The organism is uncultured Tateyamaria sp. (assembly GCF_947503045.1).
Classification (GTDB): Bacteria; Pseudomonadota; Alphaproteobacteria; order Rhodobacterales; family Rhodobacteraceae; genus Tateyamaria.
The window spans coordinates 1,507,884-1,564,648 of record NZ_CANNCF010000001.1; the positions used below are offsets into that span (position 1 = coordinate 1,507,884).

Here is a 56,765-nt window from a genome sequence, read left to right on the forward strand (position 1 = left end):
TCACCGCGTAAAACCACAGGTTCTGCCCGGTGAAATGCGCCAGATTTCGCCCCAGATGGGTGCCAAGCCGTGCTGTCTGGATGCTGCGCCAGGCGCCTGTCGCATAGGCAAGCGCACAAACGATGATCACGCCGACAAGACTGCGATACATCATGATTTCGAACGTATCGAGGCTGTCTGAGACTTCGCGCCCTGCCACGGCCATGGCCGAAAAGGACGCAATAGACCCCGTCATCCACAAGGCCGCCCTGAGGACATTGCCGCTATGCTCGGCCGGGGTGCTGGACGGGTGTGTCATCTGCTCGATCCTGTTCGCGGAGGTGCGAACCGGTCGATCCGTCGCGTGCGGACTGTGCGGCGGTGATCAGAAAACTGCAACCATGAGGCCGGACAAAAACAGCAAAGCTGTGAGGGTCGTGGCCCAAAACGTCTGCGGCAATTGGTATGTGCGCTTGTGACTGAAACAGGCGTGGCACACATCATCCGACATGCGCATCCGGTGTCCACAAGAACTGCAGGTGAAAACTCTGATCGCCATATGTGACGGCCCCTGAAAATTGACGTCTCACCCACCGAGATACAGCGGGCACGGCGATGAAACGCAATTCAGGAATTGGCGCAATGGCGCCCTCTACCGGTGCGAGAACAATCCGGCATTTTTTCACAATTTTAGTTAATTCGACTTTGAAATGAGCAGTTTAAGGCCCGAATTCATTCCCACTCAATCGTACCGGGAGGTTTTGAGGTGATGTCATAGGTCACCCGGTTGATGCCGGGCACCTCGTTGATGATCCGCGTGGCGGTCTCGCCCAGAAATTCGTGGGTGAACGGGTAGTAGTCGGCGGTCATCCCGTCGACCGAGGTCACGGCCCTGAGCGCGCAGGCATAATCATAGGTCCGCCCGTCACCCATGACGCCAACCGTGCGCACCGGCAGGATCGCGACAAAGGCCTGCCAGATCTCGTCATAAAGGCCATGCTTGCGGATCTGGTCGATATAGATGGCATCCGCCTCACGCAGGATATCCAGTTTTGGTCGCGTGATCTCGCCCGGGCAGCGGATGGCAAGGCCGGGGCCAGGGAAGGGGTGGCGCCCGATAAAACTGGCAGGCAGACCCAACTCACGCCCGAGCGCGCGGACCTCGTCCTTGAACAGCTCGCGCAGGGGCTCGACCAGTTTCAGCCCCATCTTTTCCGGCAGCCCGCCGACATTGTGGTGCGATTTGATGGTGACCGACGGCCCACCCGAGAAGGACACCGATTCGATAACATCCGGGTAGAGCGTGCCTTGCGCCAGAAACTCGGCCCCCTCGATCTGGTCGGCATATTTCTGGAACACGTCGATGAACAGACGACCGATGATCTTGCGCTTGGTTTCGGGGTCAGAGACTCCGTCAAGTTCGCCGAGAAACAACTCGGTCTCGTCTGCGTGGATCACCGACAGATTCATGTTGTCACGGAACATGCCAACCACTTCGGCGGCCTCGTCCTTGCGCAACAACCCGTGATCGACAAAGACGCAGGTGAGCTGATCACCCACCGCCTCGTGGATGAGCGCAGCAGCGACCGAACTGTCCACACCGCCCGACAGCGCGCAGATCACGTTCTTGTCGCCGATCTGGTCACGGATTTTCTGGATCGCTTCTTCGCGATAGGCGCCCATGGTCCAGTCGCCTTTGAACCCGGCGAGGCGTACGAAGTTTTCATAGAGCTTTGCGCCGCGCGGGGTGTGGTGCACTTCGGGGTGGAATTGCACGGCGTAGAAATGGCGCGATGTATCGGCGGCGACCGCGTAAGGCGCGTTGGGGGAGGTGCCATAGACGGCGAACCCGTCGGCGAGTTTGGAGACATGATCGCCATGGCTCATCCAGACCTGCTCGCGCCCGTCCTCGAACCAGCCCGCAAGCAGATCAAGATCGCCCGCGGGCGTGACAAAGGCGCGTCCGAACTCCGCTGTGCCGCCGCCGCCCGAGATCTTGCCGCCCAAGACCTCGCCGCCCAATTGCTGCATCATGACCTGCTGGCCATAGCAGATGCCAAGGATCGGCAGACCCAGGTCAAAGATGCCGTCAGGGGCGCGCGGTGACCCCGGGCGGGTGACACTGTCCGGTCCGCCCGACAGGATGATGGCGCGCGGGGCCATCCGGGTCACGAAATCCATCGTCACGTTCTGATAGGGGTGGATTTCGCAATAGACGTTCAACTCGCGCAGACGCCGCGCGATAAGCTGCGTCACCTGGCTGCCGAAGTCGATGATGAGAAGGCGGTCATGGGTCTGGTCTGTCATGCAGGTGCAATAGGCGTGCGGTTCGCGGGTGGCAAGCGCCGGACGGGGGCCAGCCCCCGAACCCCCGGGATTTTTTTTCAATCAGAGAAGATCGATGTCGCTTTTTTCCCTCTTGCGGCGCTTATTGCGCGTCTCAGGGGGCCGGATCGGGTAAGCCCGTCTGCACCGGATGGGAATGAATGGGGGATCAGCCATGGCAGACGCAAGCGCACCAACCAGACGCGCCCGTGGTGGCGGAGGGGCCGCACGCCGCGCCGCGCGCAGTGCCGTGTCCTTCGAGACCGCCCGCTTTATCGAGCGTAATATCCCAAATTACGAAGTGCTGACCGAAGAGGCGCTCGAGCTGATCGATCACAATGCCGAGACGATTCTGGAAGAGATCGGCGTGAACTTTCCCGACAATCCGGCTGCTCTCAAGCGCTGGGCGGATGCCGGCGCGGATATTGACGGTGACCGGGTGCGGATTCCGCGCGGGCTGGCGCGTCAGCTTTGTGCGACGGCCCCCTCCAGCTATACCCAGCATGCCCGCAATCCTGAGCGCAATGTCGTGGTGGGCGGCAAGAACCTTGTGCTGGCCCCGGTCTATGGTCCGCCCTTTGTGCGCGATGCCGCGGGCGGGCGCCGCTATGCCACGATGGAGGATTTCCAGAATTTCGTGAAGCTGGGGTACATGTCCAAATGGCTGCACCATTCCGGTGGCACGGTCTGCGAGCCCACGGACGTGGCCGTGAACAAGCGCCATCTCGATATGCTGCATGCCCATATGACGCTGAGCGACAAGCCCTATATGGGCTCGGTCACCGAACCCAGCCGGGCGCGCGATTCCGTCGAGATGTCCGAGATTCTGTTCGGCAAGGAATTTGTTGCCGAGAACACGGTGATGACCTCGCTGATCAACATCAACTCGCCCATGACATTCGACGATGTGATGATGGGCGCGCTCGAGGTCTATGCGCAGGCAAATCAGGCCTGCATCATTTCGCCTTTCATCGTCGGTGGGGCCATGGCGCCGGTGTCGGTCGCCGGAACACTCACGCAGGTTCTGGCCGAAGTGCTGGCGGGCATTGCCTACTCGCAGCTGTGCCGGGCAGGTGCGCCGGTGATCATGGGGGCCTTTGTGACCTCGATCGACATGAATTCAGGCGCACCGACCTTTGGCACACCCGAGGCGGCACATATCACCTATGGCGCTGGGCAACTGGCGCGTCGGCTTGGGCTGCCCTATCGCTCGGCCGGGTCGTTCTGCGGATCGAAACTGCCGGATGCACAGGCGGCCTACGAGACGTCGAATTCGCTCAATATGGGGCTGCTGTCGGGTGTGAACTTTATGCTGCACGCCTGTGGCTGGCTCGAAGGCGGGCTGGTCAGTTCTTACGAGAAATTCGTGATGGACGCGGACCAGTTGGGCACGCTGCACCATCTCGCCGCCGGTGTGCAGATCGATGAAAACGCGCAGGCCATGGACGCCATCCGCGAGGTTGGCCCCGGCGGCCACTACCTGGGCTGCGACCACACGCAGGCGAATTTCAAGGATGCGTTCTGGAAATCGGACGTGCTGGATTACAAGCCATTCGAGACCTGGGCAGATGAGGGATCGCGCGACACGCAAACGCTGGCCACGGCGCGGGTTGCCAAGTTGCTGAGTGACTATCAACAGCCCGCGATGGACCCGGCCACGCGCGAGGCGCTGGACGCCTATGTCGCGCAGAAAAAAGAGGCGGAGCCTGACAGCTTTATGTAAGGGCCCCGCTGGCCCTTTCAGGCTGCGGGGGCGTCGACTTGTGCGGCGCGCAGAATGCGGCTTTCGCCGACAATCGCGATGAGCACGTCAATATGGCGCAACAGGCTGTAAGACGAATCCTCACCCAGGCGCAGCGCGTTCAATTCGCCCTCAACCTCCATCAGGCGCATCAGCGCGTTGCCATGGCGTGGCAACTGACCATAGCCCAGAATCCGCGGCAGATGCGCGGCGCGGCGATAGTCTTCGGCACCGATTCGGGCGGCGCGGATCAACAACCGTGGGCGGTGCAGTGCGTTCAACATTGACAGAATATCTTGCATTTTCCGGTACTCCTTTGGTCCGTGCCGGCGGGATCCCCATCACGCTGGCCTTTGCACCATGACACAACCTAAACGGGTGTTGCGCGGAGCCGATGCCGTCCGTTCGTTCGTTTAGCAACTGTTTATCTTTTAGAAACAATGCTGCGTATACCGACGAATATTAACGAACGGGTAACCAATGCACCTCTAGGTTGTGTGGATAAACGTGTGGAAAAGTGGGCAGCAAGACCCCACCGCACCGACAAAGAGGACGGACACTGCAAGATGCGCCTTAATGATGGATCACCTCCCGTGCTGACGGGATTGCCGGCCTGGGTGCCGGATGCCGCGATGCACTATCTGGCCCATACAGAAGCCGGGCTGCCGATCCGCGAACTGGCCCGAAAATCGGGCTGCCACGCATCGACCGTCCTGCGTCAGATCCGCAGATATGAAACACGCCGCGACGATCCGCTGATCGATGCGGTGTTGCGCAAACTGGGTGCACGGGTTGTTCACAAGGCTTCGTCGGCTGCAACTGAGCAACAAAAGGAATGCGATCCGATGCAATACGCTATCAAGGATCAAGGCCCCGATACATCGACCCTGACACGGGATGCACGCCGCATCCTGCGCCGCCTGTGCGAGACGGGTGCGGTTCTGGCCGTTGCGGTGGACATGGAAAAGGCGGTTGTCGTGCGCGATGGCGCCAGCGGCACCAGCACCAGAACGGCAGTGGTGGACCGCAAGGTCGCCGAAGCAATGGCGCTGCAGGACTGGATCAGCGCCGACGTGGCCGGGCGCATCACGCGCTACAAGATCACGCCCGCCGGGCGCACGGCCCTCGCCGACATGCTGGAGGGCGAAGAGGACCGCACCCCGGGTCTGGCCGAAGCGCCCGCGGAATTTGCCGACCAGCACCGCGTCTGGGGCGAGCGCACGGTGCGCGACAACGAGACCGGCCAGCCGCGCAAAGTGCGCTACAATCTCGCCGAATCGCCACTGACCGCCCTTGCGCGGCGCCGCGACAAGGACGGGGCCGTCTTCCTGACCGATGACCTGGTCAGTGCGGGCGAGCGTTTGCGCGAGGATTTCGAACTGGCCCAGATGGGCCCGCGCGTCGCCCAGAACTGGGACCGCTTCCTGACCGCAGGCGGGCGCGGCAGCTTCAACATGGACAGTGGTGTCGGCAACGGCCCCGAGGGCGCGCGTTCGCGCGTGGCCCATGCACTCAAGGATCTGGGTCCAGGCCTGTCGGATGTGGTGCTGCGCTGCTGCTGCTACCTTGAGGGACTGGAATCGGCTGAGAAAAAGCTCGGCTGGTCCGCGCGTTCGGGCAAGATCGTGCTGCGCATCGCGTTGATGCGGCTGAAGCAACACTATGACGAAACGACGGGACCGGGGGGCGGTCTGATCGGCTGACTTCCCCCAAAGTCCACATGGAATGGCGCTGCGATCCCTCCCTCGCAGCGCCATTTTTTGTGTCTGATGCACTGCGGCGTGAGCCTCTTGCGGAGTTTACTTGGCAAATCAAACGCGCCACGCCATCAATGCGGCAAAGCATTGGCGAAAGGTGAGCATGTCGCATTCAACAAGAGACGGTGTGGCCCTGCTGATTCTGCGGCTTGGGTTGGCGTGGTTCATCTTTCTCTGGGCCATCCACAAAGTCATCACACCCAAGCAATATCAGGGGCTTGCGCGTCACTTTGACGGGGTCGAACTTGATTTCACCACCATCTACGCTGTGGCGGCTGTGCAGATACTGATCTGCGCTCTGGTCGCGCTCGGTGCGTTGCGCTGGATCAGTTATCCGGCATTGGCCGCGATGCATCTGTTTACCGTCCTGCGTCGATGGGAGGGGTTTTTTGACCCCTTCGCCCTGAATGAGCGCGGTTTTCCCATCCATCGCAATCAGGTGATCGATCTGGCGGTACTCGGGGCCATGATCGCGCTGATACTGCTCATTCATCGTGATCGGTTGAGTGTGGATGCGTGGTGGAAGGCGCGGCGCGCATAGCGGCTTTGCGTCGCTTGGTGTTCATCTCTGCCCGACCTATGTTAGAAACAGTTTAACGCTAAACCAAATGGCAGACCCTCATGCGCGATCTGAAAATTCCCGAACAGCGCCACCCTGAAAAGGCGCGCCGCCCGGACAACCCGCAACCCAAGAAGCCCAACTGGATTCGCGTCAAGGCGCCCGGGGGTGAGGGCTATGCCGAAACCGCGCGCATCATGCGCGAGAACAAGCTGGTTACGGTCTGCGAAGAGGCGGGATGCCCCAATGTCGGTGAATGCTGGTCACAGGGCCACGCCACCATGATGATCATGGGCGAGGTCTGCACCCGCGCCTGCACCTTCTGCAACATTGCCACCGGCAAACCGCCCGAGGATCTCGATGCGTTTGAACCCGGCCGCGTGGCCCATGCGGTGGAAAAGCTGGGGCTGAACCATGTCGTGATCACCTCCGTCGACCGCGACGATATTGAAGATGGCGGGGCCGACCACTTTGCCCAGACCATCCGCGCGATCCGTCACCGCAGCCCGGACACCACGATCGAAATTTTGACACCCGACTTTATTCGCTGTGATCCCAAAGTGTTGGAAGTCGTTGTTGAGGCGCGTCCCGATGTCTTCAACCACAATCTGGAAACCGTACCCGGCCTGTACCCAGAGGTCCGTCCGGGTGCTCGCTATTTCCATTCCTTGCGCCTTTTGCAGCGCGTCAAGGAACTCGATCCGTCCATGTTCACCAAGTCCGGCATCATGGTCGGCCTCGGCGAAGATCGCCAATCCGTCATTCAGGTGATGGAGGACATGCGCGCCGCTGACATCGATTTCCTGACCATCGGCCAGTACCTGCAACCCACACCCAAACACCACCGCGTGGACCGGTTCGTCACACCCGAGGAATTCGCCTCTTATGAAAAGGCGGCCTACGGCAAAGGGTTCCTGATGGTGTCGGCCACGCCGCTGACACGCTCGTCCTATCATGCAGGTGATGACTTTGCCCGGCTGCACGCCGCGCGTCAGGCCAAACTGGCCTGAGCCTCAGGGCACAGCGGGCAGGGCCTTGATATAGGCGGCCAACGCTTCGCGGTCCGCTTCGGGCAATTGGCTCAGGTTTTCAATGACTTCGACCATCTTGCCGCCTGCGCTGTCATATTCGGGCGTAAAGCCGGAGGTGAAATATTCCACAAGGTCACTCTCGCTCCAGTCGAGGGCCGCGGGGGTGATGTTGGGGATCGTGCCCTTGCCTGACGGGTTGGGTGCACCGGCCATCCATGCGCTGCGATTGAGACCGCCAACCGCGTTGCGCGGCGTGTGGCATTCGGCGCAATGCCCCAGTCCCTCGGCCAGATAACGCCCGCGCTCCAACTGTTCCGTGTCGGCCGTCGTCACGAAGTCATCCGGCACGAACGCCAGCTTCCACAGACCCAATCCCCGCCTTATGTTGAATGGAAACCCGACGTCATGGGCGCGCGAAGGCGTCGCATCGCCGGGCAGGGTCTGCATATAGGCATAAAGGTTCGCCACGTCCTCGGGCGCCATGTGCTGGTAGGCGGCATAGGGAAAGGCGGGGTAATAGTGTTTGCCGTCGGGCGAGACGCCTAAGGTGACGGCGCGGGCAAAGTCATCAAGGCTCCAACCACCGATCCCGGCACTGGCATCGGACGAGATGTTGGGGGAGTAGAACGTCCCGAAATCACTGGCAAAAGGCTCGCCACCCACCAGCACCGGCAGCCCATCAGACTCTGCGCCAGGCGCCACGTGGCAAGACGCACAGCCCGCTGCGGCAAAGACAAGCGCACCGGCTTGCGGATCAGGTGATGTGCCTGCCAGAAAACCGTCCGGCAGGGATGCCGGACGGGTCAGAAACAGCCCCAAGGCGATCGCCAGCAGGGCCAGCGTCACCAAAATGCGGGCGAAAAGGCGCATCCGCTATCAGTTGCTCGGGCCGCGATAAGCCTTGTGGCAATCGCCGCAGGCCGCACCAACTGCACCCATGGCGGCACGCAGGGAATCAAGATCGGTACCTGCCGCTGCAACCATCGCTGCCGCCGCCGTTTCAAGCGCCACCGCGTCTTCCTCAAAGCCAGCAGCGTCGGACCAGATTTCGGTCTTGGCGCGCGAGCCGGGCACTGCGCCCTGTTCGGAGCCTTCGATCCACAGCACGATGCGGTTCATCGAAGCCGCCGCTGACAGGTTTTCAGCAGCTGCCGTCGCAACGGCGGCGTCATAAGGCGTGTCGCCCTTGGCCATCGCCCCCAAAATACCGGTATGATAGCCGATGGTGGACATGTTGGCCTTGCGGGCCTTGGTCGCTGCCTCAAGGGCGGCGGCATGTCCGTCAGCAAAGACGGGTGCCGCAAGACTGGCGGCAACGAGGGTGAGCACGGAAAGTTTGAGGTGACGCATGTTGGAAAGCTCCTGAGTGTCTGTGCGACAAAGTGTAGCGTGTTTGTCGGAAAGTCCCACCTCACAATTGCATGATCGCAAATTGGCCCGTTGGCGGCTGATTCAGGTGAACCGCACCTTACCGATGTAAGGCAGGTTGCGGTTGCGCTGCGCAAAGTCGATGCCGTAGCCCACGACAAATTCATCCGGGATTTCAAAACCGGTCCAGTCTGCCTTCACATCGACCTCGCGCCGGCTTGGTTTGTCGAGCAGGGCGATGGTGCGCAGCTTGGCCGGATCGCGCCCTTTCAGCAGGCGGATCACGTGGCTCATCGTATAGCCGGTGTCGACGATATCCTCGACCACCAGCACGTCGCGCCCTTCGATCGTGCCGCGCAAGTCCTTGAGAATGCGCACTTCTCGGCTGGATTCCATGCTGTCGCCATAGGATGAGGTTTCCAGAAAATCGACCTCGATCGGCAAATCCAGCTCGCGCACCAGGTCGGCGATGAACACGAAGGACCCGCGCAACAACCCCACCACAATCAGCTTGTCGGTGCCCGCAAACTCACGCGCAATCTCGCCGCATAAGGATTCGATCCGTGCCGCAATGGCCTTGGCCGAGATCATCCGGTCTATGACATATGGCCGCTCTGACATGGTGATCCCCTTGATTTCGCCTCTCAACCGCGACACATCGCACATCAAACATGTCAGCAAGGCCCTGTCTAACCCGATGCCCACGCATTCCGAAACCCGCTTCCTTCCTTACACTCCCGAACAGATGTACGCGCTGGTGGCGGATGTGCCGTCCTACCCGGAATTCCTGCCGTGGTGTTCGGCGGCGCGTGTGCGCAAGGTGACCCCAAAAGGCGACAGCGAAGTGATGGATGCCGATCTGGTCATAAGCTTCAAAGTGTTTCGCGAACGTTTCGGCAGCCGCGTGGTGCTGTGGCCCGATGCCCACCAGATCGACACCGAATATCTGGACGGCCCGTTTCGCTACATGAAATCCAACTGGTCCTTTGCCCCGGCGGAGGGCGGGTGCGAAGTGTCGTTTTTCGTGGACTTCGAGTTCAAGAACGCGATCCTGCAGGGCATCATTGGCGTTGTGTTCAACGAGGCGATGCAGCGCATCGTGCGCGCGTTCGAGCGGCGTGCGGCGGCGCTTTACGGGTAAGTCGGGATCTTGGGCTGGCCGGCCCTCCGGGGGGGATTTTTTTGAATCAGAGAAGTGAGGGGATCACCGCGCTGTTGCTGGAATATGCACGGGCTGAACCGCCTTCGGATGTGCGTGCGGTGATGGAGTTGTCGGTGCTCGACTGGGCGGCCTGCGGCATTGCAGGTCAGGCCGAGGGCGGGTTTGGCCCTTGGGCCGCTGGTCTGGACGGGCAGGGGGAGGCGACCCGGTTTGATGGCCGTCTGGACACGCCTGCGCAGGCCGCATTGGTCAATGGCACGCTGTCTCATGCGCTGGATTATGACGACACGCATTTTGCCCATATCGGGCATCCGTCGGTGGTTGTGGTCTCGGCCGCTCTGGCTGTGGCGCAGACGCAGGGGGGCGGAATGGCCCGGATGGTCGATGCAGCCCTGATCGGAGCAGAGGCCGCGGTGGCCGTCGGACTGTGGTTGGGCCGCGGGCACTATCAGGTGGGCTATCACCAGACGGCGACTGCGGGGGCCTTTGGGGCGACAGTGGCTGCCGCCCGCCTGCTGGGGCTGGAGGCGGAACAGCTGCGCCATGCGCTGGGGCTGTGCGCGACCATGGCGTCGGGCCTCAAGGGGCAGTTTGGCACGATGGGCAAGCCGCTGAATGCCGGGCTGGCCGCCCGCACGGGTGTTGAGGCGGCGATGTGGGCGCGGGCGGGCATGACCTCGGCCCCCGATGGGTTGGCCGGGCCGCTGGGGTTTGGTGAGACGCATCACGGGGCCGGCGATCCGGTGGCTTTTGAGTGGCGCATGGGCGCTGTCAGTCACAAGTTTCACGCCTGTTGTCATGGTCTGCATGCGACGCTCGAAGCGGTGCGGGATATCGATCTGGCCGGGGCCAAGGCCATCACCGTCCACACCCATCCGCGCTGGATGAGCGTGTGCAACCAACCCGCGCCCGACACCGGGCTGAGCGCCAAGTTTTCCTATGCTCATGTGCTGGCGATGGCGGCGCATGGGCGAGACACCGGCGATATCGCAGCCTTCAGTGACGCCTGCGCGCAGGACCCGGCTCTTGTCGCATTTCGCAACCGGGTCCGGGTCGTGGCCGATGAAGGGCTGAGCGAAATGCAGGCGCGGGTGGAGGTGGACGGTGCAGTGCATAACCATGATCTGGACGCCGCCCTGCCGTTCGAGGCGCGCGCCGCGCGTGTCCGCGCCAAGGCCCATGCACTGGTGGGGGACCGGGCTGAAGCGCTAAGGCAGGCCATCACCCGGGGCGATCTGGAACGGTTTGCGGCGCTACTCGTGCCCCATCCGGGCCAGTAGCAGGCCAAGCGCGTGATCACGCGCAGCGGCGCGCACCTTGCTGCGCCCAATGGCGCCATATTCGATGGTTTCACTGGTTGCGCCACTTGCATCAGCCACCGCAAAACAGACCCGCCCCTCGGGTTTGAACTCGGATCCGCCGGGACCGGCAATGCCGGTGATCGACACCGAAAGATCGGCGACGGACCGGGCCAGCGCGCCCCTGGCCATCTCGACGGCCACCTGTTCGCTGACAGCACCATGGGCCTGCAAAGTCGCAGGCAAAACGCCCAGCATCTCGATCTTGGCGCGGTTGGTGTAGGTGACAAAGCCACGCTCGAACATGGCGGAAGAGCCGGGGACATCCGTCAATGCCGCTGCGACCATACCGCCCGTGCAGCTTTCGGCGGCGGCAATCATGATTCCGTGTTTTTTCGCTGTTTCAAGAAGTTGCACGGCGATCTTCATCACATCAGAACTCCGTGCGCGAAGGCCGCCAGTGCCAGCACACCGATGGCGGCAAAGACCCCGGCGATCACGTCATCCAGCATCACCCCCAGCGCATCACCGCGCCGGTCGGCTTTGCCGATCCAAAGTGGTTTCCAGATGTCGAACAGGCGAAACAGTACAAAGGCGGCGATCCAGCCGGGCCACATCGCGAGGATATCGAGCCCGCGATGCCACGCCGCGTAGCTGAGCGGCAAAAGGGCGATCCATTGGCCGACGACCTCGTCGATCACGATTTCCGAAGGATCGTGATCGGACTGCCCGTCGGTCATCTCCTTGGTCGCCCACCAGCCCTTGGCGAAGGTGGCGATCAGCGCAATGACCAACAGCGGAAAGCCGCCCAACACGTGCAAAAGCCAGGCCATCGGCAGGGCGACGGCAGACCCCCATGTGCCGGGCGCCGGACGCAGATATCCGACGCCGCCCACGGTGGCGATCAGACGCGCAATCACGGGCGCACCAGTGCGGCTGTGGCGATGCAGGCGATCCCTTCGCCCCGGCCCGTGAACCCGAGCCGTTCCGAGGTGGTCGCCTTGACCGACACGCGCGCCGCATCGAGGCCAAGAAGGTCTGCCATAACGGCGCGCATTTGGGCTGCGTGAGGTCCGATCTTGGGGAACTCGCAGATCAGCGTGCAGTCGATATTGGAAATTTCAAACCCCATCTCGCGGGCAAGACTGGCGGCATGGGTCAGGAAAATATGGCTTTCCGCGCCTTTCCATTGCGGATCGGAGGGTGGGAAGTGCTGGCCGATATCGCCTTGCGCCAGTGCGCCATAGATTGCGTCTGTCACCGTGTGCATGCCCACGTCCGCGTCCGAATGCCCTACCAGCCCATGGCTGTGCGGGATGGTCACGCCGCACAGTGTCACGTGATCACCGGGGCCAAAGGCGTGCACGTCAAATCCGTTGCCCAGTCTAATGTCCATCGCGCCCTCGCAGGATCCGTTCCGCCCGCGCGAAATCGGCAGGCACAGTGATTTTCAGATTGTCCTCATCGCCCGGCACAATTGCGACGTCCAGCCCAAAGGCGCGGGCGACCTCGACATCATCGGCAGCTCCTCCGGGATGGGCGGCGTGGGCGGCGATTATGGATGCAAGGTCAAAGCCTTGCGGGGTTTGCGCGCGGAACAGATCAGTGCGGTCCTGCGTGCCCGTCACGCGGTCCTGCGCTCCGGTCCAGAGCGCATCCGTAACCGCCAGTGCCGGGGCGGCACCGGGACAGGTGCCAAGGGCCGCGATCACGTCCGAAATCAACGCATCAGTGACCAGCGGGCGCGCGACATCATGGATCAGAACGTGATCCGCACCGGACACAGCCGCCAGCCCGTTCTTGACCGAGGCCGCGCGGTTCGCACCTCCTTCAACCACTTGCGTGTCGTCGTTCAGAAATTCATCAGCTTGACCGAGGTCATCCGGGTGCAGCACCAGCACGATCTGCCCGACCCCGACATGCCTCTGAAACGCATCCAGCGTATGGGCCAGCACCGGTTTGCCGCACAGCATCTGCCACTGTTTCGGCACCGCGCCCCCTGCGCGCACACCGCGCCCGGCAGCCACAATCACCGCCGCGGTTCTGGTCATGTCGGACACGTCATTTGCATGGCAAAATCTCTAGGCTGTCCGATGGATGCTGTCCATGCCCTGCGAAACTGCTTAAAATTTGTGCACACACGCTAAGTGTTGGCAGGGAATGGCTTTGCCCGGATTGAGAATGATCTGGCACTGCTATAGCTCAATGTCATCGCACAAGGATTAGGCAATGCCCACGGCCCTTGGCCCTCTCGATATGTCACCGCCCGTGATGCTGGCCCCAATGGCCGGGATCACCGACCTGCCGTTTCGCACGCTTGTGGCGCGCTTTGGGGCCGGTATGGTTGTGTCCGAAATGGTGGCGAGCCACGATATGCTGAACGCGCGTCCCGGCAGCCGCGAGAAGGCGGAACTGGGGCTTGGGGCGGCCGGGACAGCTGTGCAACTGGCGGGCCGCGAGGCCGCCCCCATGGCCGAAGCCGCCAAGATGGTGGCCGGGCAGGGCGCACAGGTCATCGACATCAACATGGGCTGCCCCGCCAAGAAGGTGACCCAAGGCTATTCCGGATCAGCCCTGATGCGCGATCCCGATCACGCGCTGACCCTGATCGAGGCGGTGGTGCGCGCAGTCGATGTACCCGTGACGTTGAAAACCCGGCTGGGCTGGGATGACGGCATGCTGAACGCCCCCGAGATCGCGGCGCGAGCCGAGGCGGCGGGCATTGCCCAGATCGTGATCCACGGGCGCACGCGCTGCCAGTTTTATAAAGGTGCGGCTGATTGGGCCGCGATCCGGGCGGTCAAAGAGGCCGTGCGCATCCCCGTGATCGCAAATGGTGACATCGTGGATGGCGAGACCGCGCGCGCGGCGCTGCGTCTGTCAGGCGCGGACGGCGTGATGATCGGGCGCGGCGCGCAAGGGCGCCCCTGGGTGCTGGCCGAGGTGGCAGCGGCCCTTTACGGCACACCGGCGCCCGAGGTGCCGACGGGGGCGGCATTTGTGGACCTCGTGTTGGGGCACTATGCCGACATGCTGTCGTTCTACGGCGATGTGTTGGGCCTGCGCGTGGCGCGCAAGCATCTGGGCTGGTTCATGGACACAGCGGGCACGTCGCCCGAGGCACGGCGCGCGGTGCTGACGGCCAAGACACCCGCCGCCGTCATTGACCTGCTGCCAGAGGCCTTGTTGGCTGGCGCGCAGGTGGCGGCATGACCGGGGTTGGTGATCTCTGGGCCTCGCTGCCGGTGCCGACCATCGTGATCGGACCCGGTGACGAGATCGTGGACATCAATTCAGCCGCCGAAGGGTTCTTTAACGCCTCGGTCAAGACAATGCGCGGATTGCCCCTGTGGGACCAACTGGCCGTCGATGCGCCGCTGGAGGAAAGCCTCGCGCGGGCACGCAAGAACGGCACGCCTCTGTTCGTGAACGACGTGGATGTGGGCAATGGGCAGCGCGCGCCGCTGCAATGCGCGCTGCAGATCGCCCCGCTGGCGGGCGCGCCGGACCATATGCTGCTGATGATCTCCCCGCGCGAACTTGCCGGGCGCATGACCCAAAGCAATTCGGTCAAGTCGGCGGCCAAATCGGCCATCGGCATGGCCGAGATGCTGGCGCATGAAATCAAGAACCCGCTGGCAGGCATCACTGGCGCCGCGCAACTTCTCAGCATGAACCTTGGCGCAGAAGACCTTGAACTCACTGATCTTATTGTCGAGGAATCCCGCCGCATCGTAAAGCTGCTGGAACAGGTCGAGCAGTTTGGCAACCTCTCTCCACCTGATTTTCGCCCCGTCAACATCCACGATGTACTGGACCGCGCGCGCCGCTCTGCGCTGCTCGGCTTTGGCGGGCATATGAGCATCATCGAGGATTACGACCCCTCACTGCCGTTGGCCTATGGTGATCCGGACCAGTTGCTGCAGGTGGTGCTGAACCTGCTCAAGAATGCGTCGGAAGCCGCGGGGGACAGCGGGACAATCCGCCTGCACAGCTATTTTGAACACTCGTTCCGCTTGCGCCGTGCGGATGGCAGCGGCCAGTCGCTGCCTCTGCAGATCGAGATTATTGATGACGGCCCCGGACTGCCTGACAGCATCGCCGCCGACATCTTTGACCCGTTCGTGTCGGGCAAGGAAAACGGCACTGGCCTCGGCCTTGCGCTGGTGTCTAAAATTATTTCCGACCACGGGGGCTGGATTTCGGTCACCTCTGTGCCGGGGCGGACCGTGTTCCGCCTGTCGCTGCCCCGCGCGCCCAAATCCGACACTCCCGACGTTGAACCAAAGGACTGACACATGGATGGCACCGTACTTGTCGCTGACGATGATCGCACGATCCGCACCGTTCTGACCCAGGCGCTGACGCGGGCCGGGTGCAAGGTGCATGCCACCTCGTCGCTGACCACGCTGATGCGCTGGGTGGCCGAGGGCAAGGGCGACGTGGTGATTTCGGATGTGATGATGCCGGATGGCAATGGATTGGAAATGCTTCCAAAAATCAGCCAGGATCGCCCCGGCCTGCCGGTGATCGTGATTTCCGCCCAAAACACGATCATGACCGCCATTCAGGCCGCCGAGGCCGAAGCCTATGACTACCTGCCCAAGCCGTTCGACCTGCCCGACCTGATGAAGCGCACGGCCAAGGCACTGGAGCTCAAGGCCCACAATCCCGCCCGCGCGACCGAAGATGACCGCCCGGACGAGTTGCCGCTGGTCGGGCGCACCGCGATCATGCAGGCGCTTTACCGTGTGGTGGCGCGTGTCATGAACACCGATCTGCCCGTCCTGATCTGGGGCGAAAGCGGCACCGGAAAGTCTCTGATCGCGCGCGCCATCCACGATTTCTCGGACCGTCGCTCGCTGCCTTTTGTCACCGCCACTTCCGCTGATCTGCAGGATCTGGAAGGGCCCGCGCGGGTGCTCGCGCGGGTCAAGGGCGGCACGTTGCTGATCGACGAGATTAGCGACATCCCCGAGGAATTACAGGCCCGTATCGTGCGCATGATGGACACGCCCGGCGATTACACGCCGCGCTTTCTTGCCACCAGCCAATCCGATCTGACCGAGGCGATGGAGGCGGGCCGGGTGCGCAAGGACCTGTATTATCGCCTGTCGGGTGCCACGCTGAACGTGCCTGCGCTGCGCGAGCGGGTTGATGATATTCCGCTGCTTGCCGATCATTTCCTTGTGCGTGGCGAAAAGACCGGGCAAGCGCCCCGCGTCTTGTCCGAAGCGGCGGCCGAGATTTTCCGCACCTATTCCTGGCCCGGCAACGTGCGCCAGCTCGAAAACGCTGTGCGCCGTCTGGGACTGACCAGCCGCGCGGTCGAAATCACCGCCTCAGAGGTCGAACAGGTGCTGGGCAGCCAGCCGGAACTGGAACCGATCCGTTCGGCCGGGGACACCGAAAAGCTGGGGGCGAGCGTGGCGCGCCACCTCAAACGCTATTTTGACCTGCATGGGAACATGTTGCCGCCCCCCGGCCTTTATCAGCGAATCCTGCGCGAGGTGGAGATCCCACTCATTGAAATTGCGCTCGATGCGACGGGCGGAAATCAGGCCAAATGCGCCGATCTGCTCGGCATCAACCGCAATACGCTGCGCAAGAAAATTACCGATCTCGATATAGAGGTGACACGGCGCCGCAAATTGATGTAATACTGCCACACAACCCGTGGCATCCGCGCCGCAACAGCGCGGAAGATCACTGGATATAGCGGTAAAGGCGCGTCTGCGCCACATCATCGAGGTTATGCCACGTGGCATCCAGGACACGCACCAGCTTGTGGGTGACGTTTGGCCGGCTTTATCGGCGCAAACGCGTGCGCAATGCAGCGACTTTGGGTCTTGTGGTGCTGGGCCCGCTGCTGGCGCTGACCACCTACCTTGTACTTGGTCCGCTCGATCAAGGTTCCAGTGCGTTGGCGCTGCGCCTCGTCCTGCTGGCCGACCTTGTTTATGTTCTTGTTGTCGCCGCCCTTGTCCTGTCCCAGATCGCGCGGCTGATCGCGGCGCGGCGCGCCAAATCCGCCGGGTCGCGCCTGCACCTGCGTCTGACGGGGGTGTTTGCGCTGCTTGCCCTGATCCCGACGGTCACGGTGGCGGTCTTTGCGGGCCTTACGGTGAACATTGGGCTTGAGGGCTGGTTTTCGGATAGGGTCAGCCGCGTGGTCAGCGCCTCGCTTGCCGCCGCCGAAGCCTATGAGACCGAACAGCGCGAGGACTTGATCACCGATGCCCGTGCCCTTGCGCGCTACATCGACACCGTGCGCGGCGCGCAGGTGGTGGGCGATCGCGAAGTGTTGAGCGAGGGGCAGGTGCAGGTCCAACGCGGTCTGCGCGAGGCCTACCTCATCGACGGCACGGGCGAGATGCGCGCGCGCGGCAACCGCTCTTATCTCTTTGATTTTGAACGCCCTTCGCCCGAAGACATTGCGAGAGCCATCGAAACGGGTGGAACCGTCATTCAGGACTGGCCCAACAACGAATTCCGCGCCCTTGTGCCGATGGCGAGCTATGTGGACCGTCTGCTTTATGTCAGTCGCGAGGTGGACGGCGAAATCCTGTCGCTGCTGGATGAAACGCAGGAAACCGTGCGCCTGTACCAGCAACTGGAAAACGAACGGGGCAAGGTGCTGTTTCAATACGGCATCCTTTATCTCGGCTTTGCGGTTATCCTCATCCTCGCTGCGATCTGGCTGGGCCTGTGGTTTGCTGAACGGCTTTCGGGCCCCGTGGGTCGTCTGACCGGAGCGGCGCAGCGGGTCGGGGCGGGCGATCTGGATGTGAAAGTGCGCGAGGAAACGGGCGATGACGAGATCGCCATGCTCAGCCGCTATTTCAATCAGATGACCAAGCAGCTCAAGGCGCAGCGCAAGACGCTGCTCGACAACACGCAGCAGATTGAACGGCGGGGGCGGCTGTTTGATTCCGTGCTTGGCTCGGTCACGTCGGGTGTGGTTGGGGTCGATGCCAAGGGGAAGGTGACCTTTGTTAACAAGTCCGGCGCGCGTCTTCTGGATTGGAAAGACGATCGAGAAACCGTGCCGCTGGCTGTGGCTGTTCCCGAATTTTCCGCCCTGTTCGCGCTGGCCCGTGCCAGCCAGCAAGAGGTGGCGCAGGACGAGGTCAAGGTGACGCGGGGCGGGCGGCTGGAAAACCTGCTGGTGCGCATCGCCAAACGCCGCCGCGATGACGGGCGGCTGGAGGGCTACGTGGTGGCCTTTGACGATGTGACCGACCTTTTGAGCGCGCAGCGCATGGCCGCATGGGGCGACGTGGCCCGCCGCATCGCCCACGAGATCAAGAACCCGCTGACCCCGATTCAGCTGAGTGCCGAACGTATCAAACGCAAATTTGCCCCCAAGCTGGGGGATGACAGCGACAGTCTTGAGCAGATGACGGACGTGATCATCCGCCAAACCGGCGATCTGCGTCGCATTGTGGACGAGTTTTCAAAATTCGCGCGCATGCCCGAACCGGACCGTCAAAGCCATGATCTGGTATCGATTGTGCGCGATGCGGTGGTGCTGCAGCAATCGGGCCAGCCGGAGGTCACGATCACAGCCGATCTGCCTGACGAGGCCCTGCTGGCCAATGTGGATGCGACCATGCTGTCCCAGGCGCTTACAAACCTGATCAAGAACGCAGGCGAAGCGATTGAAACTCTGTACAAAAAAGGCAAAGCGCCCGAGGATCACACGCGCCGGATCGAAGTGGCCCTGTCCGTTGGCGCCGTGGGTGCCTCCATCACCATTTCCGACAATGGAATCGGGCTGCCCGAGGACCGCGCGCGCCTGTTTGAGCCTTATGTGACAACACGCGACGAGGGCACCGGCCTGGGCCTGCCCATCGTCAAGAAGATTATCGAAGAACACGGGGGCACTTTGACCCTCGATGATGCGGCCCCGTTCGAGGGCCAAACCCATTCCGGGGCCATGGCGGTGGTGACACTGCCCGTGGACGCCCCGGTCCAAGTTGAGCAGGAGCAAGCGGTATGAGCGACATTCTGATCGTGGACGATGAACGCGACATTCGGGAATTGATCTCGGATATTCTGGAGGACGAAGGCTATGCCACCCGGCTGGCGGGAAATTCGGATGACGCGATGGCCGCGATCAACACCGAAGCGCCGGCGCTTATGATCCTCGATATCTGGCTGAAAGACAGCCAGATGGACGGCATCGACATCCTCAAGACGGTCAAACGGGACAATCCGGACGTGCCCGTGGTGATCATCTCGGGCCATGGCAACATCGAAATTGCGGTCGCGGCGATCAAACAGGGGGCCTACGATTTCATCGAAAAACCCTTTAACATAGACCAGTTACTGGTGGTGATCCGCCGTGCCATGGAAACATCCCGGCTGCGGCGCGAGAATTCCAGCCTGCGCCGTCCCGAGGCGGCCCAGTCGACGATGGTCGGGTCCTCGGCCAGCTTTCGCGGGCTGATCTCGCAACTGGACAAGGTTACCAAATCCAATGGCCGTGTTATGCTGTCCGGCCCTGCCGGGGCGGGCAAGGAACTGGCCGCGCGCTACATCCATGCCAAGTCGAACCGCGCCCAGGCCCCCTTTGTCACGGTGAACTGCGCCGGGGTCGAACCCGAAAACATGGAGGATGTGCTGTTCGGGCGTGAAACCACGGATCGGGGCCTTGAAAAAGGGCTGCTCGAGCAGGCCCATGGCGGTGTGATCTACTTTGACGAAGTCGCCGACATGCCCATCGGCACCCAGTCCAAGATCCTGCGCGTGCTGGTAGATCAGCAATTCCAGCGGGTGGGGGGCAATGACAAGGTGCGTGTCGATCTGCGGGTGATTTCCTCAACCAACCGCGATCTGGAGCGGGCGATTGCCGCAGGCACGTTCCGTCAGGAACTGTTTCACCGGCTCAATGTGGTGCCGATCTCGGTCCCGAGCCTTGAGGAACGGCGCGAGGATATTCCGCTGCTTGCGGCTCATTTCATCGAGGAATGCAACGCAGCCCAGGGCTTGCCCAAACGCGACCTCAGCGAGGATGCCGCCGCCTTGCTGCAGACCATGGTCTGGCCCGGCAATGTGCGACAGCTCAAGAACATGGTCGAGCGGGTGCTGATCCTTGGCGATGGGACTGGCCCGATCGAGGCGCGCGAATTGCCCGGCTCCGAAGAGCCTGCAGGCGAAGAGGGGCGCGTGGTGCTGTCCGGCGCCTTGGCGACGCTGCCCCTGCGCGAGGCGCGCGAAGCCTTTGAGCGGGAATACTTGCTGACCCAGATCAACCGCTTTGGTGGCAATATCAGCCGCACTGCAAACTTTGTCGGCATGGAGCGCTCGGCCCTGCACCGCAAGCTGAAATCGCTTGGGGTGGTGACGTCCTCAAAGGCCGGCGCGCGGGTGGCGCATCTGGATGAGGAAGAGCAAGACGCTTGAAGGCAGCGATCAGAAGCCAACGCGGTTTCTGATTGTTTTCTGGCGCTGAAAACAGCGCGGCCTCAAGGAATACGCCTTAGCGTGCGCGTACCGGCAGTTGCGCCAGCACGTCCAGCCCTTGCATGTTCAAAAAGTGCAGCATGTCGATGAACACCCAGTTTTCGGCCAGCTTGTCACCGTCGCGGCGATAGATATCGACCACCCGCATATCGGCCTTTTTGCCCGAAGGCGGCAGGCCCATATAGGGGCCCGTACACTCCATCGTCAGGTTCGCCCAACCGAAAAACCCGCCATAGGTGCCTTCGGCCATCCGGCAGATATGCCCGTTGAACTGGCGCGCGCCCAGTTGCGTGCGAAAAGGTTTTTGGTGCTGTTCGATGTAGCGATCAATCGTGTAGGTGGCCCCAATCCCCGTCGGCCCCCACCACACCATGTCATCCAGCCAGTTCAGCGCCAGCTCTTGCCGGGGTGTGGGTGGATTTTTGGCCGAATTGGCCTGATCGATGGAGCTGATCATCTGCTCAATCAGGTCCAGCGTCTTTTCGCTCTCATGCGGGTCCTGCGGATCGCGCAGCAAGCCGTCATGGGTCATCGGCCCCGGTTGCACCAGTTGGGCGCCGGTCATGCCCGGCAGCGGGTACTGCCCCACCTGCGCCATGAGGTGCAGCAGGTCCACAAACAGCGCCTGATCGACAATGCGGTTGTCTTCGACCCGCGAAAACTCGGCATAGCGCAGCATGACGATCTTGCCCGTGGGCTGGATGCCAAGGAAGGGTGCATCAAACAACGCCATGAAATGGCCCATGGAAGCGACCCAGGTGCCTGCCTCGCTCAGGTGGTTTTTCCCGGCAAAGAACACGTCTTCGCGCCGCTGCAACCGGGACATGGCCGTGAGCAGCGGTTGCCAGAAGGTCTGTGCGACGGCCTCGGGGCCAGACTGGACGTGAAATGGATGCATGCCGCGCCAGGTCGCATCCACGCTCAGGTGCTGGGCCAGAGCGCTCGCCACCGTATCGGCGCTGGCACCGGCCAAGGCGGCGTGATGGGCCTGCACGCAGGCCTTGGCGCGGGAAAAGTCGGTCATGGATTATCCTTGGGTTACAACACGCAGGCCACCATCGGTGCGGATGGCGCAGCTGTTGGCATTGAGACGGGGCAAAACGGGCGAGGGGCCGGGAGGAGCGGCTTGTGCCACCCCTTTGGGGCAGGCGGGCAGTTCGACCGGGGTATAGCCGCGATCTGCCATGCACAAGCCCTTGACCCGTTTGCGCAAATCGGCGTTCACATCGACGGTGTAAATCTCGCCGGGCACCCAGTAACCGCCCTTGTTGAAACAGTGCCCCGCCGCATCGCACACCCGCCGAGGCACAAAGCGGGGCGGGTGTTGGCGGGTCTGATTGGCGACCGGTGCGTCGCGCAGCGCCTGCACGTCGCAGTGCGTGTCGTCCCGGACCAGTTGGGCGGCGCTGACCCCTTCGGCATAGTAGGTCGACACCGGCAGACAGCCGGACAGGCAGAGAAGGCAAAAGGCAACACAAAGCGGGCGCATGACGCGACTCTGACCCAAGCCCGCGCCATTTACAATTGGGATTTCCGTCAAAATTGCACACGTGTGCAGCCGTTGACCGGAACCGCCGCCTCTGTCATGCAAAAGGGGTGAAACGGGCGGCCACAACGGGTCCAAACGCCGAGGGCATCTATGAAGGTCATTATCTGCGGGGCAGGACAGGTCGGCTGGCAGATTGCGCGCCACCTGTCAGGGGAACGCAACGATGTCACCGTGGTTGACAGCGACCCCGATCTGGTGCGCCGCGCGACGGATACGCTGGATGTTCAAGGGGTTGCAGGCTTTGCCAGCTACCCGGACGTGCTGGACCGGGCCGGGGCGGGCGATGCGGACATGATCATCGCCGCCACCTATTCGGACGAGGTCAACATGGTGACCTGTCAGGTGGCCCATTCGGTCTTTGGCATCAACCGCAAGATCGCGCGGCTGCGCTCTCAGGCCTATCTTACGGCGATCTATTCCGACCTGTTCCGTCGCGATCACATGCCCATCGACGTCGTGATCAGCCCCGAACGCGAGGTCGCCGCCGCCGCCCTGCAGCGCCTCAGCGCGCCTGCCGCCTTTGACACCGAACTGTTCATCGACGGGCAGGCGCAACTCTTGGGCATCTCGCTGGACGAAGACTGCCCGGTGCTGAACACACCTCTGCGCCAGTTGACCGACCTCTTCTCCACCTTGCGGGTGGTCGTGGTTGGCGTGCGTCGGGACGGGACGCTGTTTGCACCGGATGCGGGGGATCACCTGCTTGCCGGGGATGACGCCTATATCTTTGCCCATGTGGATGACGTGCCGCGCACCATGGAGGTGTTTGGCAAGACTGTGACCAAACAGGAACGCCTGATCGTAGTGGGCGGCGGCAATGTCGGCCTTGCCGTGGCGCGCGCGTTGGAAAAGCGCACAAACCGCGTGCGTACCAAGATGATAGAGCGGAACCGCCGTTGCGCTGAACTCGCCGCCGAGGCGCTCGAGCGCACCATCGTGCTGCACGGCGACGGTCTGGATGTGGCCCTGCTGAACGAGGCAGGCGTGGCGCGCGCCGATGCGATGCTGGCGGTCACGGATGATGACAAGACCAACATGCTGGCCGCCGTGCGCGCCAAGGCCGAGGGCTGTCCCTATGCTATCGCGCTGATCAATGACCCGACGCTGGTGCCGATGATGGGGCCACTGGGCATTGACGCCTATATCAATCCGCGCGCCACCACCGTGTCCTCGATCCTGCGCCATATCCGGCACGGGCGCGTGCGCGCGGTCTATTCCATCGGCGATGCCGATGCCGAGGTGATCGAGGCCGAAGTGCTGTCGACCTCGCCCATGGCCGGCAAGAAGATCAACGAGATCGACTTTCCCGAAGGGGTCCTTGTCGGCTCTGTACGCAAGGGCGAAAAGGTTATCCGCCCCGCGGGCAGCACCCGCATTGACGAAGGCGACGTGATCGCCCTGTTCGCCATGGCCAAGGACGTGCCAGAGGTGGAGCGCCTGATGCAGGTCTCTATCGACTTTTTCTGATGCAACTGCCCGCCCGACACCCGTCGCGTTTTGCCATCAACATTTTGCGGCTGCCGCTGTTTTTGCTACTGATGGGCGTGTTTTCGGCGGCCATGCTGGTGCCTGCCGTCTATGGCGGCGTGGCCCGCGATCTGGAGGCGGCGCGGGCCTTTCTGTACACCGCCATTCTGGGTCTGAGCGCCTTTACCATGATCGCGCTGGCCCATGCCGGGCGCGATCCGCGCCACGGGGCGCTGGGGCCGCTCATGTCGCTGCTTTGTGCGTTTGTGTTTCTGCCAGTCATGCTGGCGGTGCCGTTTTACGAGGGGGTGGGCACGACCACGTTCCTCAATGCCTATGTGGAAATGGTCAGCGCGATCACCACCACGGGGGCGACGATGTTTGACGATCCCGACCGCCTCAACGGCACGCTGCATTTGTGGCGCGCGCTGGTGGCGTGGATGGGCGGTTTGCTGATGTGGATTGCGGCTTCGGCCATTCTGGCGCCGCTGAACCTGGGTGGTTTCGAAGTGACGGCGCGGGCCGAACCGGGGCGCACCCAGCCGCGCGACACCAGCATGGCCGCGCCCGAAGTGCGGGTGCGTATCCAAAAGGTGAGCGCGGTTCTGGTGCCGATCTACGGCGCGCTGACACTGCTTTTGTGGATATTGCTGGCGGTGGGCGGAGATTCCGGGCTGGTGGCGCTGTGTCACGCGATGTCGGTCATGGCGACCTCGGGCATTTCGCCGGTTGGCGGGCTGACCGGGTCCGGATCAGGCGTTGTGGGCGAGGCGGTCATGCTGCTGTTCATGCTGTTCGCGCTGTCCCGGCTGACGTTTTCCACGGACACGGTGACCTCGGACACCGGGGGGCTGCGCAATGACCCGGAATTCCGGATCGGCATCGCGCTGGTGATCATCGTACCGGCTGTGCTGTTTTTCCGGCATTTCCTTGGGGCCGTCGATGTCAGCGCCGAAGACGACCTGCTGGGTGCCGCGCGCGCCTTTTGGGGCAGCGCGTTTACGGTTCTGTCCTTTCTGACCACCACCGGCTTTACCTCGGCCAACTGGGGCGAGGCGCAGGCCTGGTCTGGTCTGTCGACGCCGGGGCTGTTGCTGATGGGGCTGGCTGTGATCGGGGGCGGGGTGGCAACAACCGCGGGCGGGGTCAAGCTGCTCAGGGTCTTTGCCCTTTACCTCAACGGCCTGCACGAGATGGAGCGGCTGGTGCATCCGTCCTCCGTTTCAGGAGGCAATCCGATGGGGCGGCGGCTGCAAAAGGGCGGGGCGTTTATCGCCTGGATCTTCTTCATGCTCTTTGCCCTGACGCTGGCCTTTCTGACCATCGCACTGACGGCCACAGGCGTCGCTTTTGAAACCAGCCTTGTGATTGTGGTGGCAGGTTTGTCGACCACCGGCCCGCTTTTGGAAGTGGCGGCGGGCACGCCCATTGCGCTGGTCGAACTTGGCGGCACGGCCAAGGGCATCTTTGTTGCAGCCATGGTGCTGGGGCGGCTTGAGATGCTTGCCATCATCGCGCTTTTGACACCGGATTTGTGGCGCGGTTAGGCGGGCTTTGGCAACAGGTCCGTAACGGACTGTTTTTTGGGGTGGAATCTTCTGAAACCCCACGACATACTCAGGCTTGAGGGACGGTCTGATCCGCAGGCCAGGCAAGAATATAAGGGCGAACCGAAATGGCTTCGGACAGACAGAATTTGCAGGACGCGTTCCTGAACCACGTGCGCAAGACCAAGGTGCCCGTGACCATTTTCCTGATTAATGGTGTGAAATTGCAAGGCGTTATCACGTGGTTTGACAACTTCTGCGTGTTGTTGCGTCGTGATGGTCAAAGCCAGCTTGTGTACAAACACGCGATTTCAACGATCATGCCCAGCCAGCCGATCAGCCTCTATGAGGGCGAAGACGCCTCTTGAGCGAAACCGCACCTGATGTCACCCGCGCATGGGTGATCCATCCAGAAATCAAGTCAGATCCGGACCGGCGCGAGGCCTCGCTTGCGCTGGCCGAGGCTGTTTCGTTGGCCCATGCGCTGCCCGAACTTGACGTGGTCGGATCAGAGATCGTGCGCCTCGCGCGTCCGCAGGCGGGGTTGCTTTTCGGCTCGGGCAAGATCGACGAACTGGCCAAACGCCTGCATGACGAAGAGATCGAACTGGTTCTGATCGACGGCCCCGTCACGCCCGTGCAGCAGCGCAATCTGGAACGGGCGTGGAAGGTCAAACTGCTCGACCGCACGGGCCTGATCCTCGAGATTTTCTCGGACCGCGCCGCCACCCGTGAGGGCGTGTTGCAGGTCGAGATGGCCGCGCTCAGCTACCAGCGCACGCGGCTGGTGCGCGCCTGGACCCACCTGGAACGTCAGCGTGGCGGTCTTGGCTTTGTTGGTGGTCCCGGTGAGACGCAGATCGAGGCGGACCGCCGCGCCATCGACACGCAACTCGTGCGCCTGCGCCGTCAACTGGACAAGGTGGTCAAGACACGCAGCCTGCACCGCGCCGCCCGCGCAAAGGTGCCGTACCCTATTGTCGCGCTGGTGGGTTACACCAACGCGGGCAAAAGCACCCTGTTCAACCGCCTGACCGGGGCGGATGTGATGGCCAAGGACATGCTGTTTGCCACGCTTGATCCGACGATGCGCCGGGTTGAACTGGACGGTGGCCCCGAGGTGATCCTGTCGGACACGGTCGGCTTTATTTCTGATCTGCCCACCGAACTGGTCGCATCCTTCCGCGCCACACTTGAGGAAGTGCTGGCCGCTGACATCATCGTCCATGTCCGCGACATCTCGCACCCCGAGACCGAAGCACAGGCCGAAGACGTGGCCGCGATCATGACCGATCTGGGCGTCGGCACGGATCGCGCGCAGATCGAGGTCTGGAACAAGCTCGACGCACTCCCCCAAGACGCCGCCGATGCCGCCCGCGCCCGGGCAGAGCGCGAAGACGACGTCTTTGCCATCTCCGCGCTGACAGGCGAGGGGATCGAAGCGCTGCTGGACCATGTGGCAGGGGCGTTGCAGGCGACGGTCACAACCGAAACGCTGGCCCTGCCTTTTGCCGAGGGGCGCAAACGGGCGTGGCTGTTCGATCAGGATGTCGTCGAGGACGAACGACAAGGCGAAGACGGGTTCGAGTTCGACGTGCGCTGGAGCGCGATCCAGAAGGCGCGGTTCGAGGGGCTGTGAGCAACGCTCACACTTGGGTCAGCCGTCCGCCGGTCAATCGAGACCAAATGCCGGATCAGGTAGTAGGTTGCCCAAGAAACGACAGGCGGGTGCCATGGCTAAGCCTCATGACAGGCCTATGCCGACATCAGAATTGATGGTGGCGATATATGCGGGCACTCCTGTTTTCTCTTTTGGTAGGCATCTTGTCCCTGCTGCACTCGGAATCGAGCACAGCACAATCGGCAGACAACCACACCGTCGTCGGCCAATACTACTTTGATGCGATGGGTATTCAAAAATCGCCACAATCGCTTGGTCTGGGCTATGTGCGCGCACTTGAACACAGCTTGGAGGCGCGTTCCGTCCTTGTTTTGGACAAGAAGAAATTTGCGAAGTTGTTACCTTCGGCCCTCATCAGCGACATGTATCTCATTTATCAAAGTACTCTGTTTGATGCATGTGTGGCGAGACTGTCGGACGCACAGGCCGCCACCTTGGCGCGGTTCATCCTATCGCGAACGGAGAGCTCGCCGATCAATTCCAAGGACATGGTTGAGCAAGATTTGCGTATGTGTTTGAGAGATATCCGTTGGTTCTGGCCTAAGGAAGACGCCTTTACCAAGATTCTGTCTATCCGACATCATGACCCTGAAGTGGCAGCCATCCTCGCGATGCCTGGCATTGCGCGCTTTCCCAATCGAATTGTGAAACAGGACGTGTTGCTTGGTTTTCAGTGAGTTGTGATGTGCCGCCATTGCCCGGGCGCGAGATCCTCTAGCCCCCAGTCGCCAATCCGCACGCGGATCAACCGCAGGGTCGGGAAACCCACATGTGCCGTCATCCGTCGCACTTGCCGGTTGCGCCCCTCTTTGATGGTCAGTTCCAGCCAGCTGTCGGCCACGGATTTGCGCACGCGGATGGGCGGGTCGCGGTCCCAGATATTTGGGGGGGCGATGGCGCGGGCCTTGGCGGGCCGGGTGGGGCCGTCTTTGAGCGTTATGCCATTGGCCAGCGCCTTTAGCGCGTCTTCGGTGATTGTACCTTCGACCTGCACCCAATAGGTCTTGGGCGCCTTGAATTTCGGATCGGCGATCCGTGCCTGCAATGCGCCGTCGCTGGTCAGCACCATCAGCCCCTCGCTATCGCGGTCCAGACGGCCGGCCGGGTAGACGCCGGGGACGCCGACATAGGCCGACAACGTCGGGCGGGGGGAGCCTTCGGTGCCCTTGTCGGTGAACTGCGACAGCACCCCGAAGGGTTTGTTGAAGAGCAGCGTGGTCATGTGCATATATTTGGAACAATGAAGGGCAAGGCGTGCTTCATTTCAGAGGTTCGAGCCGCGTCACACCGACGGCTGCAGCGCGTGCAAGCCCTTCGTCCAGAGACATCGGGATGTATTCGCCACGCCGCCAGAGCTGGGCCAGATCGTCATAGTGGCGTGACAGGAAATGGCCCGACTGGCCGGTCGAGATCACGAAGACCGACGAGTTCGGATCGGCGAAGTCATAGACTCCGCGATAACCCGCACCATGCACATTATGGAACGGGTTGGCCCCGGTGCCCCGGGTCAGGCCCCGCTGCAGCGTGTTGTCCCCGCCGGACGTCGATTGGCGGATGTTGACGAAATGTTTGAGCACCGGCACCTCGCCCAGCACCTGATGGTCGTGGGTGGCCTGATGGGCATCGCCCCAGCGTAACGATTCGAGCTGCGTGCCCCAGGTTTCGTTGATCCAGACCAGCGCGTCATCGAGCGCAAGGCGGGCCATGTCGGCGCAGGTCTCGACCGGGGCGGACTGACGCACGTCGCACCACACGGCGGCCCCGTCCACATTGCGAAAGGCGCGTTCCAGAAAGAGCGGTTCGGGATGGGTCAGCGTGTCGGCGAGCGGGCCCAATTCGTCCTGCACCAGCCGGTCCTGCAGGGCGCGCAACCACGCGGCATAGATCAGCGGCTCGGGCCAGTGTTCGTTCATTTCGCCGTTCCATTCGGCGAGCAGGGCGAGGGCGCGCTGGCGTTGACGCTCGGGCGTGCCTGCGGGTGCGGCCTCGCCCGTGAACCACAGTTCGGCCCCCATGAAGGGCAAAAGCGTGCGTGCGGTGAAGGAAACCGTATCAAGCTGCGCTTCGATGAAACTGTCGCGGGTGTGCACCTCGCGCGCCTGCATCAGCCGCCGCCAGCGTTGTACGCGCTGGGTATCGCCCCAGAGAAAGCTCACGTGATTGGGAAAGGGGCGGTCGATGGTCTTGTTGTTGGTGTTGCCGAGGATACCGCCCACGGGGGCCACGAAACCGGGATTGGAGGCGTAGGCCATGCGCCCCTCCCAACGGTTTTCGCCCCGCGCGCCGAGCGACGGCATCCGCCCCTGGCTTTGGTGCGCCTCGTTGCGTTTGGGCACGGCGCCGATGGTTTTCATCGCGATGCTGCCGCGATCCACGAGGGTCAGGTTCTGGGCCGGGGCGATATACTCCTCACCCGCTGCGATGGCCTCGGCCACGGTCTGGGCCATCATGATCTTCATGCCTGCCTGCACGGAAGTGTCCCGCGGGCTGAGCACTGTCCAGCTGAGGGCTGCCACATGACCCGGCGGTGTCACCGTGTCGAGGTTGCGGAAACTGCCGGGCAGGATGGGGCCATTGTCGCTCCAGCGAAGGGTCAGGGTGACCGGATCGGCATCCTTGATCTGCAGGATCGAGTCGCGCTGTTCGAATTCTTTGAACCCGTCCGGCGTGCGGTATTGCTGGGGGTTGTCGGGGTTCAATTCTTCGATCAGCACGTCCTGATCGTCCACATAGGCCGTTGTCACCCCCCAGCCGAGCCGGTCCGAGCGGCCTGTCAGTACAACGGGGATGCCCGGAATGGTGCCGCCGATCACGCCGCCTGAACTCAGCTCGAGCCGGGCCAGATACCAGACGGCAGGGGCCGAGAAACCCAAGTGAGGATCATTAGCGAGCAGAGTACCCCCCGAGGCCGAGCGTGAGGCCGCTGCCGCCCAGGCGTTGGAGGCCCCGGCAAAACCGCGCGGGCGGAACGGGGACAGGGGATGCGGGATGTCGGGTGCGACACGTGCAAAGGAGGGTAGGGCGCCCGGCACAAGGGAGGCATATTCCGGCAGGCTGGCGATGCCTTCACCCGGAACGTCAGGCAGGATATCGGCCAATCGGGCCGGGTCGTCCAATGCCAGCGACATGCGCGCGCGCAGGATCTCTTCGCTCATGTGGCTGGAGAGTTGCAGGCCCATCAGCTTGGTGATGGCAAGGCTGTCGGCGGGACGCCACGGGGCCAGCGCGGTCTTGAACAGGAACATCTCGGGTGCACCGCGCCCCAGAGCCTCGGCGTTGATCTGATCAAGGCGGGCGTTGATCCCGGCGGAATAGGCCTCGAGCGCGGCCAGCGTGGCCGGGTCCTGCGCCTCGACCGATTGAACGGCGAGGCGGTAGATGTCGAGGCGGCGGATAAAGCTGTCCACTTCGACCGTGGCGGTGCCGAACAGCTCGCTCAGCCGCCCTTGCGCTGTGCGGCGCAGCATCATCATCTGCCACAGCCGGTCCTGTGCGTGGGCAAAGCCAAGCCCGTGAAACACGTCCGTGTCCGTCTCGCCAAAGATATGGGGGACGTTGGCGTTGTCGCGCACGATCTCGATCGTGTCACTGATGCCGGGCACCCGCACAATTGCATCGTAATTGGGCAGAGAGCGCGCGGCGAGGTAGTAGACAAGGCTGATGCCCACAACGGCCAGCACAATAAGCACTGCAGTCAGCCGCACCAGCCATTGAAACACCACTGCCATGTCGTCCCCTCTTGCTCTGACGTTGACCCTTGGCCCATGACTGTTAGGTAGACATTCGGACAAGCGCAAGCGGGGCTTGGCGCAAAAGGTAAAGGAAGATCATGGCAAAGCTGGCATTTCTGGGTTTGGGCGTCATGGGTGCGCCGATGGCGGGGCATCTGCAAAAGGCAGGGCACGAGGTGACGGTCTATAACCGCACGGCGACCAAGGCCGAAGACTGGGTCAAGGCCCATGGCGGGGCGATGGCCACCACGCCACGCCAAGCCGCAGCGGGGGCGGAATTTGTGTTGTCCTGCGTTGGCAATGACGATGATCTGCGCTCTGTTTGCCTTGGGCCGGACGGGGCATTTGCCGGCATGGACAATGGCACTGTCTTTGTCGATCACACCACCGTTTCGGCGGCGGTTACGGCCGAGCTATACACGGCGGCTGACGCGGCCCAGGTCGGGTTTATCGACGCGCCGATTTCGGGTGGGCAGGCAGGGGCCGAGAATGGCGCGCTGTCGATCATGTGTGGCGGGGATGCAGGTGCCTATGCGCGCGCGGAACCGATCCTGCAACCCTATGCCAAGCTGTGTCGTCGGATCGGCGAAAGCGGTGCGGGCCAGATGACCAAGATGTGCAACCAGATCGCCATTGCCGGTCTGGTACAGGGCCTGTCCGAAGCGCTGCACTTTGCCGACAAGGCGGGGCTGGATGGCCGCGCTGTGGTGGAGGTGATCAGCCAGGGCGCTGCAGGGTCGTGGCAGATGGCCAACCGCTATGAGACGATGCTGGATGATCATTTCGAACACGGGTTCGCGGTGGACTGGATGCGCAAGGATCTGGGCATTTGCCTGGATACCGCGGATGAGAATGGCGCGAGCCTGCCGGTCACGGCGCTGGTCGATCAGTTCTATAAGGATGTGCAGAAAATGGGTGGCGGGCGTTGGGACACGTCGAGCCTGTTCAAGCGTCTGCAAGCATCAGGATAGGCTGGTGTCGGCGGGCGGCTCTGTTTGCCTGACGGCAAAGGCGTCCGCCCACCAACCCATTGTTGATTGCTTTATGGATAGACCTTGTGGCTGGTCGCTTTTCCTTTGTAAAAATGACCCTTGCCATTAGGCGCGACTGCTTCCGCGGTCGCGACCGTCACGGAATGATGCGCGTGTATTTGGTGCCTTCTAGTGTTGCGCCAAGGCGCAGGCCGGCGCGCGCAAACACGGCTGCCAGAACCGGAGACAAGGTTGTCGTCGTATCTGCTGCCACGCTGTCCCCCTGATCGGAGATCACGTACTCCAGATCTGCGCCCGCGGCCCAGCCAGGTGAACGGCGGAAGTTCGTCAGCGCCTCGTTGGTCATGAAGAACAGAACGTGGGCAAATTGCTGGGCGCCGATCTGCAGACCGCCTGAGCCTTTGACCACCGAATAGTAATCGACCGTGACGTCGTTGACGAGCAGCGCGCCGCGCCCATAGGCCCCGCCAAAGCCAAACCCGGCCTCGGTCACCAGTGGCATGACGAGCATGCCGTCGGCATTCTGTGCCAGTTGGCGCGTGTTGGGATAGCTGCGATACATCTCTTCCAGTGTGGCGCCGACCCGCGCATCGATGGTCACGCTGCCCCGGCTGCCGACCCCGTTGCCACAGGCCGCCAGCGCGCCTGTAGATGCCATTGCGCCGAGCGTGAAGACACGCCGCGACATACCTGAATGTGTCATGTTTGAACCGCCTGTATTGCTCTAGAGGTGCGCGGTTTGCCCGCGCTTGGCGCAATCATACGCCCATTGGTGTGTGCTGTCACGCCCTTGCGCCGCTTTGGCGGGATTTTGCTGTTGATGGAAGGGAGTATTTGTAGAGGGGGCTCTGCCCCCGTCGCGTGCCGCGCCCGGGCTCCGCCGTTCGCCTGCTCAGACGCTCCCCCGGGAGCGTTTGCTGGCCGCAGACTCACCCCCTGGGGTTTTTTGAAAAAGAGAAGGGGTGGGCTTAACGGTCCGGGAGGATGTCTGCGCCGGGGATATATTGTACGGGCAGGGTGGTTGCATCAAAACCGTCAAGGCAACGCAAGTTGATCGCCCAGCCGTCGAATGGCGCAATGCCTTGGGCCTGTTCCGCCCTTGTCGGTGCGCTTGGGCGGCGGAAGGGCAGGATGCCGCAGCGCGGGCAAAAGTAGTCCTTGGCGGTCTGCGAACCCCATGTGTAGAGCGTGAGGTCGGACAGGGGTGTGTCGAGGGTCACTGCGTCCTCCGGCACCCGAAAGATCAGTGCGCCACGTTTGTGGCAGATGCTGCAATTGCAGATGCGCGCGTGATCGATTTCGGCCCGAACGGCAAAGCGGACAAAGCCGCAGTGGCAGCTGCCCCGATGCTGCGTCATGCGCCCTTGAGCAGGCGCGCCGCAGCGGGGGCGAAATAGGTCAGGATGCCATCACAGCCCGCCCGTTTGAACGCCATCAGGCTTTCCAGCATCACCCGGTCCTCGTCGATCCAGCCCTGCTGCGCGGCGGCCTTGATCATCGAATACTCGCCCGACACCTGATAGGCAAAGGTCGGCGCGCCGAAAGTGTCGCGCGCGCGGCGACAGATATCGAGGTAAGGCAGGCCGGGTTTGACCATGATCATGTCGGCTCCTTCGGCCAGATCGCGTTCGATCAGGCGCATGGCCTCGTCCGAGTTACCCGGATCCATCTGATAGGTCTTTTTGTCCCCCGTCAGCGCGCCGCTGGCGCCGACGGCATCACGGAACGGGCCATAGAACGCGCTGGCGTATTTGGCCGCATAGCTGAGGATCATCACCTTTTGATGGCCCGCCGCCTCAAGGGCGGTGCGCATCGCCCCGATCCGCCCGTCCATCATGTCCGACGGCCCGATGATGTCCGCACCCGCCTCGGCCTGGGCCAGCGTCATCTTGACCAACGCCTCAATCGTGCGGTCATTGACGATCTCGCCATCTTCGACAAAGCCGTCATGGCCGTTGATATTGTAGGTATCGAGCGCCACATCGGTCATAATCCCGATCTCGGGGACCGCGGCCTTGATCGCGCGGATGGCGCGGTTGGCGTGATTGTCCGGATCCCAGGCGCCTGCGCAGTCCTCGGTCCGCTCTTCGATCCCTGTGTAGGGAAAGATGCAGATCGCCGGGATGCCCAGATCAGCCGCCGCGCGCGCGGCCTCGACCACCTTGTCGACCGAGCGGCGAAAGACGCCGGGCATCGAAGGAATGGGCTCTTCGATCCCCTCGCCGCTGCGCACAAAGACCGGCCAGATGAAATCGTCCACCGTCAGCGTGTTCTGCCGCACGAGGCCCCGTATGGCGGGGGTCGCGCGGGTGCGGCGCAGGCGCGTGGCGGGAAAGGGGGCTTGGGTCGGGCGCATCTGCATGTCCACTTTGGTTGACAGGGCATGGGTGGCATGGATTTTAACGCTTGCCAAGTCTAGGCATCGCCGCCCTTGCAGGTTAAGAGGGTCGCCAATCAAACGGGTAACGCCCGTGACAGGCATCGAAGGCGACGCGTGGACTGGCACGAAACCATCTTTGAACTCATCGACATGCGATCTTTCTCGAACCTGTGGTTCTGGATCGCGCTGGCCGTGGTGTGGTCAACGGCCAGTCACTGGGTTCTGGGTGTCCCTTACGACATGGTGGCGCGCGCGCGGCGCTATGGCGGGCAGGCCTCGGACGATCTGGACGATCTGGTGCGCATCAACACCAACCGTCTGCTGTTTATTGGCAATGTCTCGGGCCTGTGGCTGTTGGGGCTCACCTGTTTCATCCTGACGGGCCTTGCGCTGCTCGGCTTTGTCTACCGGGTCGAATTTGCGCAGGCCGTCTTTCTGCTGGGCTTTCCCATGTCCATCGTTGGCGCGCTGAACCTGTCCACCGCCCGCCTGATCCAGTCCGAAGAGGCGCAGGGCGAGCTGCTGTGGAAGCGGTTGTCGCGCCATCGCACCTATGTTCAGGCCATCGGGATGGTCGCAATTTTTGTCACGGCCCTCTGGGGGATGTATCAAAACATGTCCGTCGGCCCCTTCGGCAGTTGACACGACGGGGCGTTGCCCCAATTGAAGGCCCTCGTTTCCCATCACCACCCAAGAGTGCATGAGCCAGCCAGATCATATCACCGTATCGGGCGCGCCCGAGGGCTTTGACGCCAAGCTGATCCTTGATGAGGTCGCAGCCCGCGGCCCCGTGCTGCATGTAGCGCGCGATGACAAGCGGCTGGCGGCGATGCAGGGCGCGTTGCGCTTCTTTGCGCCCGCCATGCCGGTTCTGGTCTTTCCGAGCTGGGATTGCCTGCCTTACGACCGGGTGTCACCCAATGCGGACATCTCGGCGCAGCGTATGGCCACGCTCGCGGCCCTGGTGCACGGGATGCCCGAGAAATTCGTGCTGCTCACCACCATCAATGCGGCCAGTCAGCGCGTGCCTGCGCGCGATCTGCTGCGCGAGGCGGCGTTTTCGGCCCGGGTCGGAGGGCGTGTGGATGAAAACGCGCTACGGCATTTCCTTGTGCGCATGGGATTTGTGCAAAGCCCCACGGTGATGGAGCCCGGCGATTATGCCGTGCGTGGCGGCATCATCGACATCTATCCGCCCGGCGATCTGGGCCCCGTGCGGCTCGATCTGTTTGGCGATGTGCTGGACGGCGCGCGCCGGTTCGATCCGATTACCCAACGCACCACGGAAAAACTGGACCTGGTCGAATTGGCGCCTGTGTCCGAGGTGATCCTGGACGAGGCTGCCGTGACGCGGTTCCGCCAGTCTTACCGGCTGGAATTCGGGGCGGCAGGCACGGACGATCCGCTCTATGAGGCGATCAGCGCGGGGCGCAAGCATCAGGGCGCCGAACATTGGCTGGCGTTTTTCCATGAACAATTGGAAACGCTGTTTGACTACGTGCCGGACGCCACAATTTCGCTCGATGATCAGGTGACGCCAACGCGGCTGGCGCGGTGGGAGAGCATTGCCGATCAGTACGAGACCCGCCGATTGGCGATGGCGCATCGCTCAAAGATGGACTCGGTCTACAAACCTGCACCACCCGAGGGGCTTTATCTGGATGATGGCGCGTGGGAGGTGGCCGTGGCAGAGCGGCGCGTCGTGCAATTCAGCGCGTTGCCGCAATCCACAGGACTAGGCGTCACGGACGCCGGGGGACGGATCGGTCGCAATTTCTCGCCCGAACGGCAACAGGAATCCATCAGCCTTTTTGCTGCGTTGGCGGATCATATTAATGCAAAAATGGACAGTGGTCCGGTTGTGGTGGCGAGCTATTCCGACGGTGCCCGCGAACGCCTGACCGGGTTGATCGAGGATGAGGGGCTGGCCGAGGTCATCCCCATCGCGGACGCCACCCGCATCGGCAAACGCGGGCTGCATCTGGTGGTCTGGGCGCTGGAGCACGGGTTCGAGGCACCGGGACTGACGGTGATTTCCGAACAGGATGTGCTGGGCGACCGCCTGATCCGTGCACCCAAACGCAAGCGCCGGGCGGAGAATTTCCTGACCGAGACCCAATCGCTGTCGCCTGGCGATCTGGTGGTCCATGTGGATCACGGGATCGGGCGCTATCAGGGGATGGAGGTGGTCACCGCCGCAGGCGCCGCCCATGAATGCCTGCTGCTGGAATACGCCGAAAGATCAAAGCTGTACCTGCCGGTCGAGAATATCGAACTCCTGTCGAAATACGGCCACGAAGAGGGGCTGCTGGATCGTTTGGGCGGGGGCGCATGGCAGTCCAAGAAGGCAAAGCTCAAGGAACGCATCCGCGAGATGGCTGACAAGCTGATCCGCATTGCGGCCGAACGCGCATTGCGCAAGGCACCGGTGCTGGAACCGCCACCGGGCATGTGGGACGCATTTTCAGCGCGCTTTCCCTATGACGAGACGGACGACCAACTGACAGCCATTGGGGCCGTGATCGACGATCTGACCAGCGGCGCGCCGATGGATCGGCTCATCTGCGGCGATGTGGGCTTTGGCAAGACCGAAGTGGCGATGCGCGCGGCCTTTGTCGCGGCCATGTCGGGCGTGCAGGTCGCTGTGATTGCGCCCACAACCCTGCTGGCGCGGCAACACTACAAAAGCTTTGCTGAACGGTTTCGTGGATTTCCCATCCACGTGCGCCAGCTCAGCCGCTTTGTCAGCGCCAAGGACGCGAACGACGCGCGCGACGCCATGGCCAAGGGCACCTGCGACATCGTGGTTGGCACCCATGCGCTGCTGGCAAAAGGTGTGAAGTTTCAGAACCTTGGCCTGCTTGTCATCGACGAGGAACAGAAATTCGGCGTGACCCACAAGGAACGGCTGAAACAGATGCGCAGCGACGTGCATGTGCTGACGCTGACCGCGACCCCGATCCCGCGCACGCTGCAATTGTCCCTCACTGGCGTGCGCGATCTGTCCATCATCGGCACGCCCCCCGTCGATCGCCTCGCGATCCGCACCTATGTCTCGGAATTCGACACGGTCACCATCCGCGAGGCGCTGCTGCGCGAACACTATCGCGGTGGGCAGTCGTTTTACGTGGTGCCGCGCATCTCGGACCTGCCCGAGATCGAAGCATTCCTGAAGGAACAGCTGCCCGAACTGACCTATGTGGTCGCCCATGGGCAAATGGCCGCAGGCGAGCTCGATGACCGCATGAACGCGTTCTATGACGGCAAGTTTGACGTGCTGCTGGCGACCACAATTGTGGAATCCGGCCTCGATATTCCGACGGCCAACACGATGATTGTGCACCGGGCTGACATGTTCGGTCTTGCGCAACTCTACCAGATCCGCGGGCGGGTTGGGCGTTCGAAAACCCGCGCCTATGCATATCTCACCACCAAACCGCGCGCGAAACTGACGGCCACGGCGGAAAAAAGGCTGCGGGTGCTGGGCAGTCTTGATACGCTCGGTGCCGGGTTCACGCTCGCCTCTCAGGACCTTGATATTCGCGGGGCCGGGAACCTCTTGGGCGAGGAACAGTCGGGCCAGATGCGGGATGTCGGGTTCGAGTTGTACCAATCCATGCTGGAAGAAGCGATTGCCAAGATCAAGGCCGGCGAGATGGAGGGCCTTTCCGAGGCGGATGAACAATGGGCGCCACAGATCAACCTCGGCGTGCCGGTTCTGATCCCCGAAGCGTACGTGCCTGATCTGGACGTTCGTCTGGGATTGTATCGTCGTCTCAGTGGGTTGAGCACCAAAGTTGAACTCGAAGGCTTTGCCGCTGAGCTGATCGACCGCTTTGGTGCGTTGCCCAAGGAAGTGAACACGCTGATGCTGGTCGTGCGCATCAAGGCGATGTGCAAACGCGCGGGCATCGCCAAACTCGATGGCGGGCCAAAGGGGGCGACAGTGCAGTTCCACAACGACAAGTTTGCCTCGCCCGAGGGTCTTGTGACCTTTATCCAGGACCAACGCGGGCTGGCCAAAGTCAAGGACAATAAGATCGTGGTGCGCCGGGACTGGAAAAAGGACAGTGACAAGATCAAGGGCGCCTTTGCCATTGCCCGCGACCTGGCCGAAAAGGTGATCGCCGTCGAAAAGAAGAAGAAAGCGCGCACCTGAGGGACGGGCGGGAGCTTTTGGTCGGGTCAGGCCAATTCTTCAGCAGCCTCGGCGCGGCGCATGAACTGCATCAGCACCGACGCGAAGGAACTGGTCAGCATCACCGTGACAATCAGCGCCAGCGGCGTGCCGTCAAACAGCAGCCCCACCGGAGAGGCGAGCAGGCCCCCGATTACCGTCGACACCGCCCCGATCACCGAGGCGGCCATGCCCGCGATATGGCCCATCGGCTCCATCGCGATGGCGTTCAGATTGGCCACCGTCAGCCCACCCTGAAACATCACGCCCCAAAGCCAGAACAGGAAGAAGTAAAAACAATAGGGCAGACCCGCCAGTATCCACAGCACAAAGACGCCGGACACAACGATCTGCGCCGCAAGCGCCCACGTCACCAGCCGCCGCATGCCAAACCGCCCGACAATCGCCGCGTTCAGCAGGCTCGACACACCGGATGACAGCGCAATTGCGCCAAACCACAGGGGAAAGCTTTCCTCTCGCCCAAAGGTCACATCAAAGATCGGCTGCACCATCGTCAGAACCGAAAACAGCGTCATCAGCATTAGGGTCTGCACAAAGATCGACAGACGTACTGTCTTGTGCGCAAACATCTGCCGCACGGCATCCGCCATCAAGGGCACGCGCAGGGGCCGTCGCGCTTGGGGCGGGAGGGTTTCGGAAATCCGCAGCGAAAACCAGACGAACAGCACAACGCCAAAGATCAGGAAGGCCGCAAAGATCGCCCGCCAGCCAAATGCATCCGCAATGAGCGCGCCGATCAAAGGGGCAACGCCCGGCACCAGCAAAAACACCACCATGGTCAGGGACATGATGCTGGCCATGGCGCGCCCGGAGTAGAGGTCGCGGATGATGGCCGATGAAACAACGCGCGGACCCGCCGCCCCGAGGCCCTGCAGCACGCGGGCCGCCAGCATCAATTCAAGCGTCGGGGCCATCCAGCTGAGCACAGCCCCAAGCGCATAGATGGCGAGGCCTGCATAGACCACCGGTTTGCGCCCATAGGCGTCAGACAGGGGCCCGGTAAAGAATGTGCCTGCTCCCATGCCGATCACGAAAAAGGTCATCACCAGCGCGGCCTGTGCCACGCCGTACGGCGCAATGTCGGCCGAGATGTCGGGCAGGGCGGGCATCATCGCGTCGATGGAAAACGCAATGGTGGCGAACATCATCGCCATCAATGCAATGAATTCGACCTTGCCCAATTGCTTGCCCTGTGGAGTGGTCACGGCCCATCCGTTCTGGAATCGTCTCGACGCGAATGCGCGTCACATTGGCGGGTGGGCCGTCCGCGCGCAACGACTAATAGTTGAATTTTGACCGTTTGGGCAATTTATAGTTGTTTACGTTGGGTCACGCCGCGCCCGCGCGCAGTTCATCAATGACTTTTGCCCAAAGCTCGGGCGGTTGCGCACCGGGCACCGCGTGTTTGCCGCCGACAATGAAAGTAGGTACCGAATTGATCCCCATCTGCCGGCTGTGGGTGTCGCGCGCCGCGATGTCGTCGCGGTCCGCATCCGAGGCCAGAAGGCGGGTGACTACGGCCGCGTCCATTTCGATACTGTCCGCAATGTCGGCCAGGACTTCGTGATCGCCGATGTCGCGCGCCTCGACGAAATAGGCCTTGAACAGGGCGGATACGGCGGCGGTCTGTTTGCCCTCGATCCCGGCCCAGTGGATCAGGCGGTGGGCGTCCATCGTGTTGGGGGTGCGCTTCATCCCCTCAAAGTCGATCTTGAGGCCCGCCTTTTCCGCACTCTCCACCACCGGAGCATAAGCGCGCACAGCGCCTTCCTTGCCGCCGAACTTGCCCTCGAGATAGGCGCGCCGGTCCATGCCTTCGGGGGGCATGTCGGGGTTCAGCTGGAATGGGTGCCATTCGATCACGAACGGATGATCGGGATGGGCGGCCAATGCGCGGTCCAGATGCGCCTTGCCGATATAGCACCACGGGCAGATCGGGTCTGACATGATGTCGAGCTTGATGGAGGTGGAGGTCTCTTGGGTCATGTCAGTGGGCTTTCGTGTTTTTGGGCCAGAACAGATGCAGGCGGCGGCGCAGGATCTTGCCGTTGGCACCGGTGGGCATCTGAGGCAGGCGGATATAGGCGCGCGGTTGCTTGTATCTGGCAAGGTTCGCTTCGACATAGGTGCGCAGGGCGTCTTCGTCCAGAGGTGCGGCGCTGGTGTAAAAGACAACGATGACGCGGGCACCGGGTTTGACCTCAACCTCGGCGGCTCCTGCTGCGACGATGCCGGGGGCGGCCATCATGACGGATTCGACTTCGATAGGAGATACGCGGTAGCCGCCCGCGTTCATCATGTCGTCATTGCGCCCCAGATAATGCACCTGCCCATCCGCCTGCATGACGCCCATGTCACCGGTCACGAACCATTCGCCCTGATACTTGGCCAAAGTCTCTTCGGGATGGCTGAGATAGCCGAGCATCAGGCCCGGATCATCGCGGTGGATGGCGATCACGCCGGGTTCGGTGCGCGCCACCGGGCCATCGGTGCCCAGAATGGCGATGTGCCGCCCGGGCTGCGCACGCCCAAGGGCTGCCGGGTCGCAAGGCGCGTCGGGACAGGCCGAGATAAAGGTCGAACATTCTGACAGCCCATAGGCCTCGTGCACCGGCGTTCCGGTGGCGGTCATCCATGCCGCGCGCGTGGTGGGGGGCAGCTTTTCCCCCGCGCTCAATCCATGGCGCAGCGCGGGCAGGGCCGGCAATTCGGTGTGGGCCATCATCTGGCGATAGACACCCGGTGCGGCGGCAAAGATCGTGGTCCTGTGCCAGGCCATCAGCGCACCGAGGTCACCCGCTTGCGTGCCTGCCGCCGGGATCAGCGCCGTCGCCCCCAATGTCCACGGGTCCATCAGGCCAGTGCCCAGCGTATAGGTCCAGTTGAAGGCGCCCGCATGCATCAACACGTCGTCCTCTCCCAGACCGTACCAACCCTGATGCATCATCTGGCGTGCCCAGATCGCCCGGTGCGCATGGGCCACGGCGCGCGGTGCGCCAGAGGTGCCCGACGTGTAGACCACGTAGCCCAGCCGATCCGGATCACCCATCTCGAACGGGGCCGGGGGCAGGGCGCGCATCGCCCGCAAGGTGGCCAGCCCCACCTCGGGTGCGCCGGAGGCTGAAGCGACAGCCGGGTCGCGCAGGATCACGCGGGGGCGCATTTCGCTCACAATTCGGGCGACCTCGGTTGTGGTGAGGGCCGCAGAGGTCGGGATCGGCACCAGCCCCACGGCCAGTGCGCCCAGATAGGCGATGGGAAAGTCGATCGTATTGCCCAGACGCAGCAGAATCCGCTCACCCGGCACGCAGCCTGCCTGCAAATAGCCCGCCCCAGTGCCCCGTACGGCTGCCAGAAGTTCGCCATACGTCATCCGCTCGACATGGCTGTCAGACACCACGGCCACCGCCACTTTGTTCGACAGCGCCTCGGCGCGGCGCAGCACGTGGGCCGCCATGTTGAACGGGCTGGGGCAGGGTGGGAACGGCGTGGTGTGATCAACGCTGAGCATGTCCAAGCGCTACGGTGAACGGGGCGATGTTGCAAGCCTGTCGAGCGCGCAATATAGAGGTGGTCATGACTGGAAAAGACCCCAAATCCCTGATCGAAATCGCCCGCGCCACGGGCGGGGACGAGATGCCCGAACCGCTTGATCTGGGGGCACGGGTGCGCGAATTGCGCAAGGCGCGTGACTGGACGCTGGAACAGGCGGCAGGGCAGGCGGGACTGGCCCGTTCAACTCTGTCCAAGATCGAAAACGGCCAGATGTCGCCCACCTATGAGGCACTGAAAAAGCTTGCCGTGGGCCTGGAAATCTCCGTCCCGCAACTGTTCACGCCTCCGGAAAAAGGGCAGATCAACGGGCGTATGGTGCTCACCCGATCAGGCGAAGGGAACGCGCAGGCCACAGTGACCTATGAGCACGAGTTGCTGGCCGAAACGCTGACCAAAAAGCAGATGCTGCCCTATCGTGCCCGCGTGCGTGCGCGCAGCATGGACGAATTCGACGGCTGGGTGCGCCATGATGGCGAAGAGTTTCTCTATGTGCTGACCGGAGTGATCCGCCTGTTCACTGAATTCTACGAACCGGTCGAGATGCGGCGCGGCGACAGTGCGTATTATGACGCAACCATGGGCCACAACGTGGTGTCGGTCAGCGATGAGGACGCGCTGATCCTGTGGGTGACGTCGCTGGCCTGATGCGTCAGGCGGTGTGCAGCGCCTGAATGTCATCGCGGTTCAGGTAGGCGTCAAAGGCCTCTTGTGCCTCTTTCAGCGACATGTCGTGGGTGGCGGCCAGATAGCTTTCGAACCGGTCCTGATCTGCTTTCAGAAACGGCATCGCACTTGGTTCGAGCCCGGGAAATTCTTTGCACAGCGCGCGGTAGTTTTCGGCCCAGTTCTGGGTCAGGTCATTCCAGTTCATGCATACCCCCGTAAAGTCTAGGTCTGGTTCCAGCTCGGGAACTCAGAATACGACGCAGTTCGTCCCTGCGCACGTCGGACATCCACCCCGGCGTTACATTATTGCAAACCACGGTCGGTTCAACCTTTAACGCGCGAAAAACTTTGCAAACAACCTGTGCGCGAAGATGGTGGCGATCAGTTGGGCGATGACAAACGCCGGGATATGACCGGGGTAAATCCCTGCAAACGTGTCAGAAAAACCGCGTGCGATTGTGACAGCCGGGTTTGCAAAGCTGGTCGAGGCGGTGAACCAGTAGGCCCCGGTGATGTACAGAGCGACCAATGTCGGCACCGCTTCGGAGCGTGATTTTAACCCGCCGAAGATCACGAAGAGCAGGCCAAGCGTGGCCAGCACCTCGCTGAACCATTGTGCAGGGCCCGTGCGATGCAGCGTTTGGGACATCTGCAGAATGGGCAGATCGAACATCGCGTGGGCGGCCCAGACTCCGATCAGGCCGCCGACAATCTGCGCGGCGACGTACGCCAGTGCCGTGCGCGCGCTGATATGCCCCCCAAGAAGGAACATGAGCGTGACCGCAGGGTTGAAATGCGCCCCCGACACCGGCCCAAGGACCGTGATGATCACATAGAGCATGCAGCCCGTGGCAATCGCATTGGCCAGCAAGGCGATGGCGTCATTTCCATCCGCCAGTGCGGCCCCCATGATGCCAGAGCCGATCACGCTGATCAGCAACATCGCCGTGCCGACCCCTTCGGCGATCAATTTGTCGCGCACGGGGTCTACTCTTCGTACCACCAGAATTGCGGCATCCAATCCGGCCCATCGCCATAGATCGGGATCACATCCGGGTGTTTCATCTCTTTGACATGGGCGATGCGGCCCGTGGTGAACTGCCAGAACGGCACCACGTAGCGCCCGGCGGTCAACAGCCGGTCAAGGGCGCGGGTGGCGGCAAGGCTGTCCTCGGCGGTGCGCGCACTTAGCATGGCGCCAATCATCGCATCGATGGCCGGGTCTTTGGCACCCATCAGATTTGGCGCGCCTTCCTGATCGGCGGCCTCCGAGCCCCAGTAGAAATACTGCTCGTTTCCCGGGCTGAGCGACATCGCACGGCGGTGATAGGTCATGTCGAAATCAAATGCGGCGGTGCGCGCGGTGAATTGCGCGCCGTCCACAAGGTCGGTTTTGATGTCGATGCCCATCTGGCTCAGCGCTTGCGTGTAAAGGTCGGCAATGGCGCGGTCCTCGGTGCGCTGCTGATCAAGCAGGATGGTGATGGCCATCGCCTGCCCATCCGGGTTGCGCAGTTTGCCGTCTTGCGTGGTCCACCCGGCCTCTTCCATCAGTTTGAGCGCGCGGCGCAGGCCTTTGCGGTCGCGGGCGGACCCGTCGCTTTGCGGCAGCTCATAGCCTTCCATCACGCCGGGCAGCAGGCGCCCATTGAATGGGGCGAGCAGGGCGGCCACCTCACCCTTGGCAGGGCCAGGTTCCATTGCGAGAGGGGAGTTGGAAAAGTAGGACGTGATGCGCGGCTGTGCACCACCGGTCAGCGTGTCGTTGATATATTCAAAGTTGAACGCGGTGATCAGCGCCTCGCGCACGCGCCAGTCGTCAAAGGGCGCGCGACGGGTGTTCATCACAAAGCCGGTGATGCCCGAGGGTTTCTGGTGCTTGATCTCGGACTTCACGACCGCGCCGGACTGGGCGCGGGGAAAGTCGTATTCGCTGGCCCAGACCTCGGCGTTGAATTCGCGCACGGCTGATACGTCGCCTGCCTTGAACGCCTCAAACACCACATCACCGTCGCCGTAAAAGTCTATGGTGATCTCATCAAAGTTGAACGTTCCACGCATGAAGTTGAGGTCTTTGCCCCAATAGTCGTCATTGCGGGTCAAAACCACGTTGCGCGCAGCCTCGTAGTCGCTGACCACATAAGGTCCGCTGCCGATGGGAATGTCGGCCAATGCGCCGTCGGCAAAGGATTTGCCCTCCCATTGCGCCTTTTGCAGGATGGGGCGCATACCGGCCAGCAGGGCCAGTTCGCGGTTGTCGGAGTTGAAGGTAAACCGGACCGTGTTCGGCCCGACCTGCTCAAGGTTTTCGATTTGTGTCCAGAGCGAGCGGTAGCGGCCATGCCCTTCGGTGCCGAGTGTTTCGTAAGACCAGATCACATCCTCGACCGTGACAGGGGAGCCGTCAGAGAATCGGGCCTCCGGGCGCAGGGTGAATTCGACCCAGGACCGGTCATCCGGCACCTCAATCGATTCGGCGAGAAGACCGTAAAGCGCAAATGGCTCGTTTCTGTTGCGTCCCATCAGGCTTTCATGGGTCAAAAACCGCAATTGCCAGGGCACATTGCCCTTCTGGATGTAGGGATTAAGCGAATCAAAGCTGCCTGTATTGGCCAGCGTAATTGTACCGCCCTTGGGGGCATCGGGATTCGCGTGCGGAAGGGACACAAAATCCGGTGGTAGTGCAGGTTCCCCATACATAGCTATGCCATGGCTTGGCTCTGCTTGTGTCTGTATCGGCCCTGACACAAAGGTTAACAGAATCGCGCTGAAAGCGACCAAACGCGCCTGTGAAATTTGGAAATAATCCCGCCCCATATCGTAAACAATCCTCAATCGCCCTTGTTTTGTTAACAATAGCGGGCGTCGGACCTTTACGCATTATCAAACTTTTAGCTTGGACTCTTTGAGCGCAATTGCGTATAACAAGGGCACTGCTCGATAGGTTTCTTGCCTGTATGAAACCTGCCTCAATAACTTAACGCCAGCTTCGTGCTGGCGTTTTTTTTTGGGCCTGCGGCCTGGTCACCTGCGCTGGTGAGACATCAAAAGAACGACGTGGCATCAATGCCAAAGGTCACCGCACCAATCGGTTCGCTGCTGCCGGGTGCTGTGATCGTGATCGACACCTGACCCTGATAGGCATTTGTGCTTTCGTCCAGTTCGACCTCGGAAATGTGCATCGCATCCGGCCCCTTGAGGTAGGTTTCGGTGAACTTCGCCTCATCACCTTGCCAGAAATCCGATGTGACGCTGGACTGCCCGACGTTCAGCCCGCGCGCGTCCATAACGAACACTTCGGTGATCACGCCGTCTGACCGGTCCACCAGTGCGCTGAGGAACACGGACACAGGGTTGTTCAATTTCGAGTTGATCATGGTGCGCTCGCCGCTGTCCACCTCGGAGCGCCAGGTGTTGTCTAGTTCGATAATCTCCGCCTCGCTCAGCGCGGCGGTTTGCGCGTTCTGACGAATGATGGCGTCAATGATCGCGGCATTTCTGGCCACGTTGCGCATCTGATCCTGCGCGAAACCGGTCATGGCCGCAGGCACATCGACGGCAAAGACGGGGGCGGCAACCAGACACAGCGCAGCACTGGAGAGAAAACGTTTCATTTGGGGAACATCCTTTTTCGACCTGTTGGGTGCCGAAAACCGTTGTCCATCTCGGTTAAAAAGCTCTTAGCCAGCCATTATCAAACCGCACGAAGGACGCGTCTTTTGGTTAAAACGGTAATCATCTTGTCCGGCCCCGGCCGTCAGTCCTGCGGCGGCTGCGTCGGATCCTTGCCGTTGGGATAGACGAGGCCCGCCGAAATCACGAGCTTGGCGGCGTCTTCGACGGTCATGTCCAGTTCGATTACATCATCCGAAGGAAAGAACAGCAAAAAGCCGGATGTGGGGTTGGGCGTGGTCGGCACAAAGATGCTGAGCATCGGGTTGCCCTGATTGCCCCTTTCGGCCACTTCGCCCTTGGTGGTGGTCGACACAAAGCCGATGGCCCAGATGCCTTTGCGCGGATATTCGATCAGGCAGGCCTTCTCGAAAGAGCGCTCGGACTGGGCAAATACGGTCTCCGATATCTGCTTGATCCCGGAATAGATTGAACGGACGACAGGCGTACGCTCCACAAGGCTTTCGGCCCAGCGGATCAGCGAACGTCCGATGTAGCCCTTGGCGATCCAGCCGATGAAGATGGTGAACAGGAAAAAGACAATGACGCCGACGCCGCGCACGTTCACCTTTACCCAATCGGGGTTTGGAATGCGCACACCGTTTTCGGTGATGATCCTCGGATTGCCCAGCCAGTAGTTGACGATTGAATCGGGCTGCCAGACATTTGGCACCAGCGGCCAGACGAATCCGTCCACCCAGCCGATGACCGTCCAGATCAGCCAGATCGTCAGCCCCACCGGCGCAATCACCACCAGCCCGGTCAGGAATGACGCGCGCAGCCGGGAAAACAGGCCGGGGCGGCGGGGCTTTTCTGGATCAAAGGGGGTATTCATCGGCATCCCGCAGCTTGGTGGTGCGATAGGTAGGCGATGCGCGTGGCCACTACAATGGGTGCCCCACAGCTTTGTGCCCGGTTGTCAGGCAGAGGGCCCCTTATTGCTCAAATGCTTGGCAATTTCGGCCGCGAGGCGGGCGTTGTTGCGCACAAGGGCGATATTGGCGGCCAGTGAACGCCCCCCGGTCAGCTCGAAGATCCGTTGCAGCAGGTAGGGGGTGACCCCCTTGCCGGTGATGGCGTGGGTGTTCGCATCGCGCGTGGCCTGCGCGATGATCGGGGCGAGGGTGGCGCGGTCAATCTCGGCCTCGGTCGGGATCGGGTTGGCGACCAGTTGCCCACCGGGAATGCCAAGGGAAGCGCGCATCGCGTGGGCATCTGCGATCGCGGCTGCACTGTCCATACGCAGCGGTGCGGGCAGACCCGCGCTGCGCGACCAGAAGGCGGGCATGTCGTCCTGCCCGTAGGCAATCACCGGCACACCTTGGGTTTCCAGCACCTCAAGCGTCTTGGGGATGTCGAGGATCGCCTTGGCGCCTGCGGCCACCACGGTCACCGGTGTCTGGGCCAGCTCCATCAGGTCAGCCGAGATGTCGAACGTGCCCTCGGCCCCTTTGTGCACGCCGCCGATCCCGCCGGTGGCAAAAACCGCGATCCCCGCAATGCGTGCGGCAATCATCGTGGCCGCCACGGTTGTCGCCCCGGTGCCACCCGTGGCCATGCAGGCCGCCATGTCCGCACGGCTGAGTTTCGCCACCCGCTTGGCTTGCGCGAGCGTTTCCAGCTGATCATCCGTCAGGCCCACATGCAGGGTGCCGTTCATCACCGCCATGGTGGCGGGCTCCGCCCCGCCTGCGCGCACATCGGCCTCGACCTGCCGCGCAACCTCGAGGTTTTGTGGGTAGGGCATGCCATGGGTGATGATCGTGCTTTCCAGCGCGACGATTGGGGTTCCGTCCTTTTGTGCGGCGGCAACGGCGGGTGAGTGTGTGTATTGGGTCATTCCGGGCCTTGTCCTGATACATAAGTGGCAGCGGCGTTCAGTGCGCATTTGAGCGCATCGCTGCGTCCCGCCCCGCCCAATTCGGCGGCAATATGGGCGGCCATGAACGTATCACCCGCACCTGTCACCCGTGTGACAAGCACCTGTGGCGGCGTGGCGCTGATCACATCATCGCCTGTGGCTTCGCTGGCGGTGCCGCCCCCGTCCGTGACCAGCACGCGCGCCGCACCACGGGTGATCAGCGCATGAGCGGCGGCCATCGAGCTGTCAAACTGCGCCTGACAGAGAAGCCCGGCCTCTTCGAGGTTCACGTAAAGCGTGCCGCGCCCGTGGGTAAGGAACGGCGCCAGACGGCGCGCCTTGCCGGGCGAGGCGGGGGCCACGCGCAGATCGGCCTGTGCCAGCAGCGGGCTGGCCGCGATTTCGTTCAGCAACTCGACCGTAAGGTTGCCATCAAGCGCGACGGGGCCGGCAAAGGGGGCCTCGGGCGTGGCGAGGGTGCCGTCCTTGAGCGGGCGCAGGATCTTGGCTCCTGCGCTTTCCAGCGAATTGGCGTCGGCGATGGCCGCGATCAGGCCATTGGCGCCCTCGACGGCCATATAACGGTCGGTGGGCAGATCGTCCGAGCGGTAGACCGTGTCTGTGATCATGCCACGCGCGGTGCAGGCGGCGATCAGCTCGTCCCCTTCGGCGTCGCGCCCGATGGCCGTCAGCAGCGCCGGGGTGAGGCCAAAGCGGGCGCAGGTCATCGCGATGTTCATCGCCACACCGCCGGGCAGACGGGTGATGCGCCCCGGCACGTCCGAGCCCTGGCGCATCGCCAGCGGCGCACGGCCGATGACGTCCCACAGGACCGAGCCGATGCACAGGATGTCAGCAGGTTTGCTCATAGGTGCCTGTCTGCCCCGCGCCTGCGCCAGAGGCAAGGGCGGGCGCGCGCCTAACGGGCGGGCACGGCAAAGGTGAGGGCGGCCCAGAACGTATCCCAAACCGCCTTTTCATCGCCGAGGATCGGCTGCAGCACGACGGCATCAAACAGATAGCTGTGACCGCTCGTGACGGGGATACGGGCGATGCCATTGTCGTCGGTGCGGTGCAGCGTCACGACGACTTCGCCCGAGGCTGCGCGGTCAAACACCTCGACCTGCGCATCCGCCCGGGGCTGGCCAAGATAGAGCACCTGCACCTCCATCTGATCGCCAAAGCCTGGATCATAGGGGTTGGTAAGTGCCACGAACTCGGTCTTGAGGCCAACCGCGCGGTCAATGCCCTGACCGCTGCCGACGCCGAACAGCGCCTTGACGTGACGGGTATAGCGTTCGCGAAATGGTGCTGCGGGAAAGCCATTGGCCGCATGGCGCGCGGCAATGTCCTTGAAATCCTTGTGGTCGGCAAACTTCTGAAACTTTTCCCACTCCGCATAATTCACGAAAGACGGCGTGGTTTCGTGCACCACGGCCACCAGACCATCCACGGGTGCCGGCACATTCAGCGCAGGCCGATCGCCAAGACGCCCCTCGACCGGGCGCAGCGTGTCGCTTTGCACCACGTCAAAGCGGGTGAAGTTGCGCGGCAGATAGGCCTGGGGCGTGCCCTCAAACAGCTGTCCGTTCTTGAGATTGGCTACAATTTGACCGCTTGGGGGCACTTGATATGTCTCTGCGTCGATCCAGAATTCATGCGCACTTGCATAGCCCGCGCAAATTGCGCACCAAACGATCAAAACAAAGCGGGAAATCATCATGCCATCAGCCTTTTCTTCATTCGCCCAAAAGCTGCGCCTCTGGGGGGTGATGTCAAGCCTGTGTGCGCTGGTTTGGGCCGGTATGGCCAGTGCTCACGAAGTTGTGCCCACCATCACCGATCTCACCCTGCAGGACGGGGCGGTTGTGTTCGACATGGATGTGAACATCGAAGCACAGCTGTCCGGTATTGATCTGGACGCGGTGGATGACACAGACAACGCCGAAAATGCCAGCGATTACGATGTGTTACGCGCGCTTCCTAATGCGGACATCGCGGCACGGGCGGAGGCGCTGGTCGACAGGTGGAGCGCTGTGCCCCTGCTGAGCGTGGATGGCGCGTCGGTTGCGTTGCGCCTTGAGAGTGTCGAAGTACCGGATGTGGCGGACGGCGAATTGCCGCGCATCTCTGATCTGGTGATCATGGGCACGCTGCCGGAGGGTGCAACCAACGTCGATGTGTCCTGGCCTGCCGGTGCGGGTGATTTGGTGCTGCGCCAGCAGGGGGTCGAGGAGCCTTTCACCGGATTTATCTCGGGCGGCAGCAGTTCCGGGCCCATTGCTCTGACCGGCGGGGATGCAGCGTCAGGCTGGCAGGCCTTTGCGACCTATATTCCGGTGGGCTTTGATCACATCCTGCCCAAGGGGCTGGATCACATCCTGTTTGTTCTGGGCCTGTTTTTCCTGTCCACGCAGTTGGGGCCGCTCCTGTGGCAGATCTCTGCCTTTACGCTTGCGCATACGGTCACACTGGCCCTTGGAGCGCTGGGGCTGGTCAATGTGCCGGGCAGCATTGTCGAGCCGCTGATTGCCGCCTCGATTGTTTATGTCGCGGTCGAGAATATCTTTGCCCGTGGGTTGACGCGCTGGCGTCCGGTGATCGTGTTTGGATTTGGCCTGCTGCACGGGCTTGGTTTTGCCTCGGTGCTGGGCGAGTTCGGCCTGCCCGAGGGGCAATTCGTTCCGGCGCTGATCGGGTTCAATGTCGGGGTCGAGCTGGGCCAATTGACGGTGATTGCCATGGCGGCCATCGCGCTGTGGCTGGGCTGCCGTGCGGCCATGGCGGAGCGCCTGACAGGGGTGGAAGAACTGGTGGCGGAATACCCGGTCATGTTCCGCGCCTGGTCGATGACCGGCTCACTGATCATTGCGGGCATCGCCGTCTATTGGGTGATCGAGCGCACGCTGCTGTAGCCGGGCAGGGCGGGGGACACCCCCGCCCTACGTGAGCGGGGCGGTGAGTGCGGCCAGCGCATTTACCGGGTCTTCGCTGTCCCAGATTTCTTCGCCGATGCCGAAAAAGTCGGTCATCGGCGCAAGGCGTGCGATGGTGTCGACGCTGAGGCCGCCTTCGGCGACGACGGGCACTTCGACCACGTCCGACCACCATTGGAACAGGTCGTCCGTCGCCACGCCCTCATCGCCGACGCCGGAGACGGGGCCAAAGGCGACATAGTCTGCCCCTGCCTCACCCGCAGACAGCCCGTCATGGCGCGAGGTGCCGCAAAAGCTGCCCACGATGGCATCCGGTCCCAATGCCTTGCGTGCGTCGCGCACAGATTTCTTGGCGCTGGTCAGGTGCACGCCGTCTAGGCCCAGACGTTCGGCCAGAGCGCTGTGATCGGCCACCACGATGGCCACGTCGCGGGCATGGGCCACGGCGCGGCAGGCATCCGCGGCGCGCGCGATCCGGTCTTCGTCAAAGGTGGCAAGGGCGAGACGGATGCAGGCGACCTCGTGTGCGTCGAGCACCGCGGCCAACAGGTCCGGAAAGGTGGACAATTCGAACACCGGTGGGGTCAGCAGGTAAAGTTGCGGCTGCTCGGGGCCTTGTTCGGGCTCGCTCATCTCGGTCGTCCTTTTGCTTTGGCCGTTCTCTAGCGGAAGTGTCAGGGAAAGAAAAACTTTTATGCCTGCGGCGCGCATATTTGAAGAACAATGAAGGGATTGTGGACAGCGGTGGCCCTGCGCTAGAGGACGCATATGACACCGACATTTGTGCTGACACGGCCCCAGATGGGCGAAAATATCGGGGCGGCGGCCCGGGCGATGCTGAATTTCGGTGTAGACCGGATGCGCATCGTGGCGCCCCGCGATGGCTGGCCGAATCCGGCGGCTGTGGCGATGGCCAGTGGTGCGGGCCGGGTTCTGGACAGCGCGAGCGTGCACGACACGCTGGCAGGCGCACTGGCCGATTGTACCTATACCTATGCCACCACCGCCCGTCTGCGTGACCTCACCAAGGAGGTACTGAGCCCTGAGGCGGCGATGGCCGATGCCGCCCGCCGCATGGGTGAAGGCCAGCATGTGGCCGTGTTGTTCGGCCCCGAACGGGCGGGTTTGGAGAATGAGGATATCGCGCAGGCCAATGCGTTGATCTCGGTTCCTGTGAACCCGGAGTTTCCCTCGCTGAACCTCGCGCAATGCGTGCTGCTGGTGGGGTATGAGTGGATGCGTGCCGCTGGGGACGTGGCCCATCACAGCACCGAGATGGCAGGCACTGACTGGGCCACAGGCGACGAGGTCGAGCATCTGGCCCGCCATTTCGAGGAGCGGCTGGAGGAAGCGGGGTTCTTTTTTCCCGAGCACAAGGTGGCCAGCATGAAGGTCAACCTGCGCAATATGTGGAGCCGCATGCCCCTGACCCGCGCCGATGTGCAGACGCTGCACGGCATGCTGCGTCAGATGGTCCGCTGGGCGCAGCGTCGCTGACGCTGGACGTTGTGCAGGGCTGGGCCTAGGTTGCGCAGCGACGAGACAGGGCGAGGGCCGGGATGGCAAAGAACCGCAGCATTTTCGAAGAGGTCGGCACCACTGAAAAGCAGGTGGCCGAGACCGGCGTGATTGATCGGGGCCGGGGCGGCGCGCGTGGTGCGATCCGGGTGTGGCTCTGCATGCTCTTTGCACTGGTTGTGGTGATGATCGCGGTGGGTGGATTGACTCGGTTGACCGATAGCGGGTTATCGATCACCGAGTGGCGTCCATTCACCGGTGCGGTCCCGCCGATGAACGCGGCCGATTGGGAATCGGAATTTGCCAAATACCAGGCCATCGACGAATTCCGTATTCAGAACCAGTGGATGGAACTGGCTGATTTCAAAGTGATTTACTGGTGGGAATGGGGTCATCGACAATTGGGTCGCGTGATCGGCGTGGTCTGGGCGGTCGGGTTTTTCTGGTTCCTTATCCGGCGCAAAATCCCAACAGGCTGGACGCCCAGACTGCTGGGTCTTGGCGTCCTTGGAGGCTTGCAGGGCGCGATTGGCTGGTGGATGGTGGCGAGTGGCGTGACTACGGGCGAAGGGATGGTCGATGTGGCGAGCTATCGCCTTGCCACGCATCTGGGGCTGGCCTTTGTGATCCTAGGGTTCATCGCCTGGTACATCTATATGCTGGGCCGTCCCGAGCTGGAGTTGATGCAGGCGCGGCGTGGCCGGGAGGCCAAGCTGTTTTCGATGTCCACCGGTCTCATGCACTTTGCGTTCCTGCAGATCCTGATCGGGGCGCTGGTGGCCGGAATTGATGCCGGGCGCAGCTATACCGATTGGCCGCTGATGGGCGGGCAGGTGTTTCCGGCCACGGCATTCACCTTCGAGCCGTGGTGGCGCAACCTGTTTGAAAGCCCGGGGCTTGTGCAATTCATCCACCGTGTCGCGGGCTATCTGCTGTTCATCTTTGCGGTGATCGTCTGGCTGCGTGGACGACGCTCGGCCCATGGCACGACGCGATTTGCCTTCAATGCGGTGATTGCGGCGATGGCGCTGCAGATCGCGATGGGTATTGTCACGGTGCTTTATGCCGCACCCTGGCAGGTCGCGATCCTGCACCAGTTTCTGGCTGTGATCCTATGGGCGCTGATCCTGCGCGCGCGGTTTCTGGCGGCCTATCCGATTGCGACGTCTTTGAGAGGGAATACAGCATGAGTCCTTATGATGAGTTGATGGCCTTTGATCACGACACGCAGGCGTTGTCCCAAGTGGCCGGGCGTCTGGGGTGGGATCAGGAAACCATGATGCCGCGCGGGGCGGCTCCGCAACGGGCCGAAGAGATGGCGGCGATGGAATCCGTTCTGCATGCCCGACGCACCGACCCGCGTGTGGGGGAATGGCTGGCGGCGATTGATGGGGACCAGCTTGATGCGGTGGCGGCTGCCAACCTGCGCGAGATCAAGCGCAGTTTTGAGCGTGCGAGCAAAGTGCCTGCCGACCTTGCCGCAACCATTGCCCGTGTGACGTCGAGCGCGCAGGGCACATGGGCGGATGCGCGGGCCGCGGATGATGTGGCCGCGTTCCTGCCGGTGCTGGAGGAAGTTGTGAAGCTCAAGCGGCAGGAAGGCGCTGCGCTGGCCGCAGGCGGTGACATCTATGGTGCGATGCTTGCGGATTACGAGCCTGGCACAACGGCGGCTGATCTTGAGGCGATGTTTGGAGCGCTGCGTCCCGGACTGACCGAATTGCGCGCGGCCATCCTCGAACGTCCCGCGCCAAAGGGGGTGAACGGGACCTTCGATGAAGCGGGTCAGCTGAAGCTGAGCGCGACCCTTGCCCAGGCTTTTGGCTACAACACCACACATGGGCGCATCGACAAGGCGGTGCATCCGTTTTCCTCCGGGTCGGGCCTTGATGTGCGCATCACCACGCGCACCAATCCCGAGGATCCGTTCAACTGTTTCTATTCGACGATCCACGAAGTCGGGCATGCCTGTTACGAGCAAAATATCGACGCAGACCATCTGCTGACCCCGCTCGGGGCGGGTGTGTCGATGGGCGTGCATGAAAGCCAGAGCCGGATTTACGAGAACCAGTTGGGGCGCAGCCGGGCCTTTACCGGCTGGCTTTACGGGCAGATGCGTGACGCCTTTGGGGATTTCGGGATCGAGAGCGAAGATGCATTCTTTGCCGCCGTCAATCGGGTGTCAAATGGCTATATCCGGACCGAGGCGGACGAGGTGCAGTATAACTTGCACGTGCTGCTGCGTTTTGATCTGGAACGGGCGCTGATGACGGGCAATCTGGCGGTGGGCGATCTGGAGGCGGCGTGGAACGACCGGTTCCGCGCTGATTTCGGCTATGACGTCGACAAACCCTCGAACGGGGTGCTCCAGGATGTGCACTGGTCGGTCGGGTTGTTTGGCTATTTTCCGACCTATTCTTTGGGCAATGTCTATGCGGGCTGTTTGCACGAGGCGTTGCGCGGCGCGGTGCCTGATCTGGATGCGCAACTGGCGGGTGGAAATACCTCCGCCGCCACGGGCTGGCTGCGGGAAAACCTGCAGCGCCACGGCGGGCTCTATACGCCGCGCGAGGTGATCACCAAGGCCAGCGGGATGGAGCCGGGGCCGGAGCCCTTTCTGGCCTATCTCAAAGAGAAGTTCAGCGGGATCTACGGGCTGTAGCACCGCCCGATATTTGCCGCATCCTCGCCACAGGCAGCCCCAAGTCGTTGCTCACCTTCGCCATGCACGTATTTGGCGAAAGGGCACGCGTATGTTGTGCAGATTGATTGCAGTTCTGCTGTTGGCGACGACCTCGCTTAGCGCGCAAGAGTATCATGACGCCAAAGTGGTCGATCTCGTGCGCAGCGAAGATCGAGCAGGGCTCAATGCGTTTCTGAATGACGCGCATGATGCATTCCAAAAGGGTGAAATCAGTGCCGATGACATGCGCGATCTGTTCATCGCGTTGTCGCGCAGTCACGACCAGACAGTGCGCTTTGTCCAGGACTGGGCAGAGGCCGCGCCGGATAACGCCAATGCACAGATTGCCCGGGCATGGAGCCTTTGGCACGCGGCGGATCAGGTGCACGAACCGGGCAGTGCGGCTGCGCGCGCGGTATTTGACGGGATGCGGGCGAGGGCCGTTGAACATGCTATGCTTGCGCGCGAACTCAATGCCGATTTGATCCCGGTGTCCGATGCGGTTTTGCGCATGTTTGTGACGGACCGATCGATAGGTGACCCTGCGGCTGCGCTGGATAAGGTTATGGAAACACATCCGAATTGGGGGTCCCTCTTGCGTGTGTATCCCCTCGTTGGTCCGTACGGCAAAGACGCAATTGGATCGTTTTGTGGGCATTATGGGCCGCTCGTAACACCCGATGCGACGGCCAAGTGCCGCATGTATGGTTTCACCTACTACACCCGCGGCATTCTGACTGATTTTGCCGGATGGGACGGCTGGGATGCGGTGGACCCGGACATGATCATGCTGCGCATTTCGGGTTTGACCACGAAGTTCCCGCAAGCGGAGTTGTCGCAAGAGGAGGTCGCATGGCTGGAACAGTCAATTCTGCACTTTGATGCGGACCTCTACGAGCTCATGAATTTGCGCAGTATGGCTTTGAACTTTGCCAACAGGGTTGCGATGCACCGGGGCCAGTTCAGGTTTTACGAACAGTTCAAGGCCGCACACCTGCACCGCGCCGAAGAGTTTCTGGAAACCGACCCATACAACCTCGATCTGTTGGACATGGTTGAAGGGGTTGCATTCGAACCGGAATGGGAGGTCACAGATGAGGGCGACGGCCGCGTGAGTTACACCGCCATTGACCCTGGCAGGAACGAAGCGCAAAAAGCAGCATTTCGCGCGGCCAAAGAGGCGCAAATGGTTGATTTTGCAGGGCGTCGCCTGATGGCGAACCCGCATCGCGGGGACAACTGGCTGAGCTATGCCTACACTGCGCGAGACGCCCTTGGTCGCAAGTATTACTTCGACGTTGACGGCGCATTTGAAAACGCTGCGGTGTATGGATCAACTGATCCGGTCGACAGTCTGGACGCGATCCTGCTGCACAAAACCCATCAATTCGAGTTGCTCGGCTTTCGCGATGCGCCGCGGGCGGCGCACATATGGGAGGCGATTGGCCGAGACATCGATGTTCCCAACGAAGTCTTGTGTCCATTCTTGCGCGCGCATCTTTTGCGACAGGCACTGTGCGCAAATCGCGGCAGCCAGTTGGAGTCGTGCACGCAAGACACCGTTTATGATCAGGCGAGCTACGACGCGCTTTTGGCGGACGCACAAAGTGCGCCGCAATGCGTTTTGATCAGTGAAGCGGA

General features: G+C 62.2%; 54 protein-coding genes (2 of these 54 cut by a window edge). 25 read left to right on the forward strand and 29 right to left on the reverse strand.

The annotated features are described in order from the left end of the window. Both Q1A89_RS07625 and guaA read right to left on the reverse strand, forming a co-directional pair. A protein-coding gene (locus Q1A89_RS07625) for a DMT family transporter (RefSeq protein WP_299725570.1) crosses the window boundary here: on the reverse strand, window positions 1-298 show its 5' end (the start). The gene continues 596 nt to the left of window position 1, outside the view; the window shows 298 of its 894 coding nt (coding positions 1-298); the start codon lies at window positions 296-298; the stop codon falls past the left edge of the window. A 413-nt stretch (window positions 299-711) separates the two neighbouring features. Beyond that, on the reverse strand, window positions 712-2,286 hold the full coding sequence (guaA, locus tag Q1A89_RS07630) for a glutamine-hydrolyzing GMP synthase (RefSeq protein ID WP_299725572.1): 1,575 nt from the start codon (window positions 2,284-2,286) through the stop codon (window positions 712-714). 193 nt (window positions 2,287-2,479) lie between these two features. Between guaA and Q1A89_RS07635 the strand changes: the two genes are divergently transcribed. Continuing rightward, entirely contained in the window at window positions 2,480-4,027 is a 1,548-nt protein-coding gene (locus tag Q1A89_RS07635; protein WP_299725574.1) for a trimethylamine methyltransferase family protein, read from the forward strand. 17 nt (window positions 4,028-4,044) lie between these two features. On the opposite strand, the gene Q1A89_RS07640 is transcribed toward Q1A89_RS07635, so the two are convergent. Continuing rightward, on the reverse strand, window positions 4,045-4,347 hold the full coding sequence (locus Q1A89_RS07640; protein WP_299725576.1) for a DUF6477 family protein: 303 nt from the start codon (window positions 4,345-4,347) through the stop codon (window positions 4,045-4,047). Window positions 4,348-4,611: 264 nt separating this feature from the next. Between Q1A89_RS07640 and Q1A89_RS07645 the strand changes: the two genes are divergently transcribed. The 3 genes from Q1A89_RS07645 to lipA all read left to right on the forward strand — a co-directional run bounded on the left by Q1A89_RS07645 (window position 4,612) and on the right by lipA (window position 7,371). After that, the gene (locus Q1A89_RS07645; RefSeq protein WP_299725578.1) at window positions 4,612-5,748 is read left to right on the forward strand and encodes a DUF6456 domain-containing protein; all 1,137 of its coding nucleotides are present in this window, start codon (window positions 4,612-4,614) and stop codon (window positions 5,746-5,748) included. A 181-nt stretch (window positions 5,749-5,929) separates the two neighbouring features. Continuing rightward, window positions 5,930-6,343, forward strand: a complete 414-nt coding sequence (locus Q1A89_RS07650; protein ID WP_299725581.1) for a hypothetical protein — start codon at window positions 5,930-5,932, stop codon at window positions 6,341-6,343. Between the two features lie 80 nt (window positions 6,344-6,423). Further along, the gene (gene lipA, locus Q1A89_RS07655; RefSeq protein WP_299725584.1) at window positions 6,424-7,371 is read left to right on the forward strand and encodes a lipoyl synthase; all 948 of its coding nucleotides are present in this window, start codon (window positions 6,424-6,426) and stop codon (window positions 7,369-7,371) included. A 3-nt stretch (window positions 7,372-7,374) separates the two neighbouring features. Here lipA and Q1A89_RS07660 read toward each other — a convergent pair whose 3' ends face one another. From Q1A89_RS07660 to hpt, 3 genes are all read right to left on the reverse strand, one after another. Continuing rightward, on the reverse strand, window positions 7,375-8,262 hold the full coding sequence (locus Q1A89_RS07660) for a cytochrome c (protein WP_299725587.1): 888 nt from the start codon (window positions 8,260-8,262) through the stop codon (window positions 7,375-7,377). Between the two features lie 6 nt (window positions 8,263-8,268). Continuing rightward, window positions 8,269-8,742, reverse strand: a complete 474-nt coding sequence (locus Q1A89_RS07665) for a cytochrome c (RefSeq protein WP_299725590.1) — start codon at window positions 8,740-8,742, stop codon at window positions 8,269-8,271. A 102-nt stretch (window positions 8,743-8,844) separates the two neighbouring features. Continuing rightward, on the reverse strand, window positions 8,845-9,381 hold the full coding sequence (gene hpt, locus Q1A89_RS07670) for a hypoxanthine phosphoribosyltransferase (RefSeq protein WP_299725593.1): 537 nt from the start codon (window positions 9,379-9,381) through the stop codon (window positions 8,845-8,847). A 76-nt stretch (window positions 9,382-9,457) separates the two neighbouring features. On the opposite strand from hpt, the gene Q1A89_RS07675 reads away from it, so the two are divergent. Together Q1A89_RS07675 and Q1A89_RS07680 are read left to right on the forward strand one after the other, a co-directional pair. Further along, window positions 9,458-9,901, forward strand: a complete 444-nt coding sequence (locus tag Q1A89_RS07675) for a type II toxin-antitoxin system RatA family toxin (protein WP_299726151.1) — start codon at window positions 9,458-9,460, stop codon at window positions 9,899-9,901. Window positions 9,902-9,942: 41 nt separating this feature from the next. Beyond that, complete coding sequence (locus tag Q1A89_RS07680; protein ID WP_299725596.1) at window positions 9,943-11,202, forward strand: MmgE/PrpD family protein; 1,260 nt, start codon at window positions 9,943-9,945, stop codon at window positions 11,200-11,202. Here Q1A89_RS07680 and Q1A89_RS07685 read toward each other — a convergent pair. From Q1A89_RS07685 to ispD, 4 genes are read right to left on the reverse strand one after another with little or no spacing between them, the layout of a single operon-like run. Then, a complete protein-coding gene (locus Q1A89_RS07685; protein WP_299726154.1) occupies window positions 11,176-11,649 on the reverse strand; it encodes a CinA family protein in 474 nt (157 codons plus the stop codon). The two genes, Q1A89_RS07680 and Q1A89_RS07685, sit on opposite strands and share 27 nt — an antisense overlap. Beyond that, entirely contained in the window at window positions 11,649-12,137 is a 489-nt protein-coding gene (locus Q1A89_RS07690) for a phosphatidylglycerophosphatase A (RefSeq protein ID WP_299726157.1), read from the reverse strand. Before Q1A89_RS07690 ends, Q1A89_RS07685 begins: the two co-directional genes overlap by 1 nt. Beyond that, window positions 12,137-12,616, reverse strand: coding sequence for a 2-C-methyl-D-erythritol 2,4-cyclodiphosphate synthase (ispF, locus tag Q1A89_RS07695; RefSeq protein WP_299725599.1), 480 nt, complete (start codon window positions 12,614-12,616; stop codon window positions 12,137-12,139). The genes Q1A89_RS07690 and ispF overlap by 1 nt, the downstream gene beginning before the upstream one ends. Further along, window positions 12,606-13,271, reverse strand: coding sequence for a 2-C-methyl-D-erythritol 4-phosphate cytidylyltransferase (gene ispD, locus Q1A89_RS07700; protein ID WP_299725602.1), 666 nt, complete (start codon window positions 13,269-13,271; stop codon window positions 12,606-12,608). Before ispD ends, ispF begins: the two co-directional genes overlap by 11 nt. A gap of 178 nt (window positions 13,272-13,449) precedes the next feature. On the opposite strand from ispD, the gene dusB reads away from it, so the two are divergent. The 5 genes from dusB to Q1A89_RS07725 all read left to right on the forward strand — a co-directional run bounded on the left by dusB (window position 13,450) and on the right by Q1A89_RS07725 (window position 20,628). Then, the gene (gene dusB, locus Q1A89_RS07705; protein WP_299725605.1) at window positions 13,450-14,433 is read left to right on the forward strand and encodes a tRNA dihydrouridine synthase DusB; all 984 of its coding nucleotides are present in this window, start codon (window positions 13,450-13,452) and stop codon (window positions 14,431-14,433) included. After that, window positions 14,430-15,515 (forward strand): ATP-binding protein, encoded by a 1,086-nt coding sequence (locus Q1A89_RS07710; RefSeq protein ID WP_299725608.1) that lies wholly within the window; start codon window positions 14,430-14,432, stop codon window positions 15,513-15,515. The genes dusB and Q1A89_RS07710 overlap by 4 nt, the downstream gene beginning before the upstream one ends. Before the next feature lie 3 nt (window positions 15,516-15,518). Further along, a complete protein-coding gene (locus Q1A89_RS07715) occupies window positions 15,519-16,880 on the forward strand; it encodes a sigma-54 dependent transcriptional regulator (RefSeq protein WP_299725611.1) in 1,362 nt (453 codons plus the stop codon). Window positions 16,881-17,011: 131 nt separating this feature from the next. Beyond that, window positions 17,012-19,222, forward strand: coding sequence for a PAS domain-containing sensor histidine kinase (locus Q1A89_RS07720; RefSeq protein ID WP_299726160.1), 2,211 nt, complete (start codon window positions 17,012-17,014; stop codon window positions 19,220-19,222). Beyond that, window positions 19,219-20,628 (forward strand): sigma-54 dependent transcriptional regulator, encoded by a 1,410-nt coding sequence (locus tag Q1A89_RS07725; protein WP_299725614.1) that lies wholly within the window; start codon window positions 19,219-19,221, stop codon window positions 20,626-20,628. Before Q1A89_RS07720 ends, Q1A89_RS07725 begins: the two co-directional genes overlap by 4 nt. Window positions 20,629-20,704: 76 nt before the next feature. On the opposite strand, the gene Q1A89_RS07730 is transcribed toward Q1A89_RS07725, so the two are convergent. Together Q1A89_RS07730 and Q1A89_RS07735 are read right to left on the reverse strand one after the other, a co-directional pair. Next, the gene (locus Q1A89_RS07730; RefSeq protein ID WP_299725617.1) at window positions 20,705-21,712 is read right to left on the reverse strand and encodes an ester cyclase; all 1,008 of its coding nucleotides are present in this window, start codon (window positions 21,710-21,712) and stop codon (window positions 20,705-20,707) included. Between the two features lie 3 nt (window positions 21,713-21,715). Further along, the gene (locus Q1A89_RS07735) at window positions 21,716-22,177 is read right to left on the reverse strand and encodes a hypothetical protein (protein ID WP_299725620.1); all 462 of its coding nucleotides are present in this window, start codon (window positions 22,175-22,177) and stop codon (window positions 21,716-21,718) included. A gap of 150 nt (window positions 22,178-22,327) precedes the next feature. Here Q1A89_RS07735 and trkA point away from each other — a divergent pair, with 150 nt between their 5' ends. The 5 genes from trkA (at window position 22,328) to Q1A89_RS07760 (ending at window position 27,609) form a co-directional block, all read left to right on the forward strand. Beyond that, entirely contained in the window at window positions 22,328-23,704 is a 1,377-nt protein-coding gene (gene trkA, locus Q1A89_RS07740; protein WP_299725623.1) for a Trk system potassium transporter TrkA, read from the forward strand. Continuing rightward, entirely contained in the window at window positions 23,704-25,251 is a 1,548-nt protein-coding gene (locus tag Q1A89_RS07745) for a potassium transporter TrkG (protein WP_299725626.1), read from the forward strand. Before trkA ends, Q1A89_RS07745 begins: the two co-directional genes overlap by 1 nt. Window positions 25,252-25,379: 128 nt before the next feature. Next, the gene (hfq, locus tag Q1A89_RS07750; RefSeq protein ID WP_007119530.1) at window positions 25,380-25,619 is read left to right on the forward strand and encodes an RNA chaperone Hfq; all 240 of its coding nucleotides are present in this window, start codon (window positions 25,380-25,382) and stop codon (window positions 25,617-25,619) included. Next, entirely contained in the window at window positions 25,616-26,890 is a 1,275-nt protein-coding gene (gene hflX / locus Q1A89_RS07755) for a GTPase HflX (protein WP_299725629.1), read from the forward strand. Before hfq ends, hflX begins: the two co-directional genes overlap by 4 nt. A gap of 149 nt (window positions 26,891-27,039) precedes the next feature. Then, complete coding sequence (locus Q1A89_RS07760) at window positions 27,040-27,609, forward strand: hypothetical protein (RefSeq protein WP_299725632.1); 570 nt, start codon at window positions 27,040-27,042, stop codon at window positions 27,607-27,609. Here Q1A89_RS07760 and Q1A89_RS07765 read toward each other — a convergent pair. After that, complete coding sequence (locus Q1A89_RS07765) at window positions 27,603-28,154, reverse strand: pseudouridine synthase (protein ID WP_299725635.1); 552 nt, start codon at window positions 28,152-28,154, stop codon at window positions 27,603-27,605. The two genes, Q1A89_RS07760 and Q1A89_RS07765, sit on opposite strands and share 7 nt — an antisense overlap. 37 nt (window positions 28,155-28,191) lie before the next feature. Continuing rightward, the gene (locus tag Q1A89_RS07770; protein WP_299725639.1) at window positions 28,192-30,660 is read right to left on the reverse strand and encodes a penicillin acylase family protein; all 2,469 of its coding nucleotides are present in this window, start codon (window positions 30,658-30,660) and stop codon (window positions 28,192-28,194) included. 101 nt (window positions 30,661-30,761) lie between these two features. On the opposite strand from Q1A89_RS07770, the gene Q1A89_RS07775 reads away from it, so the two are divergent. Further along, a complete protein-coding gene (locus tag Q1A89_RS07775; RefSeq protein ID WP_299725641.1) occupies window positions 30,762-31,634 on the forward strand; it encodes an NAD(P)-dependent oxidoreductase in 873 nt (290 codons plus the stop codon). A 157-nt stretch (window positions 31,635-31,791) separates the two neighbouring features. Here the strand turns inward: Q1A89_RS07775 and Q1A89_RS07780 are convergent, their stop codons facing one another. From Q1A89_RS07780 to hemB, 3 genes are all read right to left on the reverse strand, one after another. Continuing rightward, entirely contained in the window at window positions 31,792-32,358 is a 567-nt protein-coding gene (locus tag Q1A89_RS07780; RefSeq protein ID WP_299725644.1) for a YSC84-related protein, read from the reverse strand. Window positions 32,359-32,623: 265 nt separating this feature from the next. Beyond that, window positions 32,624-33,013 (reverse strand): GFA family protein, encoded by a 390-nt coding sequence (locus Q1A89_RS07785; RefSeq protein WP_299725647.1) that lies wholly within the window; start codon window positions 33,011-33,013, stop codon window positions 32,624-32,626. Further along, complete coding sequence (hemB, locus tag Q1A89_RS07790) at window positions 33,010-34,011, reverse strand: porphobilinogen synthase (protein WP_299726163.1); 1,002 nt, start codon at window positions 34,009-34,011, stop codon at window positions 33,010-33,012. The genes Q1A89_RS07785 and hemB overlap by 4 nt, the downstream gene beginning before the upstream one ends. A gap of 138 nt (window positions 34,012-34,149) precedes the next feature. Here hemB and Q1A89_RS07795 point away from each other — a divergent pair, with 138 nt between their 5' ends. Then, on the forward strand, window positions 34,150-34,677 hold the full coding sequence (locus Q1A89_RS07795; protein ID WP_299725650.1) for a component of SufBCD complex: 528 nt from the start codon (window positions 34,150-34,152) through the stop codon (window positions 34,675-34,677). Window positions 34,678-34,735: 58 nt separating this feature from the next. Then, window positions 34,736-38,194 (forward strand): transcription-repair coupling factor, encoded by a 3,459-nt coding sequence (gene mfd / locus Q1A89_RS07800; protein ID WP_299725654.1) that lies wholly within the window; start codon window positions 34,736-34,738, stop codon window positions 38,192-38,194. A 26-nt stretch (window positions 38,195-38,220) separates the two neighbouring features. On the opposite strand, the gene Q1A89_RS07805 is transcribed toward mfd, so the two are convergent. The 3 genes from Q1A89_RS07805 to Q1A89_RS07815 all read right to left on the reverse strand — a co-directional run bounded on the left by Q1A89_RS07805 (window position 38,221) and on the right by Q1A89_RS07815 (window position 41,744). Next, a complete protein-coding gene (locus tag Q1A89_RS07805) occupies window positions 38,221-39,438 on the reverse strand; it encodes a multidrug effflux MFS transporter (protein ID WP_299725656.1) in 1,218 nt (405 codons plus the stop codon). Window positions 39,439-39,562: 124 nt separating this feature from the next. Further along, window positions 39,563-40,219 (reverse strand): DsbA family oxidoreductase, encoded by a 657-nt coding sequence (locus Q1A89_RS07810; RefSeq protein ID WP_299725658.1) that lies wholly within the window; start codon window positions 40,217-40,219, stop codon window positions 39,563-39,565. A 1-nt stretch (window position 40,220) separates the two neighbouring features. Further along, window positions 40,221-41,744, reverse strand: coding sequence for a class I adenylate-forming enzyme family protein (locus Q1A89_RS07815; protein ID WP_299725661.1), 1,524 nt, complete (start codon window positions 41,742-41,744; stop codon window positions 40,221-40,223). 65 nt (window positions 41,745-41,809) lie between these two features. On the opposite strand from Q1A89_RS07815, the gene Q1A89_RS07820 reads away from it, so the two are divergent. Then, a complete protein-coding gene (locus Q1A89_RS07820; protein WP_299725666.1) occupies window positions 41,810-42,433 on the forward strand; it encodes an XRE family transcriptional regulator in 624 nt (207 codons plus the stop codon). 4 nt (window positions 42,434-42,437) lie between these two features. On the opposite strand, the gene Q1A89_RS07825 is transcribed toward Q1A89_RS07820, so the two are convergent. The 8 genes from Q1A89_RS07825 to Q1A89_RS07860 form a co-directional block, all read right to left on the reverse strand. After that, window positions 42,438-42,659: a hypothetical protein gene (locus Q1A89_RS07825; protein WP_299725669.1), complete on the reverse strand. Its 222-nt coding sequence runs from the start codon at window positions 42,657-42,659 to the stop codon at window positions 42,438-42,440. Between the two features lie 126 nt (window positions 42,660-42,785). Further along, window positions 42,786-43,436, reverse strand: a complete 651-nt coding sequence (locus tag Q1A89_RS07830) for an MIP/aquaporin family protein (RefSeq protein WP_299725672.1) — start codon at window positions 43,434-43,436, stop codon at window positions 42,786-42,788. Between the two features lie 5 nt (window positions 43,437-43,441). Continuing rightward, the gene (locus Q1A89_RS07835; protein ID WP_299725675.1) at window positions 43,442-45,154 is read right to left on the reverse strand and encodes an extracellular solute-binding protein; all 1,713 of its coding nucleotides are present in this window, start codon (window positions 45,152-45,154) and stop codon (window positions 43,442-43,444) included. 344 nt (window positions 45,155-45,498) lie between these two features. Then, window positions 45,499-46,068 carry a hypothetical protein gene (locus Q1A89_RS07840; RefSeq protein WP_299725678.1) on the reverse strand — a complete coding sequence of 190 codons (570 nt, stop codon included), beginning with the start codon at window positions 46,066-46,068 and terminating at the stop codon, window positions 45,499-45,501. Between the two features lie 143 nt (window positions 46,069-46,211). Then, the gene (locus tag Q1A89_RS07845) at window positions 46,212-46,961 is read right to left on the reverse strand and encodes a DUF502 domain-containing protein (RefSeq protein ID WP_299725681.1); all 750 of its coding nucleotides are present in this window, start codon (window positions 46,959-46,961) and stop codon (window positions 46,212-46,214) included. 84 nt (window positions 46,962-47,045) lie between these two features. Further along, window positions 47,046-47,966, reverse strand: a complete 921-nt coding sequence (locus tag Q1A89_RS07850) for a pseudouridine-5'-phosphate glycosidase (protein ID WP_299725684.1) — start codon at window positions 47,964-47,966, stop codon at window positions 47,046-47,048. Next, window positions 47,963-48,856, reverse strand: coding sequence for a PfkB family carbohydrate kinase (locus Q1A89_RS07855; protein ID WP_299725687.1), 894 nt, complete (start codon window positions 48,854-48,856; stop codon window positions 47,963-47,965). The genes Q1A89_RS07850 and Q1A89_RS07855 overlap by 4 nt, the downstream gene beginning before the upstream one ends. Window positions 48,857-48,906: 50 nt before the next feature. Beyond that, complete coding sequence (locus Q1A89_RS07860) at window positions 48,907-49,710, reverse strand: DUF4198 domain-containing protein (protein ID WP_299725690.1); 804 nt, start codon at window positions 49,708-49,710, stop codon at window positions 48,907-48,909. Between Q1A89_RS07860 and Q1A89_RS07865 the strand changes: the two genes are divergently transcribed. Continuing rightward, window positions 49,709-50,902 carry a HupE/UreJ family protein gene (locus Q1A89_RS07865; protein ID WP_299725693.1) on the forward strand — a complete coding sequence of 398 codons (1,194 nt, stop codon included), beginning with the start codon at window positions 49,709-49,711 and terminating at the stop codon, window positions 50,900-50,902. The two genes, Q1A89_RS07860 and Q1A89_RS07865, sit on opposite strands and share 2 nt — an antisense overlap. Window positions 50,903-50,929: 27 nt before the next feature. Here the strand turns inward: Q1A89_RS07865 and Q1A89_RS07870 are convergent, their stop codons facing one another. Beyond that, a complete protein-coding gene (locus tag Q1A89_RS07870; protein WP_299725695.1) occupies window positions 50,930-51,556 on the reverse strand; it encodes a thiamine phosphate synthase in 627 nt (208 codons plus the stop codon). Window positions 51,557-51,691: 135 nt separating this feature from the next. Between Q1A89_RS07870 and Q1A89_RS07875 the strand changes: the two genes are divergently transcribed. From Q1A89_RS07875 to Q1A89_RS07890, 4 genes are all read left to right on the forward strand, one after another. Continuing rightward, window positions 51,692-52,420: an RNA methyltransferase gene (locus tag Q1A89_RS07875; protein WP_299725698.1), complete on the forward strand. Its 729-nt coding sequence runs from the start codon at window positions 51,692-51,694 to the stop codon at window positions 52,418-52,420. A 62-nt stretch (window positions 52,421-52,482) separates the two neighbouring features. After that, window positions 52,483-53,631 (forward strand): heme A synthase, encoded by a 1,149-nt coding sequence (ctaA, locus tag Q1A89_RS07880; RefSeq protein WP_299725701.1) that lies wholly within the window; start codon window positions 52,483-52,485, stop codon window positions 53,629-53,631. Then, on the forward strand, window positions 53,628-55,103 hold the full coding sequence (locus Q1A89_RS07885) for a carboxypeptidase M32 (RefSeq protein WP_299725703.1): 1,476 nt from the start codon (window positions 53,628-53,630) through the stop codon (window positions 55,101-55,103). Before ctaA ends, Q1A89_RS07885 begins: the two co-directional genes overlap by 4 nt. A gap of 103 nt (window positions 55,104-55,206) precedes the next feature. After that, a protein-coding gene (locus Q1A89_RS07890; RefSeq protein WP_299725705.1) for a hypothetical protein crosses the window boundary here: on the forward strand, window positions 55,207-56,765 show its 5' portion. 73 nt of this gene lie beyond the right edge of the window; the window shows 1,559 of its 1,632 coding nt (coding positions 1-1,559); it begins with the start codon at window positions 55,207-55,209; its stop codon lies beyond the right edge, outside the window.

Bases quoted from the DNA above. Each gene is read 5' to 3' on its own strand.
- Q1A89_RS07820 (WP_299725666.1), top strand. From the start codon at position 41,810: ATGACTGGAAAAGACCCCAAATCCCTGATCGAAATCGCCCGCGCCACG.
- ctaA (WP_299725701.1), top strand. From the start codon at position 52,483: ATGGCAAAGAACCGCAGCATTTTCGAAGAGGTCGGCACCACTGAAAAG.
- Q1A89_RS07815 (WP_299725661.1), bottom strand. From the start codon at position 41,744: ATGCTCAGCGTTGATCACACCACGCCGTTCCCACCCTGCCCCAGCCCG.
- Q1A89_RS07775 (WP_299725641.1), top strand. From the start codon at position 30,762: ATGGCAAAGCTGGCATTTCTGGGTTTGGGCGTCATGGGTGCGCCGATG.
- Q1A89_RS07665 (WP_299725590.1), bottom strand. From the start codon at position 8,742: ATGCGTCACCTCAAACTTTCCGTGCTCACCCTCGTTGCCGCCAGTCTT.
- ispD (WP_299725602.1), bottom strand. From the start codon at position 13,271: ATGACCAGAACCGCGGCGGTGATTGTGGCTGCCGGGCGCGGTGTGCGC.
- Q1A89_RS07785 (WP_299725647.1), bottom strand. From the start codon at position 33,013: ATGACGCAGCATCGGGGCAGCTGCCACTGCGGCTTTGTCCGCTTTGCC.
- Q1A89_RS07885 (WP_299725703.1), top strand. From the start codon at position 53,628: ATGAGTCCTTATGATGAGTTGATGGCCTTTGATCACGACACGCAGGCG.
- Q1A89_RS07725 (WP_299725614.1), top strand. From the start codon at position 19,219: ATGAGCGACATTCTGATCGTGGACGATGAACGCGACATTCGGGAATTG.
- ispF (WP_299725599.1), bottom strand. From the start codon at position 12,616: ATGGACATTAGACTGGGCAACGGATTTGACGTGCACGCCTTTGGCCCC.
- Q1A89_RS07685 (WP_299726154.1), bottom strand. From the start codon at position 11,649: ATGAAGATCGCCGTGCAACTTCTTGAAACAGCGAAAAAACACGGAATC.
- Q1A89_RS07710 (WP_299725608.1), top strand. From the start codon at position 14,430: ATGACCGGGGTTGGTGATCTCTGGGCCTCGCTGCCGGTGCCGACCATC.
- hfq (WP_007119530.1), top strand. From the start codon at position 25,380: ATGGCTTCGGACAGACAGAATTTGCAGGACGCGTTCCTGAACCACGTG.
- Q1A89_RS07870 (WP_299725695.1), bottom strand. From the start codon at position 51,556: ATGAGCGAGCCCGAACAAGGCCCCGAGCAGCCGCAACTTTACCTGCTG.
- Q1A89_RS07855 (WP_299725687.1), bottom strand. From the start codon at position 48,856: ATGAGCAAACCTGCTGACATCCTGTGCATCGGCTCGGTCCTGTGGGAC.
- trkA (WP_299725623.1), top strand. From the start codon at position 22,328: ATGAAGGTCATTATCTGCGGGGCAGGACAGGTCGGCTGGCAGATTGCG.
- Q1A89_RS07735 (WP_299725620.1), bottom strand. From the start codon at position 22,177: ATGCGCCCGCTTTGTGTTGCCTTTTGCCTTCTCTGCCTGTCCGGCTGT.
- Q1A89_RS07645 (WP_299725578.1), top strand. From the start codon at position 4,612: ATGCGCCTTAATGATGGATCACCTCCCGTGCTGACGGGATTGCCGGCC.
- mfd (WP_299725654.1), top strand. From the start codon at position 34,736: ATGAGCCAGCCAGATCATATCACCGTATCGGGCGCGCCCGAGGGCTTT.
- hemB (WP_299726163.1), bottom strand. From the start codon at position 34,011: ATGCGCCCGACCCAAGCCCCCTTTCCCGCCACGCGCCTGCGCCGCACC.
- lipA (WP_299725584.1), top strand. From the start codon at position 6,424: ATGCGCGATCTGAAAATTCCCGAACAGCGCCACCCTGAAAAGGCGCGC.
- guaA (WP_299725572.1), bottom strand. From the start codon at position 2,286: ATGACAGACCAGACCCATGACCGCCTTCTCATCATCGACTTCGGCAGC.
- Q1A89_RS07850 (WP_299725684.1), bottom strand. From the start codon at position 47,966: ATGACCCAATACACACACTCACCCGCCGTTGCCGCCGCACAAAAGGAC.
- Q1A89_RS07840 (WP_299725678.1), bottom strand. From the start codon at position 46,068: ATGAAACGTTTTCTCTCCAGTGCTGCGCTGTGTCTGGTTGCCGCCCCC.
- Q1A89_RS07715 (WP_299725611.1), top strand. From the start codon at position 15,519: ATGGATGGCACCGTACTTGTCGCTGACGATGATCGCACGATCCGCACC.
- Q1A89_RS07760 (WP_299725632.1), top strand. From the start codon at position 27,040: ATGCGGGCACTCCTGTTTTCTCTTTTGGTAGGCATCTTGTCCCTGCTG.
- Q1A89_RS07860 (WP_299725690.1), bottom strand. From the start codon at position 49,710: ATGATGATTTCCCGCTTTGTTTTGATCGTTTGGTGCGCAATTTGCGCG.
- Q1A89_RS07810 (WP_299725658.1), bottom strand. From the start codon at position 40,219: ATGACCCAAGAGACCTCCACCTCCATCAAGCTCGACATCATGTCAGAC.
- hpt (WP_299725593.1), bottom strand. From the start codon at position 9,381: ATGTCAGAGCGGCCATATGTCATAGACCGGATGATCTCGGCCAAGGCC.
- Q1A89_RS07875 (WP_299725698.1), top strand. From the start codon at position 51,692: ATGACACCGACATTTGTGCTGACACGGCCCCAGATGGGCGAAAATATC.
- Q1A89_RS07675 (WP_299726151.1), top strand. From the start codon at position 9,458: ATGCCCACGCATTCCGAAACCCGCTTCCTTCCTTACACTCCCGAACAG.
- Q1A89_RS07635 (WP_299725574.1), top strand. From the start codon at position 2,480: ATGGCAGACGCAAGCGCACCAACCAGACGCGCCCGTGGTGGCGGAGGG.
- Q1A89_RS07845 (WP_299725681.1), bottom strand. From the start codon at position 46,961: ATGAATACCCCCTTTGATCCAGAAAAGCCCCGCCGCCCCGGCCTGTTT.
- Q1A89_RS07745 (WP_299725626.1), top strand. From the start codon at position 23,704: ATGCAACTGCCCGCCCGACACCCGTCGCGTTTTGCCATCAACATTTTG.
- Q1A89_RS07730 (WP_299725617.1), bottom strand. From the start codon at position 21,712: ATGACCGACTTTTCCCGCGCCAAGGCCTGCGTGCAGGCCCATCACGCC.
- Q1A89_RS07640 (WP_299725576.1), bottom strand. From the start codon at position 4,347: ATGCAAGATATTCTGTCAATGTTGAACGCACTGCACCGCCCACGGTTG.
- Q1A89_RS07765 (WP_299725635.1), bottom strand. From the start codon at position 28,154: ATGACCACGCTGCTCTTCAACAAACCCTTCGGGGTGCTGTCGCAGTTC.
- Q1A89_RS07660 (WP_299725587.1), bottom strand. From the start codon at position 8,262: ATGCGCCTTTTCGCCCGCATTTTGGTGACGCTGGCCCTGCTGGCGATC.
- Q1A89_RS07835 (WP_299725675.1), bottom strand. From the start codon at position 45,154: ATGTATGGGGAACCTGCACTACCACCGGATTTTGTGTCCCTTCCGCAC.
- Q1A89_RS07780 (WP_299725644.1), bottom strand. From the start codon at position 32,358: ATGACACATTCAGGTATGTCGCGGCGTGTCTTCACGCTCGGCGCAATG.
- Q1A89_RS07770 (WP_299725639.1), bottom strand. From the start codon at position 30,660: ATGGCAGTGGTGTTTCAATGGCTGGTGCGGCTGACTGCAGTGCTTATT.
- dusB (WP_299725605.1), top strand. From the start codon at position 13,450: ATGCCCACGGCCCTTGGCCCTCTCGATATGTCACCGCCCGTGATGCTG.
- Q1A89_RS07825 (WP_299725669.1), bottom strand. From the start codon at position 42,659: ATGAACTGGAATGACCTGACCCAGAACTGGGCCGAAAACTACCGCGCG.
- Q1A89_RS07865 (WP_299725693.1), top strand. From the start codon at position 49,709: ATGCCATCAGCCTTTTCTTCATTCGCCCAAAAGCTGCGCCTCTGGGGG.